Annotated in this window: 54 protein-coding genes and 1 pseudogene (1 of these 55 cut by a window edge); 32 read left to right on the top strand and 23 right to left on the bottom strand. The window is 74.7% G+C overall.

Annotated features, from left to right (window positions below):
• A pseudogene (locus BM093_RS35025) lies at positions 1–142 on the top strand (integrase core domain-containing protein); the annotation flags it as partial.
• On the opposite strand, the gene BM093_RS08865 reads toward BM093_RS35025, so the two are convergent.
• Complete coding sequence (locus BM093_RS08865) at positions 143–844, bottom strand: adenosylcobinamide amidohydrolase (RefSeq protein ID WP_245773402.1); 702 nt, start codon at positions 842–844, stop codon at positions 143–145. It abuts the pseudogene before it with no gap.
• A gap of 51 nt (positions 845–895) precedes the next feature.
• On the bottom strand, positions 896–1,681 hold the full coding sequence (locus BM093_RS08870; protein ID WP_093340175.1) for an IclR family transcriptional regulator: 786 nt from the start codon (positions 1,679–1,681) through the stop codon (positions 896–898).
• A 114-nt stretch (positions 1,682–1,795) separates the two neighbouring features.
• Between BM093_RS08870 and hutU the strand changes: the two genes are divergently transcribed.
• From hutU to BM093_RS35825, 4 genes are read left to right on the top strand one after another with little or no spacing between them, the layout of a single operon-like run.
• The gene (hutU, locus tag BM093_RS08875) at positions 1,796–3,451 is read left to right on the top strand and encodes a urocanate hydratase (protein ID WP_093340538.1); all 1,656 of its coding nucleotides are present in this window, start codon (positions 1,796–1,798) and stop codon (positions 3,449–3,451) included.
• Positions 3,448–4,818 (top strand): formimidoylglutamate deiminase, encoded by a 1,371-nt coding sequence (locus BM093_RS08880; RefSeq protein ID WP_093340177.1) that lies wholly within the window; start codon positions 3,448–3,450, stop codon positions 4,816–4,818. The genes hutU and BM093_RS08880 overlap by 4 nt, the downstream gene beginning before the upstream one ends.
• The gene (gene hutI / locus BM093_RS08885; RefSeq protein ID WP_093340540.1) at positions 4,815–6,017 is read left to right on the top strand and encodes an imidazolonepropionase; all 1,203 of its coding nucleotides are present in this window, start codon (positions 4,815–4,817) and stop codon (positions 6,015–6,017) included. The genes BM093_RS08880 and hutI overlap by 4 nt, the downstream gene beginning before the upstream one ends.
• Before the next feature lie 56 nt (positions 6,018–6,073).
• Positions 6,074–6,247 (top strand): hypothetical protein, encoded by a 174-nt coding sequence (locus tag BM093_RS35825; RefSeq protein WP_177238347.1) that lies wholly within the window; start codon positions 6,074–6,076, stop codon positions 6,245–6,247.
• Here BM093_RS35825 and BM093_RS08890 read toward each other — a convergent pair.
• A complete protein-coding gene (locus tag BM093_RS08890) occupies positions 6,244–7,551 on the bottom strand; it encodes an HNH endonuclease signature motif containing protein (protein WP_177238348.1) in 1,308 nt (435 codons plus the stop codon). The two genes, BM093_RS35825 and BM093_RS08890, sit on opposite strands and share 4 nt — an antisense overlap.
• Positions 7,552–7,959: 408 nt before the next feature.
• Here BM093_RS08890 and BM093_RS35030 point away from each other — a divergent pair, with 408 nt between their 5' ends.
• Positions 7,960–8,403 (top strand): hypothetical protein, encoded by a 444-nt coding sequence (locus BM093_RS35030; protein WP_143105305.1) that lies wholly within the window; start codon positions 7,960–7,962, stop codon positions 8,401–8,403.
• Between the two features lie 13 nt (positions 8,404–8,416).
• Here BM093_RS35030 and BM093_RS08895 read toward each other — a convergent pair whose 3' ends face one another.
• Entirely contained in the window at positions 8,417–8,845 is a 429-nt protein-coding gene (locus BM093_RS08895; protein ID WP_093340184.1) for an ATP-binding protein, read from the bottom strand.
• A gap of 423 nt (positions 8,846–9,268) precedes the next feature.
• Here BM093_RS08895 and BM093_RS08900 point away from each other — a divergent pair, with 423 nt between their 5' ends.
• Positions 9,269–9,928 (top strand): hypothetical protein, encoded by a 660-nt coding sequence (locus tag BM093_RS08900; protein WP_143105306.1) that lies wholly within the window; start codon positions 9,269–9,271, stop codon positions 9,926–9,928.
• A 199-nt stretch (positions 9,929–10,127) separates the two neighbouring features.
• Here BM093_RS08900 and BM093_RS08905 read toward each other — a convergent pair whose 3' ends face one another.
• Positions 10,128–10,943 carry a crotonase/enoyl-CoA hydratase family protein gene (locus BM093_RS08905; protein WP_093340188.1) on the bottom strand — a complete coding sequence of 272 codons (816 nt, stop codon included), beginning with the start codon at positions 10,941–10,943 and terminating at the stop codon, positions 10,128–10,130.
• Positions 10,944–11,023: 80 nt separating this feature from the next.
• Between BM093_RS08905 and BM093_RS08910 the strand changes: the two genes are divergently transcribed.
• The 6 genes from BM093_RS08910 to BM093_RS08935 all read left to right on the top strand — a co-directional run bounded on the left by BM093_RS08910 (position 11,024) and on the right by BM093_RS08935 (position 17,087).
• Complete coding sequence (locus tag BM093_RS08910; protein ID WP_177238349.1) at positions 11,024–12,205, top strand: MFS transporter; 1,182 nt, start codon at positions 11,024–11,026, stop codon at positions 12,203–12,205.
• A gap of 44 nt (positions 12,206–12,249) precedes the next feature.
• Entirely contained in the window at positions 12,250–13,053 is an 804-nt protein-coding gene (locus BM093_RS08915; protein ID WP_093340542.1) for a TrmH family RNA methyltransferase, read from the top strand.
• A gap of 36 nt (positions 13,054–13,089) precedes the next feature.
• The gene (locus BM093_RS08920; protein WP_093340192.1) at positions 13,090–14,373 is read left to right on the top strand and encodes a sensor histidine kinase; all 1,284 of its coding nucleotides are present in this window, start codon (positions 13,090–13,092) and stop codon (positions 14,371–14,373) included.
• Complete coding sequence (locus BM093_RS08925) at positions 14,366–15,034, top strand: response regulator (RefSeq protein ID WP_093340194.1); 669 nt, start codon at positions 14,366–14,368, stop codon at positions 15,032–15,034. The genes BM093_RS08920 and BM093_RS08925 overlap by 8 nt, the downstream gene beginning before the upstream one ends.
• Positions 15,035–15,175: 141 nt before the next feature.
• A complete protein-coding gene (locus tag BM093_RS08930) occupies positions 15,176–16,681 on the top strand; it encodes a multicopper oxidase family protein (protein WP_093340197.1) in 1,506 nt (501 codons plus the stop codon).
• Complete coding sequence (locus BM093_RS08935) at positions 16,674–17,087, top strand: hypothetical protein (RefSeq protein WP_093340200.1); 414 nt, start codon at positions 16,674–16,676, stop codon at positions 17,085–17,087. Before BM093_RS08930 ends, BM093_RS08935 begins: the two co-directional genes overlap by 8 nt.
• Here BM093_RS08935 and BM093_RS08940 read toward each other — a convergent pair.
• The gene (locus BM093_RS08940) at positions 17,077–18,609 is read right to left on the bottom strand and encodes an AMP-binding protein (RefSeq protein ID WP_093340202.1); all 1,533 of its coding nucleotides are present in this window, start codon (positions 18,607–18,609) and stop codon (positions 17,077–17,079) included. The genes BM093_RS08935 and BM093_RS08940 overlap by 11 nt on opposite strands.
• 145 nt (positions 18,610–18,754) lie before the next feature.
• Complete coding sequence (locus BM093_RS08945; RefSeq protein ID WP_093340205.1) at positions 18,755–19,990, bottom strand: MFS transporter; 1,236 nt, start codon at positions 19,988–19,990, stop codon at positions 18,755–18,757.
• Positions 19,991–20,044: 54 nt separating this feature from the next.
• Here BM093_RS08945 and BM093_RS08950 point away from each other — a divergent pair, with 54 nt between their 5' ends.
• Together BM093_RS08950 and BM093_RS35830 are read left to right on the top strand one after the other, a co-directional pair.
• Positions 20,045–21,229: an ROK family transcriptional regulator gene (locus BM093_RS08950; RefSeq protein ID WP_093340207.1), complete on the top strand. Its 1,185-nt coding sequence runs from the start codon at positions 20,045–20,047 to the stop codon at positions 21,227–21,229.
• Positions 21,230–21,331: 102 nt separating this feature from the next.
• Positions 21,332–21,487 (top strand): hypothetical protein, encoded by a 156-nt coding sequence (locus tag BM093_RS35830; RefSeq protein ID WP_093340210.1) that lies wholly within the window; start codon positions 21,332–21,334, stop codon positions 21,485–21,487.
• Positions 21,488–21,681: 194 nt separating this feature from the next.
• Here the strand turns inward: BM093_RS35830 and BM093_RS08960 are convergent, their stop codons facing one another.
• Positions 21,682–22,578 carry a beta-keto acid cleavage family enzyme gene (locus BM093_RS08960; RefSeq protein ID WP_245773403.1) on the bottom strand — a complete coding sequence of 299 codons (897 nt, stop codon included), beginning with the start codon at positions 22,576–22,578 and terminating at the stop codon, positions 21,682–21,684.
• Between the two features lie 386 nt (positions 22,579–22,964).
• Between BM093_RS08960 and BM093_RS35835 the strand changes: the two genes are divergently transcribed.
• The 7 genes from BM093_RS35835 to BM093_RS08995 all read left to right on the top strand — a co-directional run bounded on the left by BM093_RS35835 (position 22,965) and on the right by BM093_RS08995 (position 29,745).
• Positions 22,965–23,594, top strand: a complete 630-nt coding sequence (locus BM093_RS35835; RefSeq protein WP_177238350.1) for a chorismate mutase — start codon at positions 22,965–22,967, stop codon at positions 23,592–23,594.
• Positions 23,595–23,693: 99 nt separating this feature from the next.
• Positions 23,694–24,740, top strand: a complete 1,047-nt coding sequence (locus BM093_RS08970) for a 2,5-dihydroxypyridine 5,6-dioxygenase NicX family protein (RefSeq protein ID WP_093340544.1) — start codon at positions 23,694–23,696, stop codon at positions 24,738–24,740.
• A complete protein-coding gene (locus tag BM093_RS08975) occupies positions 24,737–25,486 on the top strand; it encodes a maleate cis-trans isomerase family protein (RefSeq protein WP_093340220.1) in 750 nt (249 codons plus the stop codon). The genes BM093_RS08970 and BM093_RS08975 overlap by 4 nt, the downstream gene beginning before the upstream one ends.
• A gap of 157 nt (positions 25,487–25,643) precedes the next feature.
• The gene (locus BM093_RS08980) at positions 25,644–26,387 is read left to right on the top strand and encodes a GntR family transcriptional regulator (RefSeq protein ID WP_093340222.1); all 744 of its coding nucleotides are present in this window, start codon (positions 25,644–25,646) and stop codon (positions 26,385–26,387) included.
• A complete protein-coding gene (locus BM093_RS08985; protein ID WP_177238351.1) occupies positions 26,384–27,388 on the top strand; it encodes an ADP-ribosylglycohydrolase family protein in 1,005 nt (334 codons plus the stop codon). The genes BM093_RS08980 and BM093_RS08985 overlap by 4 nt, the downstream gene beginning before the upstream one ends.
• Positions 27,389–27,397: 9 nt before the next feature.
• The gene (locus BM093_RS08990) at positions 27,398–28,843 is read left to right on the top strand and encodes a purine-cytosine permease family protein (RefSeq protein ID WP_093340225.1); all 1,446 of its coding nucleotides are present in this window, start codon (positions 27,398–27,400) and stop codon (positions 28,841–28,843) included.
• Complete coding sequence (locus tag BM093_RS08995; protein ID WP_093340228.1) at positions 28,840–29,745, top strand: PfkB family carbohydrate kinase; 906 nt, start codon at positions 28,840–28,842, stop codon at positions 29,743–29,745. Before BM093_RS08990 ends, BM093_RS08995 begins: the two co-directional genes overlap by 4 nt.
• Positions 29,746–29,754: 9 nt before the next feature.
• Here BM093_RS08995 and BM093_RS09000 read toward each other — a convergent pair whose 3' ends face one another.
• From BM093_RS09000 to BM093_RS09040, 10 genes are all read right to left on the bottom strand, one after another.
• Positions 29,755–30,231 (bottom strand): hypothetical protein, encoded by a 477-nt coding sequence (locus BM093_RS09000; protein WP_143105307.1) that lies wholly within the window; start codon positions 30,229–30,231, stop codon positions 29,755–29,757.
• 153 nt (positions 30,232–30,384) lie between these two features.
• Entirely contained in the window at positions 30,385–31,236 is an 852-nt protein-coding gene (locus BM093_RS35840) for an alpha/beta fold hydrolase (protein WP_245773404.1), read from the bottom strand.
• Positions 31,237–31,251: 15 nt separating this feature from the next.
• Positions 31,252–31,890, bottom strand: coding sequence for an isochorismatase family protein (locus tag BM093_RS35845; RefSeq protein ID WP_177238353.1), 639 nt, complete (start codon positions 31,888–31,890; stop codon positions 31,252–31,254).
• A complete protein-coding gene (locus tag BM093_RS09010; protein ID WP_093340233.1) occupies positions 31,887–32,420 on the bottom strand; it encodes a (2Fe-2S)-binding protein in 534 nt (177 codons plus the stop codon). Before BM093_RS09010 ends, BM093_RS35845 begins: the two co-directional genes overlap by 4 nt.
• Positions 32,417–34,795, bottom strand: a complete 2,379-nt coding sequence (locus tag BM093_RS09015; protein WP_093340236.1) for a xanthine dehydrogenase family protein molybdopterin-binding subunit — start codon at positions 34,793–34,795, stop codon at positions 32,417–32,419. The genes BM093_RS09010 and BM093_RS09015 overlap by 4 nt, the downstream gene beginning before the upstream one ends.
• On the bottom strand, positions 34,788–35,609 hold the full coding sequence (locus BM093_RS09020; RefSeq protein ID WP_093340239.1) for an FAD binding domain-containing protein: 822 nt from the start codon (positions 35,607–35,609) through the stop codon (positions 34,788–34,790). The genes BM093_RS09015 and BM093_RS09020 overlap by 8 nt, the downstream gene beginning before the upstream one ends.
• On the bottom strand, positions 35,606–37,003 hold the full coding sequence (locus tag BM093_RS09025; RefSeq protein ID WP_093340242.1) for an MFS transporter: 1,398 nt from the start codon (positions 37,001–37,003) through the stop codon (positions 35,606–35,608). The genes BM093_RS09020 and BM093_RS09025 overlap by 4 nt, the downstream gene beginning before the upstream one ends.
• 25 nt (positions 37,004–37,028) lie before the next feature.
• Positions 37,029–38,297 (bottom strand): FAD-dependent monooxygenase, encoded by a 1,269-nt coding sequence (locus tag BM093_RS09030; protein WP_093340245.1) that lies wholly within the window; start codon positions 38,295–38,297, stop codon positions 37,029–37,031.
• 184 nt (positions 38,298–38,481) lie between these two features.
• The gene (locus BM093_RS09035; RefSeq protein ID WP_093340248.1) at positions 38,482–38,994 is read right to left on the bottom strand and encodes a MarR family winged helix-turn-helix transcriptional regulator; all 513 of its coding nucleotides are present in this window, start codon (positions 38,992–38,994) and stop codon (positions 38,482–38,484) included.
• Positions 38,995–39,045: 51 nt separating this feature from the next.
• Entirely contained in the window at positions 39,046–39,678 is a 633-nt protein-coding gene (locus BM093_RS09040) for a TetR/AcrR family transcriptional regulator (protein WP_093340549.1), read from the bottom strand.
• Positions 39,679–39,856: 178 nt separating this feature from the next.
• Between BM093_RS09040 and BM093_RS09045 the strand changes: the two genes are divergently transcribed.
• Positions 39,857–40,822 carry an SDR family NAD(P)-dependent oxidoreductase gene (locus BM093_RS09045; protein WP_245773405.1) on the top strand — a complete coding sequence of 322 codons (966 nt, stop codon included), beginning with the start codon at positions 39,857–39,859 and terminating at the stop codon, positions 40,820–40,822.
• Between the two features lie 42 nt (positions 40,823–40,864).
• On the opposite strand, the gene BM093_RS09050 is transcribed toward BM093_RS09045, so the two are convergent.
• Positions 40,865–42,541: a glycoside hydrolase family 13 protein gene (locus BM093_RS09050; protein ID WP_093340253.1), complete on the bottom strand. Its 1,677-nt coding sequence runs from the start codon at positions 42,539–42,541 to the stop codon at positions 40,865–40,867.
• A gap of 57 nt (positions 42,542–42,598) precedes the next feature.
• Here BM093_RS09050 and BM093_RS09055 point away from each other — a divergent pair, with 57 nt between their 5' ends.
• A complete protein-coding gene (locus BM093_RS09055; protein WP_177238354.1) occupies positions 42,599–43,603 on the top strand; it encodes a LacI family DNA-binding transcriptional regulator in 1,005 nt (334 codons plus the stop codon).
• Positions 43,604–43,674: 71 nt separating this feature from the next.
• Here the strand turns inward: BM093_RS09055 and BM093_RS09060 are convergent, their stop codons facing one another.
• Complete coding sequence (locus BM093_RS09060) at positions 43,675–44,820, bottom strand: DUF418 domain-containing protein (protein WP_093340256.1); 1,146 nt, start codon at positions 44,818–44,820, stop codon at positions 43,675–43,677.
• Between the two features lie 75 nt (positions 44,821–44,895).
• Between BM093_RS09060 and BM093_RS09065 the strand changes: the two genes are divergently transcribed.
• The 5 genes from BM093_RS09065 to BM093_RS09085 all read left to right on the top strand — a co-directional run bounded on the left by BM093_RS09065 (position 44,896) and on the right by BM093_RS09085 (position 49,581).
• On the top strand, positions 44,896–45,501 hold the full coding sequence (locus tag BM093_RS09065; protein WP_245773406.1) for a TetR/AcrR family transcriptional regulator: 606 nt from the start codon (positions 44,896–44,898) through the stop codon (positions 45,499–45,501).
• A 58-nt stretch (positions 45,502–45,559) separates the two neighbouring features.
• A complete protein-coding gene (locus tag BM093_RS09070) occupies positions 45,560–46,903 on the top strand; it encodes an NUDIX hydrolase (protein ID WP_143105309.1) in 1,344 nt (447 codons plus the stop codon).
• Positions 46,903–48,744 carry an ABC transporter ATP-binding protein gene (locus BM093_RS09075; RefSeq protein ID WP_143105310.1) on the top strand — a complete coding sequence of 614 codons (1,842 nt, stop codon included), beginning with the start codon at positions 46,903–46,905 and terminating at the stop codon, positions 48,742–48,744. Before BM093_RS09070 ends, BM093_RS09075 begins: the two co-directional genes overlap by 1 nt.
• Before the next feature lie 33 nt (positions 48,745–48,777).
• Positions 48,778–49,002 carry a hypothetical protein gene (locus BM093_RS09080; protein ID WP_093340264.1) on the top strand — a complete coding sequence of 75 codons (225 nt, stop codon included), beginning with the start codon at positions 48,778–48,780 and terminating at the stop codon, positions 49,000–49,002.
• A gap of 156 nt (positions 49,003–49,158) precedes the next feature.
• On the top strand, positions 49,159–49,581 hold the full coding sequence (locus BM093_RS09085; RefSeq protein WP_093340266.1) for an META domain-containing protein: 423 nt from the start codon (positions 49,159–49,161) through the stop codon (positions 49,579–49,581).
• 14 nt (positions 49,582–49,595) lie between these two features.
• Here BM093_RS09085 and BM093_RS09090 read toward each other — a convergent pair whose 3' ends face one another.
• On the bottom strand, positions 49,596–50,384 hold the full coding sequence (locus BM093_RS09090; protein WP_093340268.1) for an alpha/beta hydrolase: 789 nt from the start codon (positions 50,382–50,384) through the stop codon (positions 49,596–49,598).
• Between the two features lie 144 nt (positions 50,385–50,528).
• On the opposite strand from BM093_RS09090, the gene BM093_RS09095 reads away from it, so the two are divergent.
• The 3 genes from BM093_RS09095 to BM093_RS09105 all read left to right on the top strand — a co-directional run bounded on the left by BM093_RS09095 (position 50,529) and on the right by BM093_RS09105 (position 54,060).
• Positions 50,529–51,746 (top strand): macrolide family glycosyltransferase, encoded by a 1,218-nt coding sequence (locus tag BM093_RS09095; protein WP_093340271.1) that lies wholly within the window; start codon positions 50,529–50,531, stop codon positions 51,744–51,746.
• Positions 51,747–51,871: 125 nt separating this feature from the next.
• Positions 51,872–53,401 carry an alpha/beta hydrolase gene (locus BM093_RS09100; protein ID WP_245773407.1) on the top strand — a complete coding sequence of 510 codons (1,530 nt, stop codon included), beginning with the start codon at positions 51,872–51,874 and terminating at the stop codon, positions 53,399–53,401.
• A gap of 20 nt (positions 53,402–53,421) precedes the next feature.
• Positions 53,422–54,060: a hypothetical protein gene (locus BM093_RS09105; RefSeq protein ID WP_143105311.1), complete on the top strand. Its 639-nt coding sequence runs from the start codon at positions 53,422–53,424 to the stop codon at positions 54,058–54,060.
• Positions 54,061–54,062: 2 nt separating this feature from the next.
• On the opposite strand, the gene boxB is transcribed toward BM093_RS09105, so the two are convergent.
• Positions 54,063–55,475 carry a benzoyl-CoA 2,3-epoxidase subunit BoxB gene (gene boxB / locus BM093_RS09110; RefSeq protein WP_093340275.1) on the bottom strand — a complete coding sequence of 471 codons (1,413 nt, stop codon included), beginning with the start codon at positions 55,473–55,475 and terminating at the stop codon, positions 54,063–54,065.
• Between the two features lie 13 nt (positions 55,476–55,488).
• On the bottom strand, positions 55,489–56,695 hold the 3' portion of the coding sequence (boxC, locus tag BM093_RS09115) for a 2,3-epoxybenzoyl-CoA dihydrolase (RefSeq protein WP_093340277.1). It continues 542 nt past the right edge of the window; 1,207 of the gene's 1,749 nt are visible here — the last part of the coding sequence; the start codon falls outside the window, past its right edge; the stop codon is at positions 55,489–55,491.

Raw genomic sequence — 56,695 nt, forward strand, 5'->3', positions numbered from 1 at the left:
CCAGCCGTATCAGTCCGAGACCGAACGCCAGGTCGCGTTCGGGGACTGGCTCGACTGGTACAACTTCCACCGACCCCACACCGGAATCCGAGGCCACGCACCAGCCGACCGCGTCACCAACCTCTCCGGATCACACAGCTAGTCACCCGTCCGACGCGGCGAAGGCGGCACGCTCCCGGGCCAGGCCGGTCGTCACGGCGGCGTGGGCCGCCGCCGCGAGCGCCTGCCCGACCGGGGAGCGGGTGCCCAGGTACCGGGTCGGTTCCTCGTCCCTGTACTCGCCGTCGGCGGCGATCGGGCACAGCAGCGTCACCGAGTCGGTGCAGGTACCCGTCCCGTCGATCCCGGCCTCCAGGAACGCCTGCGCCTTCGCCTCGGTCACCGTGATCACGCCGTTGACCAGCGCCTCCGGCGTGGCCGGCCGGTCCAGCCAGGCCACCGCGTTGACCGTTCCGGCCCGGCAGCGCTCGCCGACCGCGGCGTCCTCGACCGCCGGCCACAGGGCGTGCTGCCCGACCCCGGTCGTCACCGACATCGTCACCCCGGGCCGGGCGACGGTCACGGCGGCCGTGTCGACCTCGACCGCGGTGAGCAGGCCGACCCCGGCCTCCGGGGCCAGCCCCACCGACGCGGCCAGCCGCGCGAGGTACGCGGCGGGCTCGTCGTCGTCGAAGTCGGTGGGCACCGTCGCGTTCAGGACCCAGCGGCTGGTCCCCAGCCCGCCGCCGAGGACCCCGCTCGACACCGACCGCCACGCACGGTCGCCCTCCCAGCGCAGGACGGGACGACCCTCGACACGGTGCAGCGAACTGGTCCAGCCCCGGGGCCTCGGCGACGTGATCACCCGCTCGATCCTGCCAGGGCGCGACCGCGCCGTCGGTGGTGCTGCCGCCTGTCAGAACCAGTCCACCGGCGCCGTGCCGGACATCGCACGCGTCAGCAGCCGGGCCGCGGTCCGCACGAGCTCGGCGATCTCCGCGGCCGGGGCCCCGGCCCCGTCGATCCGGCGGGTCACGCTGAACGCGGCGACCGGGGTGCCGGTGTGGTCGAAGGCGCACGCACCGACCGACCGGAGGCCCTCGGTGATCATCGAGTCCTCCTGCGCGTAGCCCTGTCGCCGCTCGGCCGCCAGCAGCGACCGCAGCTGCGCGAGCGTGGCCGGACCGTGCTCGGTGCGGGTCACCAGCGCCGGCCCGAGCAGCGCCCGGATCTGCGCGGCACCCAGGTGGGCGAGGATCGAGCGCCCGTTCGCGGTGAGCGAGGCGGGCAGCCGCACCCCGACGTCGGTGACGAGCGCGAGCGGCGCCTGCTGCCGGGCGGGGCGCTCCTTGACCAGGTAGAGCGTGTCGGCGCCGTGCAGGATGCCGAGGTGGGCGATCTCGCCGGTGCGGGCGGCGAGCCGGCGGGCCAGCGGTCGCCCGAGGTGTTCGAGCGAGTCGTGGCGCAGGTAGGCGCTGCCGATCTCGAACGCGGCCACCCCGAGCCCGTAGCGCCGCTGGTCCGGGTAGTGCACGACGAAGCCGCGCTCGGTGAGCACGGCCAGCAGGTGGTACGCCGACGAGCGCGGGATGCCGAGCTCGCGGACCAGGGTGGCGCCGGGGACCGGCCCGGGGCGCGCGGCCAGGAACAGCAGGACGTCGAGCGCCCGGCCCACCGCCGGTGAGGTGCTGCTCCCGGTCACGGGGCCCAGCGTAGGCCCGGGGTGTCTCGGATCCCGGACACAGCGGGCCGCGCGGTGCTGGATCGCCGCCGGGACGACGGCGTGCACTGGGCCGGTGACCGGAGGGAGACCGTCATGGTGCCGACAGCGGTACGCGCCCCGCGGGGCAGCGGGCTGAGCTGCCGCGGCTGGCCGCAGGAGGCCGCGCTGCGGATGCTCATGAACAACCTCGACCCCGAGGTGGCCGAGCGTCCGGAGGACCTGGTCGTCTACGGCGGCACCGGCCGGGCCGCGCGCAGCTGGGCGGCGTTCGACGCGATCGTCGGCTGCCTGCGCGAGCTCGCCGGCGACGAGACCCTGCTGATCCAGTCCGGCAAGCCGGTCGGGGTACTGCGCACCCACGAGTGGGCGCCGCGGGTGCTGCTGGCCAACTCCCACCTCGTCGGCGACTGGGCCGACTGGTCGCAGTTCCGGCGGCTGGAGGCCGCCGGGCTCACCATGTACGGCCAGATGACCGCCGGGTCGTGGATCTACATCGGCACCCAGGGCATCCTGCAGGGCACCTACGAGACGTTCGCCGCCGTGGCCCGCCGCCGGTTCGGCGGCTCCCTCGCGGGCACGGTCACGCTCACCGCCGGGCTCGGCGGGATGGGCGGGGCGCAGCCGCTGGCCGTCACGATGAACGGCGGCGTGGCGCTCTGTGTGGAGGCCGACCCGGCCCGGATCGAGCGCCGGCTCGCGCACCGCTACCTCGACGAACGGGCCGACGACCTCGACGACGCCCTGCGGCGCGCCACCGTGGCCCGGGACGCGCGGCGGCCGTTGTCGATCGGCGTCGTCGGCAACGCCGCGGAGGTCGTCCCGGAGCTGCTGCGCCGCGCGGCCCCGATCGACGTCGTCACCGACCAGACCTCCGCCCACGACCCGCTGACCTACCTGCCGATCGGCACGGCCGTCGGGGACCGGGCCGCGGAGGCCGCCGCGGACCCGGACGGTTTCACCGCGCGGGCCCGCGCGTCGATGGCCGCGCACGTCGAGGCGATGGTCGGGTTCGCCGACCGCGGTGCCGAGGTGTTCGACTACGGCAACTCGATCCGCGACGAGGCCCGCCGCGGCGGCTGTGCGCGGGCCTTCGCGTTCCCCGGGTTCGTGCCCGCCTACATTCGCCCGCAGTTCGAGCGGGGCCGCGGCCCGTTCCGGTGGGCGGCGCTGTCCGGCGACCCGGCCGACATCGCCGTCACCGACCGCGCGGTGCTCGAGCTCTTCCCGGCCGACGAGAGCCTGCGCCGCTGGATCACGATGGCCCGGGAGAAGGTCGCGTTCGAGGGCCTGCCCGCGCGGATCTGCTGGCTCGGCCACGGCGAACGGCACCGGGCCGGGCTGCGGTTCAACGAGCTGGTCGCCGCCGGGGAGATCTCGGCGCCGATCGTGATCGGCCGCGACCACCTCGACGCCGGGTCGGTGGCCTCCCCGTACCGCGAGACCGAGGCGATGCGCGACGGCTCGGACGCCATCGCCGACTGGCCGCTGCTCAACGCGCTGGTCAGCACCGCGTCGGGGGCCTCGTGGGTGTCGATCCACCACGGTGGCGGCGTCGGCATCGGCCGCTCCCTGCACGCCGGCCAGGTCTGTGTCGCCGACGGGACCGAGCTCGCCGCGGCCAAGCTGGAGCGGGTGCTCACCAACGACCCCGCGACCGGGGTGCTGCGCCACGCCGACGCCGGCTACCCGGACGCGCTGCGGGTCGCCGCCGAGCACGGGATCCGGGTCCCGATGGGGCAGCGCCGGTGACGACCGCCTGGTGGTGCGAGCACCTGTGGGCCGGCGCCGTCGAGCACGACGTGCTGGTCACCGCCGAGCACGGCCGGATCACCCGGGTCGAGCCGGGAACGCCGCGCCCGGTGGGGATCCCCGTGCTGCGCGGCCTCGTCGTGCCCGGGCTCGCGAACGCGCACTCGCACGCCTTCCACCGGTTGCTGCGCTCGCGCGCCCAGACCGGGCGCGGCACGTTCTGGACCTGGCGCGAGCTCATGTACGACGTCGCCCGGCGGCTCGACCCGGACACCTACCGGGAGCTGGCCACCGCGGTGTACGCGGAGATGGCGCTGGCCGGGGTCACCGGCGTCGGCGAGTTCCACTACCTGCACCACGACCGCGACGGCGCCCGCTACGCCGAGCCGAACGCGATGGGACTCGCCCTGGCCGACGCGGCCCGCGCCGCCGGGATCCGGCTCACCCTGCTCGACACCTGCTACCTCGCCTCCGACGTGGACGGAGCGCCGCTGCGCCCGGAGCAGCTGCGGTTCGGCGACGGGTCCGGGGACGCCTGGGCGTCCCGGGTGGACGCACTGCACGCCCGTCTGTCCGGTGTGGACGGTGTGCTGGTCGGGGCTGCGCTGCACTCGGTGCGGGCGGTGCCGCCGGAGCACACCGCCGCCGTCACCGGGTGGGCGGCGGCGCACGAGGCGCCGCTGCACGTGCACGTCGCCGAGCAGGTCGACGAGGTGCGGCGCTGCCGCGCGGTGCACGGCCGCACCCCGGTCGGGCTGCTGCACGACACCGGGGTGCTCGGGCCCCGCACGACCGCCGTGCACGCCACCCACCTGACCGAGGCCGACATCGAACTGGTGCGCGCCACCGGCACCGGGGTCTGCTTCTGCCCGACCACCGAACGCGACCTCGGCGACGGCGTCGGGCCGGCCCCGGAACTGCTCGCCGAGCCGCCCGTCGCGTGCTGCCTCGGTTCGGACTCGCACGCAGTGATCGACCTGCTGGCCGAGGCCCGCGCCCTCGAGCTGGACCAGCGGCTGCACCGCCGGCAGCGGGGCCTGTTCGACGCGGCGACGCTGCTGGGCTGCGCCGCCGACCACCGGGCGCTGGGCCGGCCCGACGCCGGCCGGATCGCTCCCGGGGCCCGCGCCGACCTGGTCGCGATCGACCTGGGGACGGTCCGCACCGCGGGTGGGGGACCGGCGGCGGAGACCGCGGTGTTCGCCGCGAGCGCGGCCGACGTGACCGATGTGGTCGTCGACGGCCGGGTGGTCGTGCGGGACGGCAGGCACCTGGGCGTCCCGGACGCCGCGGGCCGGCTCGCGGCGATCACGGCGGAGCTGCTGGACTCGTGTCCGCGGGCCGCCGGGCTGCCGGAGCGACCATGACCGTGCTCTACACCGGCATCGGCGAGCTGGTCACCAACGACCCGGGCATCGGGGACGGCTCGCCGCTGGGCGTGCTGCCCGACGCCGCGGTCGTCGTGGACGGCGACCGGATCGTGTGGGTCGGGCCGGCTGCGCGGGCGCCCGCCGCCGACCACCGGGTCTCGTGGGGCGGGGACGCGGCCGTGCCCGGCTTCGTCGACAGCCACGCCCACCTGGTCTTCGCCGGCGAGCGTTCCGCGGAGTTCGCGGCCCGCACGTCCGGCAGGCCCTACACCGCAGGCGGCATCCGTACCACGGTCGCGGCCACGCGCACCGCCGACGACGGCCGGCTCGGTGCCGGTGTGGCGCGCCTGGCGGGGGAGATGCTCGCGGCCGGGATCACGACGTTCGAGTGCAAGAGCGGCTACGGCCTGACCGTCGACGACGAGCGGCGCGCGTGCGAGATCGCCGGCCGCTTCACCCCCGAGACCACCTACCTCGGTGCGCACGTCGTCCCGGACGAGTACGCCGGACGCCGCGACGACTACGTCGACCTGGTCCGCGGGCCGATGCTCGACGCGTGCGCCCCGCACGCGCGCTGGGTGGACGTGTTCTGCGAGCGCGGCGCGTTCGACGCCGACGAGTCCCGCGCCGTGCTCACCGCGGGCCGCGACCACGGCCTCGGCGTGCGGGTACACGCCGGTCAGCTCGGCCCCGGCGCCGGTGTCGGGCTGGCCGTCGAGCTGGACGCGGCCTCGGTGGACCACTGCACGTTCCTCTCGGATGCCGACGTCGCCGCACTCGCCGGGAGCCGCACCGTGGCGACGCTGCTGCCCGGGGTGGAGTTCAGCACCCGCACGCCGTGGGCGGACGGGCGCCGCCTGATCGACGCCGGCGCGACGGTCGCGCTGGCCACCGACTGCAACCCGGGCAGCTCGTTCACCACCGCCATGGGGTTCTGCGTCGCGCTCGCGGTGCGGCACATGGGCCTGAGTCCGGGCGAGGCGGTGCACGCGGCCACCGCGGGCGGGGCCGCGGCCCTGCGCCGCAGCGATGTCGGCGCCGTCACGCCCGGCCGCCGGGCGGACCTCGTGCGGTTGGCCGCGCCGTCGCACGTGCACCTCGCCTACCGGCCCGGCGTGCCGCTGGTCCGCGAGGTCGTGACGGCCGGGACGCGGTACGTGGCCGGACCGCTCGGGCGAGCCGAAACCGGGACGTAACCGGCAGGACGTCTGTGCTCCGCCGTCCGGAGACCCGGCCCGGTCACCCTGGCCGTATGAGTGAGAACAGCATCCGTCATGCGGACGCCTCCTGGCCGCACCCGGGCAGCGAGGCGGCCCGGAGCGAGGGCCGGTACGTACCGGCTCCGCGGACCGGCGGCACCGAGGACACCGCAATTGCTGCCGGCACCGACATGTGCGCGGACGCAGCCGTGACGATGCGCGACTAGGCACGAGCCACCTCCGGGATCCACTCGGTGGGTGGTCGGGGTCGCGGAACCACTGCGGCGGCAACGAGGTCGGGCCGGTGCAGCGGGTTGCGGCGTGGCCCGCCAGGTATCCAGGGCGGTGGGTGGAACAGCGGGAACCCGCCGTCCATGCTGATGGTCCAGTCGCCCTGGTGGATGACGCGGTGGTGCCATCCGCAGAGCAGGACCAGGTTCGTGAGGTCGGTCGGCCCGCCGTCGACCCAGTGGTCGATGTGGTGGGCGATGCACCATTGGGGCGGTGTCTCGCAGCCGGGGAAGGCGCATCCGCCGTCGCGCTGGGCCAGTGCGCGGCGCTGGGCTCGGTTGGCGAAGCGGAGCTCGCGACCGACGAACAGCGGCTCGCCGGTGGCGGCGAGCACGATCGGGACGGCCCGGGCGTCGCAGGCCAGGCGCAGCGCGGTCTGGGCGTCGATCGCCGCGGCCAGTCCGCCCTCACCGAAGGAGAGCAGCGCGGCACCGCTGCGGTTCTGCAGGGTCTCCAGCGGCACGGTGACGCTCACGCGCACGGCTTCGGTGGCTTCGGTACCGAGGGTGTCGGTGGCGAGCAGGCGCCGGGCCAGTTCGGTGAGTCCGTCGCCGTTGCGTTCGGCGGTGCTGCGTTCGTCGCGCCTGCCGGGATCGGCGGGGTCGCCGGGTACCGGTGGGACGGGGGCGGTCAGCGGGGACAGCGCGGTGCGCAGGAGGGCGGCGGATTCGGTGTCGAGCCAGCCGCGCAGCTCGGTGCCGTCGCCCAGCGGGCGCAGGGTGAGCCGGTTGCGGGTGGGTGTGGGGGTGCGGGGGCGGCGTCCGTCGGGGTCGAGTACGGCCAGGGCGCGGCGGCCGATGGTGCGCACGGCGTCGGGGTCGAGCAGCCGGGCGTAGCGCACGAGCTGGGTCTCCAGGTCCTGCCGGTGCGCGTCGAGGTGCGGCGGGAGCTCGGCGAGGACCTGGCGGATGACGCGGACGTGCTCGGCGGACACGGCGTGCTCGTGCACCGCGCGGGCCAGGATCGGTAGGCGGGGTTCGACGATGGTCCCGCCGACGAGGACCCGGGGTTCGACGTCGGCGGCGGCACCGACGCGGTCGCGGGCGGTGGCTCGGGAGATGTTCTGGGTGCTGCGCAGCAGTTCCGCGGTGTCGCGAGCCCCGGCGCCGGTGGCCAGGGCGCGGCGGTCGACCTCGGCGACGAGGGCGTACAGGGAGGCCATGGCCTGGTTCAGGGCACGCTGGTGGTCGGCCAGGGCGAGGAGCAGGTCCTCGTCGCTGCGTGTCGACCAGTTGTCCATGAGATCGATTCTAGTCGAACAAATGTTCGTTTTCATGATCGAAAGCCAAGCGGTCGGCTTGCCGCGACAAGCGGACCGCTTGGCTCGAATTCAGACACGTGACGCGGATTCGTGGCCAGCGGATGGGCTTGTCGAGAAGACCAACTGAAGGCCATCGGCATCAATGGGCCTCGATCGAAGTAGTTGCAGGCCTGCAACTCACTCGATTGCTCGTTCTGTGGGGCTCGGGCGGGGCCTGGAGGAGGTCCTTTGGCTCACCGTTGTTCTCTTGCTGATTGCGTAAGCTTGTTTCGCCGGTCTGGATGGACTCGAAGGCGGTGGGTGGTGTCGAGTCGTCGTTCAAGAAAGCGTCGTCGGTCGCGATCCGGAGGCCGGTGGACGAACTGGCGGCAACTCCCGTGGCTGATCGTGGTCGGTGTCGTCCTCTACGTCGTTGTTCTTCCCGAGGCGGGAACGATCGGCGTGGTCGCTTTCGAAGTTGCCTTCCTGGTCTTCTGGTACCTCTTCTTCAAGAACACTGTCTGTGACTTTCAGGGGCGTAACGGGCCCTGTAGTCGAGATTCTTACGGCAAGCTCCGCGGTTGCGGAGTGTTCGTTTCTCATTCCCGAGGGAAGCGCGCCGCACTGCTCGACGCGCTCAATCTCGCTAATCCGGAGAACGCTTTCCGGGTGACCTGGAGCGATGACCGTACTGCTGCGCGGACCGTCCCCCTGGAGTCGCCCCGGGCCCCAACTGGAACGACGCGTCCCGAGAATCGGTCACAGGCGCGCTTCAATCTTCTCTCGCTCGTCGTGGCGACGATCGGTTCCACAGCCGGAGTTCTCGCACTCTTCATCGGCCCCGGCTCGTGACCGGTCGTTCGAGTCAGAACTGACGCGACCCAGTGCATGCCCCCGGGCACCGCCCGAGCGTTCCGCAGAACGACACGGTGGTCCCGTCCGGGCCGTGGTCCACGCGGGCTTCCTCGGTCATCGCTTCGATCATGTTCAGGCCACGGCCGCGGAATCCCGGGTCGGCCGGTGGGTCCCGCCAGCGGCCGTGGTCGGAGACCTGCAGCCGGACCGAGGAGCCCTCGGCGGTCCCGTGCAGCACGACGACACCGGACGGGTCGCCGTCATAGGCGTGTTCGGCAGAGTTGGACACGGCCTCGTTCACCGCGAGTACCAGGTCCTGTGCGGTCGCGCAGGGCTGCTCACCCCCGCAGAGCGAGGTGAGCCACCGTCCGGTCACCCTGCGGGACCGCACGGCCGCGTCGGGTTGGGCGGCCAGCTCCACGTGCAGGATCGGAGACATGCGGAAGCTGTACCCGATCCGGCTCGGCGCGATTCATCGGCCCGTCACGGGCTGCATCACGTCACACACCGGGGACCGTCGCCGGTGATCCTCTCGGGTGTTTGTGGCCCGGAGCCCGGGGAACCCCTGCCGAGTTCCCTGCACACCACGTCCCTGCACACCACCTTCCGGCCACCGGGTGGTCGGTCGTGCCACAGTGAGCCGGTCGGTAGCGAACAGCTCAGCATCACCGAGTAGGTCGGTACCGGTCGGTCAGCATCGAGAAGGTCAGTACCGAGTCGCTCGGTATCGAGCCGGTCGGTATCGAGTAGGTCAGCACCGGACGGCGAACGCGTCGCCGACCGGCGTCCGGCGTCCGGGCCCCTCCGGACGGCCGCCGCCGTCGCCGCGGTCGCCTCCCGGTGGAGGAGGAGAGGAACGCGCATGGCATCGCAGACCAGTGGCACGACGGACAACGGCGCCCCCGTTGCGGCACGTATGGAGCGCGCGGCCGAGCGGGCCGAGCAGGCCGCGGATCGCGCCGAGCGGGCCGCGCGGGTCCTCACCCACGCCGTGGGCGGTGCGACCGACGGCGTGAGTCAGGCCGGTGGCTCCGAGGGCGGCGCCGGTCGGGGGAAGGCCGGGAAGAAGTCCGACGAGGGCGACACGACGTCGGGCAAGAAGGCCCAGAAGAAGTCCGACAAGAAGAGCGACAAGAAGGCCGGTAAGAAGGCGGAGAAGAAGTCCGGGAAGAAGGCCGACGCGAAGGCCGCGAAGAAGGCTGCCGAGAAGGCCCGCCGCGCCGAGGAGAAGGAGGCCGAGCAGGCCGTCCGGATCGAGGCGAAGTCCGGGAAGAAGGACGCCGCGAAGAAGGACAAGAAGGACCCGGCCAAGAAGGCCGAGAAGGGCAAGAAGGGCGCGAAGGCGAAGCAGCTCGCCGGCACCGCGAGCGAGCGGCCCGGAGGGGTCGGCGTGCCGGACACCGAGCCTGCGGACAAGGCGGCCCGCCGCATCGCGGCCGAGGCGGAGGCTGCCCGGTTCGCGGCCGCCGTCGAACGCAAGGTCGGCGGCAGCGCGCGGCGAGCGGGAACCGCCGGCGTCTGAGGCCTGACCTCGGCCGGCACCTGACGCCGGGGACGGTCACCCGTCCCCGGCCCGGCCCACCGGCGTGTACCGGGGGATCAGCGCCGATGTCCGCTCCGCGGGCATCGCGCGGCGCCGATGTACGGTCCGCGGTCGTCGCGCAGTGTTGATGTGCGCTCCGCGAGCGTCGCGGTGCCGATGTTCGCTCCGCAAGCGTCCCTCAGTCCCGGTACACGCCCGGGCGCTTCTCCATGTGCGCGGTGACCGCCTCCTGCAGATCGGCCGAGATCAGCGTGCCGCTGTTCCAGGTCGCGATCTGGTCGAGGCCGTCGGCGACCGAGTGGTCGCGGGCGTAGGTGATCGCGTACTTGCTGCCCCGCATCGCCAGCGGCGACTTGGCGGCCAGCTGGGCCGCCAGCGCCGACACCCCCTCCTCGAGGGCGGTGGCGTCGTCGTACACGCCGTTCACCAGGCGCAGCTCCTTCGCCTCGATGCCGGGGACCGGGCGGCAGGTGTAGGCCAGCTCCCGGGTGACGCCCTCGCCGACGATCCGCGGCAGCCGCTGCAGCACACCGACGTCGGCCGCCAGCCCCATGTCGACCTCCTTGAGCACGAACGACGCGTCGGCCGTCGCGTAGCGCAGGTCGCACGCCGCGGCCAGGTCCAGGCCCGCGCCGAGGCAGACGCCGTGCACCGCGGCGATCACCGGCTTGCGGCAGCGCTCGATCGCGGTCAGGCAGTCCTGCAGGTCGAGGATCGTGCGGCGCAGCTTCTCCGCGCCGTGGCCGGGCGAGGGGTCCGCGGCGGTCTGCTGCAGCCCGCCCAGCATCGCGAGGTCGATCCCGGAGCAGAAGTGCTTCCCGTTGCCGCTGATCACCACGATCCGGACCGACGGGTCGGCGTCGAGCTCGCGCATCGTGTCGCGGAGCCCGAACCACATCGGCTCGTGCAGCGCGTTCGCCGCCTCCGGCCGGTCCAGCCGCAGCCGGGCGACCCCGTCCGCCACCTCGACCGCGATGTTCGTCGGCTCGCCCATCCGCTGCACTCCCTCGCATCCGTTCCGTCCGGCACCGGGGAGGCTACCCCGGAGTAACTCCGGCCTGACACGATGCGGTGGTGCAGGACGGAGGCCGGGACGCCCGGACGTGGTGGGTGGCCTGCGGGCTGCTGTTCGTGACGGCGTTCGGCACCAACGTGCCGGTACCGCTGCTGCTGGTCTACCGGGTCGAGCTGGACCTGGCGGCCAGCACCCTCGCCGCGGTGTTCGGCGTCTACGCCCTCGGGCTCGCCCCGTCGCTGCTGTTCGGCGGCCCGGCCTCGGACCGCTTCGGACGCGTGCGGGTGCTGCTGCCGGCCGCGGTCGGTGCCGTCGGGGCGTCGCTGCTGTTCCTGGGTGCCGGCTCGGCGCTGTGGCTGCTGTTCGCCGCCCGTTTCGTGCAGGGGCTCGCCTCCGGCGCCGTGTTCTCGGTGGGCAGCGCCTGGCTGCAGGACCTGGCCGGGACCGCCGGCGCGGCGCGGGCGGCCCGCGCGGCGTCGGTCGCACAGACCGCCGGGTTCTGCATCGGCCCGCTCGTCTCCGGGCTGCTCGCCACCTACGGGCCGTGGCCGCTGACGCTGCCCTACCTGGTGCACGTCGCGCTGATGGTGCCCGCCGCCCTCGCCGTCCTGCTGGTCGTCGGGCTCGGCGCCCCACCGTCCACGGGGGAGCCGCGCGGGCTGTTGCCGCGCCCCGGCCTGGACGCGCTCGGCCGGCGCACCTTCGTCCGGGTCGTCGTCCCGACCGCGGTGTGCGTCTATGCGTTCCCGTCGGTCTCGGTGACCGTGCTGCCGCTGCTGCTGCCCGGCGCGTCGGGGCTGGTCGCGTTCACCGGGCTGCTCGCCGCGCTGACCCTGGGCACCGGGACGCTGGTGCAGCCGTTCGCGCACCGGCTCGGCCCGCGGACCGCCCCGGTCGGGGCCGGGATCGGCGCGCTCGGGTTCGCGGCGGGCACCCTCGCCGCGGCCGCACCGTCGATCGGCACGGTCGCCGTGGCCGGGATCCTGCTCGGTGCCGGCGGCGGGCTGTGCCTGAACGCCGGCCTGACGCTGGTCGGACGGCTGGCCCCGGCGTCCGGGCGCGGGGCCGCGAACGGGCTGTTCTACACCGCCGCCTACCTCGGGTTCGCCACGCCGTACCTGGCGACCGCGTTCGTCACCGTCGGGGAGCTGGTGTGGCCGCTGCTGGCGCTGACCGCGGTCACGGTGACGACGGCGACCTGGCTGGCGGTCCGTACCCGCGCCCGGGCCGACACCGGCTGAACCGGTCCGGTGCCGGGCGGACGGCGCCGCCTAGGCTCGTCGACGTGCCCGACCTGACCAGCACCGCCAACCCGCGCGTCAAGAACCTGGTCCGGCTGCGCACCCGCCGCCACCGCGACGCCGCCGGCGTCACGCTGATCGAGGGGCACGACGAGCTGGCGCTGGCCCTCGACGCCGGGGTGCGCCCCACCGAGGTCTACTGGGCCCCCGACCTGGTGCGCGACCGGGGGCTGCTGGACCGGATGCCCGGGGCCCGCGCGACGTCGGTGAGCCGTGAGGTGTTCGCCCGCATCGCCTACCGCGAGTCCCCGGACGGCTGGCTCGCCGTCGCCCCCGCGCCGGGCCGTCCGCTCGCCGATCTGGTCCTGCGCCCGGACGCGCTGGTGCTGGTCGCCGAGGGGATCGAGAAGCCCGGCAACGTCGGCGCGATGCTGCGCACCGCGGAGGCCTGCGGTGCCGACGCCGTGGTCATCGCCACCGCGGACCGGGCGGGCACCGACTTCGCCAACCCGAACGTCGTCCGGGCGTCCAAGGGGACGGTGTTCGCCGTCCCGGTCGCCTCGGCGACCACCACCGAGGTGGTGGACTGGTTGCGCCGCAACGAGATCAGGACGTTCGTGACGACGCCGGCCGGGTCCACCGAGCTGGCCCGTGCCGATCTCGCCGGGCCGTCGGCCCTGGTGGTCGGGACCGAGGCCACCGGGGTCACCGACGCCTGGCTCGACGCCGCGGACACCACCGTGGTGATCCCGATGCACGGCACGGTCAACTCGCTCAACGCCTCGATCGCGGCCGCGGTCGTGCTGTTCGAGGCGGTCCGGCAGCGCTCGGCTACGTCAGCGCGCTGACGCGCGGACCCGCCCGCGCTGCGTAGCCTGCGGCCTATGCCGAGCCTGCGCGACGTGCTCCTGGCCCTCGTGGTGGCCGTCGTCGCGGTGGTGGGCGCCCTGCTCGGGGATCCGTCCGGGCGTCCGCTGCTGCCCTGGGGTGTGGTGCTGATCGGGCTCGCCGCCCTGGCGTTGTGCTGGCGGTCCCGGTACCCGATGCCGGTGCTGGCCGCGGTCATGGCGCCGACGGCGGTCTACTACTGGCTCGACCACCCCGACGGGCCGGCGGCGCTGCTCGTCGCGGTCGCCGTCTACACCGTCGCCAGCCGGGTGCCGTGGCAGCGGGCGCTGCTGGCCGGAGTCCTGGTGACGGTGGTCTGGACGGGCACCGAGCAGCTGCTCATCGCCCCACCGGTGGAGGTGCACCTGGACCACTACTCGTGGATCGCCGTCACCGTCGCGCTCGGGGTGGCGGTCGGTGCGGTCCGGCGCGCGGCGCAGGCCTCCGCCGAACGGACCGAGGAACAGGTGGCCCGCCGGGTCGAACAAGAACGGCTGCGCATCGCGCGCGACGTGCACGACGTCGTCTCGCACAGCCTGTCGATGATCGTCGTGCAGGCGGGTGTCGGCGCGCACGTGGCGGCCCGTCGGCCGGAGGAGGCCGTGGCGGCGCTGGAACGGATCCGCGACGCCGGCGGCGACGCGTTGCGTGAGCTGCGCAGCACCCTCGCGCTGCTGCGGTCCCCGGACGACGGCGACCCGCACGACGGTGCTCCGGCCGGCGGCGACCCGGCCGGCGGCGACCCGGACAGTGACGCTGTGGACGGCGGCGAGCGGGTCGGCGGGCTCGACCGGCTCGACGAGGTCGTGCGTGCCGCCCGGGCCGCGGGCCTCGTCGTGACCGTCACCGGGGAGGCCGGTGCGCTGCCCGACGAGGTGGACCGGGCCGCGTTCGGGATCGTCCGGGAGGCGGTGACGAACACGGTCCGGCACGCCGCGCACGCCTGCGAGGTGCGGGTGTCGTTCGAGCGGACCGCGGACCGGCTGCGGCTGCGGGTCGGCGACGACGGCGGCGCCTCGGCCTCGCCCGCCGGCGGTCGTGACCGGCCGGCCGGGCAGGGCCTGCGTGGCCTCACCGAGCGTGCCGAGGCACTCGGCGGCCGCCTCACCGCGGGCCCCGGTACCGACGGCTGGACCGTCGACGCCGAGCTGCCGGTACCGCCCGGCACCCCCGGGAACGCGCACCGGACCGGGCCGCGCGCACCCGATCGGGTGCGCGTCCGCGGGTTCCGTGCGCGGACCGCGGGCGACGCGATCGAGAGGAACGGCAACGGTGGATGAGGTGCGGGTGCTGCTCGCCGACGACCAGCCACTGATCCGGGCCGGGCTGCGCGTGCTGCTCGAGACCGAGGACGGCTACGCGGTCGCGGCGGAGGCGTCCGACGGCGCCGAGGCGGTGCGCGGGACCCGCCGGACCCGCCCCGACGTGGTGCTGATGGACATCCGGATGCCCGGCACCGACGGCCTCGACGCCCTCGCCGAGATCACCGGCGACCCGGAGCTGGCCGGTACCCGGGTGATCGTGCTGACCACGTTCGACCTCGACGAGTACGTCTACCGGGCGCTGCGGTCGGGGGCGAGCGGGTTCCTGCTCAAGGACACCGAACCGGCCGCGCTGCTGCGCGCGATCGACCTGGTGCACGCCGGGGAGGCGTTGCTCGCGCCGTCGGTGACCCGGCGGCTGATCACCGAGTTCGCCCGGCACGGGCCCGCCGCGCCGCCCGCGCGCGACCGGCTGGCCGTGCTGACCGGCCGGGAACGCGAGGTGCTGGCGCTGGTCGGGCGCGGGCACACCAACGGCGAGATCGCCGCCGAGCTGGTGATCAGCCCGGCCACCGCCCGGACGCACGTGGGCCGGCTGCTGACCAAGCTCGACGCCCGGGACCGGGTGCAGCTGGTCGTGATCGCGCACGAGACCGGCCTGGCCGGCACCCGCCGCTGAGCGACGAACCCCGGGCCGGACCCCGAGACCCTGCGGCGTGTCCCCGAGGCCCGGCCCGGGGGACTACGTCGAGACGCGTAGGCACGGGTGACGTCCGGGCGCCGATGTGCCGGTACCGGCTGCCCGGCGAAGCTCGATGCCATGAGCAGAGCGTTCACCCGCCGGGGTTTCCTGGCCTCGGTGCTGGCCGGGGCGGGCGCCGCCGCGGGCGGGATCCTGCTCCAGTCCTGCGCCACGCTGCCGGAGTCCGCGCCGCGCCCGGCCCCGGCGCCCCGGCCGCTCGCGATCCCGCCCCTCGCACCGTCCACCTCGGACGGTGGGGTGCGGACGTTCCGGCTGACCGCGGCCCCCGGCGACAGCGGTTTCCTGGCCGGAGCCCGGACCCCGACCTGGGGCTACGACCTGCCGTTCGGCGGGCCCACACTGCGCGCCGCCCGCGGTGAGCGGGTCCGCGTGCACGTCACCAACCGGCTGCCCGAGACCACGACCACGCACTGGCACGGGATGACCCTGCCCGCCGTGATGGACGGCGGCCCGCACCAGCCGATCGAGCCCGGCGCCACCTGGAGTCCGGAGTGGACGATCGAGCAGCCGGCCGCGACGCTCTGGTACCACCCGCACCCGCACGGGCACACCGAGCGGCACGTGCACCGCGGGCTGGCCGGACTGTTCCTGATCGACGACGCCGCCGGTGCCGGCGGCCCGCTGCCGCACCGATACGGCGTCGACGACCTGCCCGTCGTCGTCACCGACCGGGTGTTCACCGCCGACGGCTCCTTCGACGAGACCCGGCGCAACGCGCACGGCCTGGTCGGGGACACCCTGCTGGTCAACGGCACCGTCGCGCCGTACCACGTGGCCACGACCGCGCGGATCCGGCTGCGGCTGCTCAACGCCTCCTCGGCCCGCTGCTACCGGTTCGCCCGCTCCGACGAACGCCCGCTGGTGCTCGCCGGCACCGACTCGGGCCTGCTGGCCGCGCCGCGGCCGGTCCCGGACGTGCTGCTCACCCCCGGCGAGCGGGCCGAGGTGCTGCTCGACCTCGAACCGGCGCGCCCGGTGGTGCTGCGCTCGCTGCCCCAGGACCTCGGCGCCGTGTCCGGCAACGAGCGGTCGATCGGCGCGCTCGACACCCTCGACGTGCTGCAGATCCGGCCCGCCGCCGAGCTCGAACCGGCCCCGCCGCTGCCCGCCGCGCTGCCGCACGACCCGGGCCCGGACCCGGCGACGGCCACGACCGTGCGCCGCTTCGAGCTCGGCAACAACACGATCAACGGGAGAACGATGGACATGAGCCGTGTCGACGAGGTCGTCCCAGCCGGGGCGACCGAGGTCTGGGAGCTCACGAACGTCCACTCCCGGCCGCACAACCTGCACGTCCACGACGCCCGCGGGCAGGTGATCGAGGCCGGCGGCCGGGCCGTCCCGCCGGAGCTGCGGACCTGGAAGGACACCGTCTACGTGCCACCCCGCACGACCACCCGGCTGGTGCTGCGCTTCGGCAGGCACGCCGACCCGGCCACGCCGTACATGTACCACTGCCACCTGCTCTACCACGAGGACCAGGGGATGATGGGGCAGTTCGTCGTCGCACCGCCGGGGACCACCGAGGTGCCCCCGATCCTGGCCGGCGGCGACCATGGGTAGGTCGCTCGCGACGGCACCGTTCCGGGTGTGGGCGGTGTTCCACGGGCTGCTGGTGCTCACCCAGGTCGGGCTCGCCGGGGCGCTGCTCGACGCCGTCGATTACGCGCTCGAGGGCCACGGCGGCGTCGGCGGCTCGCTGATCCTGGTCGCGATGATCCAGACCGCGCTCGCCGTCCTCGCGACCTGGCCGGGCGGGATGCCGGCCTGGCCGATCGCGGCCGGCGCGGCACTGGTCGTCGCCGACACCGCGCAGGTCGCGATCGGGCACGCCGGGCTGCTCGGGCTGCACGTCCCGCTCGGGGTGGCGACCGTCGCCGGCCAGCTCGCCGTCACGGTGCGGGCGCTGCGCCCGGCCCGGCGCGCGCCGGCGGCCCGGCGCGAGAGCCCGGCCGGGCTCAGCCGGTGAGCTCGGCCCGCAGCCGCTTCTTGTCGGTCTTGCCGATGCCGGTCAGCGGCAGCTCGTCGACGAAGCTGATCTCCCGCGGCACGTACATGTCCCCGGCCCGGTCGGCGACCAGCCCGGCCAGGTCCGCGGCCGAGGGCGCCGGATCGGCGGCGACGACGGCGGCGTGCACGGCCTCGGTGCCGTCGCCGTCCGGGGCGCCGAACACCGCGGCGTGGCGCACCCCCGGGTGCTCCATCAGCGTGTCCTCGAGCTCCGAGGTGTACACGTGCCCGCCGACCACGACGACCATGTCCTTCACCCGGTCCACCAGGTGCAGGTAGCCGTCCGTGTCCTGGCGGGCCACGTCCCCGGTGCGCACCCAGCCGTCCACGATCGTCCCCGCGGTCAGCTCCGGCTGCTTCCAGTAGCCGTCCATCTCGGTACCGGTCCGCACCCAGAGCTCGCCGCGCTCGTCGGGGCCCACCCGGGCGCCGTCGTCGCCGACGATCGCGATCTCGGTGCTGGGCACGACCCGCCCGACCGTGCCGATCAGCTCCGGCCGGTCGTGCTCGTCCGGGGTGAGCACGCTGATGCCTCCGGCCTCGGTCTGGCCGTAGAACTGGGTGAACACCGGGCCGATCCGCCGGTGCGCCTCGGCGATCCGGCGCGGGGCGGCGGGCGCCCCGCCGTAGATCACCGTGCGCAGCGAGGACAGGTCGGTCCGGTCCAGGTCGGGGTGGTCGAGCAGCCGGTACAGCAGCGGGGGCAGCAGCCAGGCGTGGGTGATCCGCTCGCGTTCGACGGCGGCGAGGAAGTCCCCGGCGTCGAACCGGTCCTGCAGCACCACGGTCCCGCCCCCGGCGAGGATCCGGTCGGCGAGCCCGCCGCCGGCGTGCGCGATCGGGGTGGCGACCAGCAGCCGGGCCGGCCCCGAGGCCATGCCGGACAGCATCCGGCGGACCTCCGCCGACCGCAGGTGGTGACCGAAGGTGTAGGTGATGCCCTTCGGGTGCCCGGTCGTGCCGCCGGTGTGCCGGATCTGGGCGACGTCACCGGCGCGGGCCCGGCCGCGGACCGGGCCGGCCGGGGCGCCCGCGGCCGAGGCGAGCACGTCGGAGACGAGCGCGCGGGCCTCGACCGGCCGGGCCCGCTCCAGCACGTCGACCGCGGACGGGGTGTCGGCCAGCACGAGATCGGCCTCGACGTCGTCGAGGATCCGGGCCTGGGCGGCGGCCGACAACCCGGCGTGCGGCTGGGTGACACCGGCACCGAGCAGGTTCACCGCCCAGCGTGCCATCAGTGCCTCGGGGGAGTTCCCGGCCAGCAGCGCGACGATCGTGCCGGGCCGGACCCGGTCGTCGAGGGTGTGCGCGATCCGGTGCACGGTGTCCGCGACCTCTCCCGCGGTCCGGCGCCGGCCGCCGTGCACCAGGGCCTCCCGGTCCCGGTTGGCCCCGAGCGCGTCGAGGAGCTCCTCGACGTCGGAGCGGATCGGTGCAGCGGACCCCGAACCGGCGGGTGCACCGGTGGTCGCCGTGGTCATGGTCGCCCTCCTCGCTGTCGCGAGCGTTCCCGTCGTGATCGCCACAGCGCGATCGTTGCCTTATGCAACGATAAGCCCGGAGATCGGCTTCCCGACGGTGACGTGACCGACAGCAGGTTCGGCGACGGGCTGCTGCCCCGGTGACTCAGGCGGCGAGCGCGAGGTCGCGGCGGCGCTCGGACCGCTCCATCCGCACCGCCGCGAACAGCGCGGCCAGCCCGAGCAGGGGCAGCACGGTGGCGACGGCGGCCGGTGCGGTCAGGCCCCAGCCCGCGGCCAGCACGACGCCGCCCAGTGCTGCGCCGATCGCGTTCGCGACGTTGAACGCCGCGTGGTGCAGCGCGGCGCCCAGCGTCGGGCCCTCCCGCCCGGCGTCCATCAGCCGGGTGGCCAGCGCGGGCGTGGTCGCCGTCGTCGTGAAGGCCAGCGCGAACAGCGTGACCAGGGCCGCGACCGCCGAGGCCGCGGTCAGCGCGAACAGCGCCATCGACACCGCCGCCGCCCCGAGCCCGACGGCGATCGTCCGGATCGGGGCGAGCTCGGCCAGCCGGCCGCCGATCTGGTTACCCAGCGTCATGCCGATGCCGTACACGGCCAGCGCCACCGGGACCGCGGCGGCGGCGAGTCCGGACACCTCGGTCAGCACGGGGGTGATGTAGCTGTAGACGGCGAACGAGCCGCCGAACCCGGCCGCGATGACCGCCATCGTGATCCACACCTGGCCGCGGCGCAGTGCCGAGAGCTCGCCGCGGATCGACCCGCGGTGCGGGTCGCGCACGTCCGGCACCAGCAGCCAGACCGCCAGCACGGTCAGGGCGGCGATCGCGCCGGTCGCCAGGTAGGCCGCGGGCCAGCCCGCCGCCTGGCCCAGCCAGGTCGCGCCGGGCACGCCGACGATGTTCGCGATCATCAGCCCGCTCATCACGGTCGCGATCGCCCGCGGGCGCCGCTCCCGGGGCACCAGCGAGGCCGCCAGGACCGACGCCGCGCCGAAGTACGCGCCGTGCGGCAGCCCGGCCAGGAACCGGGTGCCGACGAACGTCGCGAACGTCGGGGCGAACGCCGACGCGACGTTGAACAGCGCCAGCGCGGCGGCGAGGGCGAGGACGAGGTGCTTGCGGGGCCACCGGGCGCCCAGTACGGCGAGCACCGGCGCGCCGACGACGACGCCGAGCGCGTAGGCGCTGATCGCGGTCCCGGCCTGGGGCACCGAGGCGCCGAGGTCCGCGGCGAACGCCGGCAGCAGGCCCATCGAGGCGAACTCGGTGGTGCCGATCGCGAGCCCGCCCAGCGCGGTGGCGAACAGGGCCGGACCGGCGCCCCCGGTGGTGGGGCCGGTCGTGGGGGAGGGGGTGGGAGAGTGACGGGGGCGCGTCGGCATAATTTTCATCGCGCCACGAGGATAAGGAGCGCAGGCTCGGAGGTGTCAAACGAGATGGGCTCGGTGTCAGCCGGTTCACGTCCCGGTCGGGCCGAGACCGACCGCTGGCGGGCGACCGCCGAGGCGCTCGCCGAGGTCCGCCGCGAGCCGGGGCTGACCCGGGTCGAGCTGGCCCGGCGGCTGCGCCTGGCCAGCGGCTCGGCCACGGAGATCGCCGGCCGGCTGCGCGAGCTGGGCTGGGTGACCGAGGAGCGGGCGCCGTGCGGTGGGCGCGGGCGGCCCACCACCCGGCTGGTGCCGGCGCCGGGCGGACCCGCGGTCGTGGCCGTCGACGTGCGGTTCGAGGGCTGGCGGGCCGGCGTGGCCGGGCTGGACGGGGTGCCGGCCGCGGTACGGACCGGCCGGCACGCCCGCCGCGACCCGGACGCGGTCGCCGCCGAGCTCGACACCGTGGTCGGCGAGCTCGTCGCGGCCCACGACGGCCCGGTCGTCGCGGCCGGGATCGGGGTGGCGGCCACGGTCGTCGACGAGCACCTGGCCCAGGGGGCCGGGCAGGGCTGGAGCCCACTCGACGTCCGCCGGATCGGCGCGGGGCACGGCCTGCCGGTGCTCGTCGGCAACGACGCGAACCTGGCCGGGGTCGCCGAGGTGCGGGACGGGGCGGCCGCGGGAGCCGGCACGGCGCTGTTCCTCACCGTGGAGGTCGGCATCGGCGGTGCCCTGCTGCTCGGCGGGCGGCCGCAGACCGGTGCCCGGGGCGCGGCCGGGGAGTTCGGGCACCTGCCCTTCGGCGACCCGGCGCTACCGTGCGCGTGCGGGGCCCGGGGGTGCTGGAACAACGGGGCCGACGGACGGGCGCTGGCCCGGCTGCTCGGTGAACCGGAGCCCGACGACCCGTACGGCTACACCCGGACGGTGCTGGACCGGGCCGTCGGCGGCGAGCCGGGCGCGGCGGCGGCGGTGACGGCGGCGGCCGCGTCGCTCGCCCGCGGCACGGCCGGGCTGGTCAACGCGCACGACCCGGAGGTGGTGGTGCTCTCCGGGCTCGCACCCGCGCTGCGGGCCGCCGCGCCGGAGGCCTTCGACGTCGCCTACGGGGCCGGGCTGATGGCGTTCCGCCGGTCCGCGCCGCCACCGGTGCGCGACGCCGCGCACGGCGCCGACGGCGTCCTGCGCGGGGCGGCTGCGATCGCGCTGGACCACGCCACCTCGGCGCGGGGTCTCGCCACCCGCGGGTGACGTTCCCGGCGGGCATTCCGGTCGGCGTTCTCGATCGTCGCGCTGCGCGGTTCCGGATCACGCGGTAGCTTTCTCCCACATTCCTGGGAGGGAGTTCGAAAAATGATCATCCTTGGTCTGATCCTCTTGCTGGTGGGCGCGTTCACCGGCATCACGCTGCTCTACTACCTGGGCGGGCTGTTGCTCGTCATCGGTGTCGTGATGCTGATCCTCGGTGCGGTCGGCCGCCCCGTGGGCGGTCGAAAAGTGTGGTTCTGACCAGGTGATCCGTGCCGATCCGGCTTTGTCCGGCCCGGAACGGTCACCGGTCCGTACCGGGTGAGCAGAGATGACACCGGGGGTGTGTCCCGAACGGGGCACACCCCCGGTTCCGTGTTTCCGGCCGATTGTTTCCCGCGGAATCGTGTTTCGACGTTCCGGATGCGGGTACGGGGAAATTGGGAGACGTCTGATCAGGAATTGCCGGGGACGGGTGGAATGCCGAGGATCTCGCGCGCTGCGGCCGGTTCCGCAGGGCTCGCGCCGAGCCGGTCGAGCACCCGCAGCGCCCCGTCGAGCAACTCCCGGTTCGACGGTGTGCCGGCACCGGCGAAGTCCTCGAGGCCGACCCGCAGGTGCCCGCCGCGGCGCACCGCGAGCTCGGCGAGCCCGGACCCGACGACGTCGCCGCCCAGCACGGCCACCGACCAGGGCAGCCCCGACGGCTCGAGCAGTTCCAGGTAGGCCTCCAGGGCGGCCGGGGTCGGCGGGAGCCCGAACTGGAGCCGGTCGGCGAAGTACAGCTTCACGATCGCCCCCGGCGGGACCCGCCCGTGCCGGTGCAGGGACAGCGCCGTCCGCAGGAAGCCCGGTTCGAAGATCGAGATGCTGGGTGCGGCACCCAGCTCGGCGGTCCGGGCGAGCATGTACTCGGTGTCGGCGTAGGAGTTCTGGTACGGCTCGGACGCGGCCGCCGCCGGGCACGTCCCGTCCTCGAGCAGGCCGACGTTCACCGAGCCCGGGTCGACCAGGGTCATGCCACCCATCCCGCGCCGGGCGAGCTCCTCCACGTGCGCCCAGCGCCGCTGCACCGGGATGTCCCGGGCACCGGCCGCCATCGTCGGGTAGAGCAGCGCGTCGGGACGGCGGGCCAATACGGGGGTCCACGCGTCCAGGTACGGCTCGACGGCGTGCACGCCGTCCCGGGTGAACATCGGCTCGTCGTTGTGGTTGTGCACGATCGCGGCGCCCCGCCCGAGCACGTCGAGGGCCTGCTCGGCGATCTCGTCCGGCGTGCGGGGCACGTGCGGGTTCCGCTCCCGCGTCGTCGTGCCGTTCAGGGCGACTTCCAGGATCACCGTCGAGTCCACGACGGCCAGCATCGCGCCCGGCCGTGCGCGGCGCGACCCGTCGCGGACGGCTCGTGCCGCGCCCTGCCCGCCGGCCCGGCCCTGCCCCGCCCGCCGGTCCCGGCCACCCGCCCTGCCTGCCCGCCGCGCCGCGCCGCATCGTGCCCCGCCGTGCCGTGCCGTGCCGCGCCGTGCCGCGAGCGGCGGCCCTACCTTGCCGAGATGCGGCTCAGCGCTCCACGGAGATCGACTATTCGCGCTGTGCTGCATCTCGGCGGGTGCGATCCGTGCTCGGACTGTCCGTGCGCTCGGTGGGTTGCGCGTTCGGCAGGCCTGCGCACCCGGTGGGCCCGTGCACGCGGCCGGTCGTGGGAGGCCGGACGGGGCGGCGACGTAGGGTCGCGGGCGTGATCGGGCTCGGGACGTCCCTGCTGCGCCGCGGCCGTCGTGCCGTCGCTCCGACCGCCGGGCTCGCGGTCGCGCTGGTCCTGCTCACCGGGTGCGGTGAGCAGCCGGCTCCGCTGACCCAGGGCCCGGAGGGGGCGGCCCCGGCCGACGCGCTGACCCGGGTCGTGGAGCTGGCCGCGGAACGGGCCGTCGTCTCCGACCGGGTGGCGGCCGCGAAGCTGGACACCGGGCGGGCCGTGACCGACCCCGAGCGGGAGGCGGCCGTCGTCGCCGATGCCCGCGCCGACGCGACCCGCGACGGTGTCGATCCCGAGTGGGTCGCGCGCGTCGTCGCCGACCAGATCGCGGCGAGCACCCAGGTGCAGGAGGGCCTGCTCCGGCAGTGGGAGGAGCGGCCGGACAGCAGGCCCGCCGACCGCCCGGACCTCGCCCAGGTGCGGCCGGACCTGGACCGGATCGGCGACGAGCTGGTCACGGCGCTGAAGGGTGCCGCACCGGCCCGGGCGCACGAGGACTGCCCGGCGGCGCTCGCCCAGGCCGCCGTCGCGCAGGCGGAGAACCTCGACGAACTCCACCGCGCGGCACTCGGCCGCGCGCTCTCCTCGGTCTGCGACAGCACCCCGGAGTGACTCCGCGCGGGTGACGACCGGGTTTCGTGCGCCCACAGGTCTTGCGTACCCGGATAGTACGTGCTCGGATTAATAATCGAGAAGACGGAGGTGGTCGTGATGGACCAGAACCTGTTCAACGACATCTGCCTGCAGCAGCTGACGCTGTCCGGGGTGCACGAGGGCGAGACCGTCGTGGTGCTGACCCGGGGTGGGGAACGCGCCGAGTACGCGGACGCGTTCCTGTGGGCGATCCAGAAGCTGGGCGCGACCGGGTATCACATGCGGTTGCCGTCGCCGGCGAGTGCGGGTGGGGCGTGGGCGGTCGGGGATTCCGGGCTGGGCCGGATCCCGCTCGCGGTGGATGCGCTCAAGGCCGCGGACATGGTGGTGGACTGCACGTTCCTGCTGTTCTCCCCTGAGCAGTTCGCGATCCAGGACGCCGGCACGCGGATCCTGACCGCGGTGGAGCCGCCGGAGCTGCTGGCCCGGCTGATGCCCACGACCGAGCTGCGCGAGCGGGTCGAGATCGGCGCGGAGCTGCTGGCCAAGGCCTCGTCGATGCGGATCACCAGCCCGCACGGCACCGATGTGACCTACCAGCTGGGGATGTACCCGACCCTGTCGGAGTACGGCTACACCGACACCCCGGGCCGGTGGGACCACTGGCCGGCGGCGTTCGTGTTCACCGGCGGCTCCGACGACGGCGTCGACGGAAAGATCGTCCTCGCCCCGGGTGATGTGCTGCTGCCGTTCAACACCTACGTCCAGACCCCGGTGGAGATCACCATCGAGGCCGGGTTCATCCGCGACATCCGCGGCGGCGCCGGGTCCTCGGGCCTGGACGCGGACCTGCTGAGCAGCTACATCAAGAGCTTCGACGACCCGCGCGGCTACGGCATGTCGCACGTCGGGTGGGGTCTGGATGAGCGGGCGCACTGGCACGGGCTGACCCAGTTCGGGGGCGGCATGGGCATGGAGCTGCGTTCGTTCTACGGCAACGTGATGTTCTCGATCGGCCCGAACAACGAGCTCGGCGGCCCGAACGACACCGCGTGCCACTTCGACATCCCGATGCGCGGCAACAGCCTGTACCTCGACGACGAGCTGATCGTCGACGCCGGTGAGCTGACCGTGCCCGAGATGCGCCCGGTGGAGCGCCGATGAGCCGCGACCACCACATCGGCATGATCGTGCCGTCGTCGAACCTGACGATGGAGACCGAGCTGCCGCGCATGCTCGCCGCCCGCGAGCAGATCCTGCCCGAGGAACGGTTCGTGTTCCACGCCGCGCGGGCCCGGATGCAGCACGTGACCCCCGAGCAGCTGGTCGCGATGAACGCCGAGGCCAAGCGGGCCGCGGCCGAGCTGGCCGACGCCCGCCCCGACGTGGTCGCCACCGCCTGCCTGGTCGCGATCATGGCGCAGGGCCCGGGGTATCACTGCACCGCCGAGGACGACATCACCACCGCGCTGCGCGCCGAGGGCTCGCAGGCCGCGGTGGTCTCCAGCGCCGGGGCGCTGCTGTCGGGGATCACCGCGCTCGGGGTGTCCCGGGTCGCGATCATCACCCCGTACATGCAGCCGCTGACCCAGGCCGTCGTGGACTACCTCACCGACGCCGGGGTCGAGGTCGTCGACTCCCTGTCACTCGAGGTCCCCGACAACCTCGCTGTGGCGCGGCTCGATCCGGCCGACCTGCGCGAACACCACCGCAAGCTGGACCTGTCCCGGGCCGAGGCGCTCGTGCTCAGCGCGTGTGTGCAGATGCCCTCGCTGCCCTCGATCCAGCCGGTGCAGGACGAGATCGGCATCCCGGTGCTGTCCGCGGCCACCGCCACCACTCACCGCATCCTCACCGAGCTCGGCCTCGACCCCCGGGTACCCGGCGCGGGAGCGCTGCTGGCGGGCTGACCCCGTCGACGCCCGTGGCCCGCGCTCCCGCCCGAGGGCGCGGGCACATCGGCGTGCCCGGATCCGCCCGAGGCGCCGGTACGGCCGAGCAGGACGAGCCGGATCTGGACGAGCCGAATCTGGACAAGCCACGGTGCGAACCTGTACATGTTTGTACATGTCTGAACAGGGTGGTCGCTCCAAGCGGGCCCGGCTCGTCGCTGATCTGGCGGGACGGATCCGCTCCGGCCGGCTCGGCCACGGCGAACGGCTGCCGGGGGAGAACCAGCTCGCGCAGACCTATGCGGTGTCCCGCGGGACCGTGCGCAGCGCACTCGCCGAGCTGCAGCGCCGCGATCTCATCGCGACCGAGACCGGGGTCGGATCCTTCGTCACGTTCGACGGTGCCCGGCTGGACCAGCAGCTCGGCTGGGCCCGGGCGCTGGCCGAGTCCGGTGCCGAGGTCGGCACCGAACTGCTCGGCATCGCCGCGGGCGGCGACCCCGCGGTCGAGGAGCGGGAGGGCCCGCTGGTCACCGTGCGTCGGCTGCGCCGCGCCGACGGCCGCCCGGTCTCGCTGGAGACCGCGTCGCTGCCCGCCACCGCCGAGCTCGCCGGGCTCCCGGAGCGCGGCCTCGTGGACGGGTCGATCACGGCGACCCTCGCCGCCGCCGGGCTGCACGGTGCGACCGGCGAGCAGTGGATCTCTGCCGAGCCGCTCGACGCCGCCGAGGCCGCCCGCCTCGAGCGCGACCCCGGCGACCTGTTCCTGCGGGCGACGCGGATCACCCGCACGCCCGGCGGCGGACTCGCCGAACACGTGGTGAGCCTGCTCGACCCGCAACGCTTCCGGTTCCACCTCGCCTTCGGCTCGGCCGGGGAGGCCACGGGCGCTTCCGGCCCCGCCGGGGACGCACGGTGAGCGGGGAGCGGGACCGCGCGCTCGGCACGCTGCTCGGCCTGGCCGTCGGAGACGCCCTCGGCATGCCGACCCAGTCGATGTCCCGGGAGGCGATCGCTGCCCGGTACGGCGTCGTCGACCGGCTGCTCGACGGCGCCGACGACCAGCCGATCGCTCCGAAGCTCCGGGCAGGGACGGTCACCGACGACACCGAGCAGGCACTGCTGCTCGCCCGGATCGTCGTCACGCACGGTGGGCGGGTCCCCCCGCAGGTGTTCGCCGCCGCGCTCGAGGCGTGGGAGGAGCAGATGATCCGGCGCGGGTCCCTGGACCTGCTCGGACCCTCCACCCGGCGCGCGCTGACCCGGCTGGCCGAGGGCGAGCTGCCGGAACTCGCCGGGCGCGACGGCGTCACCAACGGTGCCGCGATGCGGGTCGCCCCGATCGGGGTCGCCGCGACCGGCCCACGGCTGCTCGACGCCGTCGTGGAGTCCGCGGTCGTCACCCACAACACCGCACCCGGGATCGCCGCCGCCGCGGCGGTCGCCGCGGCGATCTCCACCGCGGTGGCCGGTGCGGGGCTCCCCGCCGCTCTGGCCGCCGCCGTGGAGGGGGCCCGGGCCGGCGCCCGTCGTGGGAACTGGGCCGCCGGCGCCGACGTCGCATCCCGGCTGGAGGTCGCCTTCCGCCTACTGCCGGGGCTGGCCCCGGACACACTCGCCGACACCGTCGCGGGCGTCGTCGGGACGTCCGTGACCGCCACCGAGTCGGTCGTCGCCGCGCTCGGCCTGGTGGCGGCGCTCGGCGACGACCCACGGCGCGCGCTGGTCACCGCCGCGTCGCTGGGCGGGGACACCGACACGGTCGCCGCGATCTGCGGCGCCGTCCTCGGCGCGGCGCACGGTGCCGCCGGCCTCCCCGCGGACCTGGTCGCGACCGTGCGCCGGGTCAACGCACCGCTGCTCGACCCCCTCGACGACCTGGTCGACGGGCTGCTCCGGATCCGGTCCACCCCTCGATAGGAGGCTGCCATGGCCACCGATACGACCGACACCGATGCCGGTCCCGCAGGTGGGGCCCTCGAGACCCGCGGCATCGAGCCCGTGCCCGTCGGCGAACGGGACGGGCGCCCGGGCCAGCTGTTCTGGGTCTGGTTCGCCGCGAACATCTCGATCCTGGGGCTCCCGCTGGGGGCGACGCTCGTCGCGTCCGGGCTCACGGTCTGGCAGGCGGTCGTCGCCGCGGTGCTGGGCGCCGTCGGCTCGTTCGCGATCGTCGGCGCGATCTCGATCGCGGGGCGTCGTGGCGGCGCACCCGGGCTGACCCTCTCGCGGGCGGTGTTCGGTGCCCGCGGCAACATCGGACCGACGCTGGTGTCGCTGATCTCCCGGCTCGGCTGGGAGACGGTCAACACGACCACTGCCGCGTTCGCGCTGCTCTCGCTGGTCACGATCGTGGCGGGCACGAGTCCGGCGGCGAAGGACCACCCGGTGATCACCATCGCCTGCATCGCGGTCTTCGTGCTCTGCACGGTGCTGGTCGCGGGGCTCGGCCACGGGGTCCTGGTCGCGGTCCAGCGCTGGGCGACCTGGGTCTTCGGTGCGCTCAACATCCTCGTCGGCGGGTTCCTGGTCGCCACTGTGGACTGGACCGCCGTCGCCTCGGCGACGCCGGCGCCGGTCGGTGCGGTCGTGGCCGCGGTCGGTGTCATCGCCGCCGGGACGGGGATCGGCTGGGCGAACGCCTCGGCCGACATGTCCCGTTACCAGGCGCCGTCGGTGCGGGCCGGATCGCTGGTGCTGTCCGCGGCGGCCGGTGCCGGGATCCCGCTGGTGCTGCTGATCTCGCTGGGCAGCCTGCTTGCGGCCGGCGACCCCGCGCTCGCGGAGGCGGGCGATCCGGTCGCCGCCATCCGGGACATGCTCCCGGTCTGGATGGCGATCCCGTACCTGGTCGCCGCGTTCGGCGGGCTGCTGCTGTCCAACCACCTGTCCGTGTACTCGGCCGGGCTGACCACCCTGACCCTCGGGGTGCGGCTGCCGCGGGTGTACGCGGTGGTCGTCGACGTGCTGGTGACCTTCGCCGGCGCGATCTACTTCATGCTGGTCGCCGACGGCTTCTACACGCCGTTCATCGCGTTCATCAGCGCCCTCGCCATCCCGATCACGGCCTGGGTCGGGGTGTTCGCGGTCGACATGCTGCGCCGCGTGGACTACGACCCGGACGCCCTGGTCGACACCGGCCGGAGCAGCCGCTACTGGTACCGCGGCGGCGTCGAGCCCCGGGCGACCGCCGCGTGGGCCGTCGGGATCGTCGCCGGGTACCTGTTCGCGACGGTCGGGCCGTCGTCGGCACCGTGGTTCACCGGCCCGCTCGCCGGTACCTGGTTGGGCGAGAACGGACTCGCCTGGGTGATCACGTTCGTCGTCGCGGCCGGGGCGTACGCCGTGGCCGGCGGGGCCCGGGAGCCCCGGTGACCGGCCGGCTCGTGCACACCGGCCAGGTGCTCGTCGACCTGGTCATGCGCGTTCCGGAGCTGCCCCCGCCCGGCGGCGACGTGCTCGCCACCGACACGGTCATGCTCCCCGGCGGCGGGTTCAACGTCGTCGCCGCCGCGGCCCGGGCCGGCGCCGCGGTGACCTACGCCGGCGGGCACGGCACCGGGCCGCGCGGGGACCTGGTGCGGGCGGCGCTGGCCACCGAGGGCGTCACCGTCACCGCACCGCCGGATCCGCACGGCGACACCGGCGTGTGTGTGGCGCTGGTCGAGCCGTCCGGGGAACGGACCTTCGTGACCGGAAGCGGGGTCGAGACCGGCCCGCCGGGCCCGCTGGCGCCCGCGACGTCGCACGACGTGGTGTACGTGTCCGGCTACAGCCTGCTCGCCGCGGGGAAGTCCGACCTGGTCGTGTCCTACGTGGCCGCCACCCCGGCGGTGGTGCTGCTCGACCCCGGGCCCCTGGTGGCCGACGTGCCCGCGCACACGTGGGCCCGGATGCTCGCCGCCACCGATGTGCTGAGCTGCAACGCCCGCGAGGCCCGCCTGCTGTCCGGGGAGCCGGACACCCTCGAGGCAGGCCGTGCGCTCGCCCGGCAGCTCCCGGACGGCGCGACCGTGGTGGTGCGCGACGGCGCGCAGGGATGTGTGCTGGTCCGGGACGGACGTGCCGATGCGGTCCCGGCGCCGCCGGTCGAGGCGGTGGACTCCAACGGCGCCGGTGACGCCCATTGCGGGGTGCTGGCCGCGGAGCTGCTGCGCGGGGCGGATCCGCTCGAGGCGGCGCGACGGGCGAACGCCGCCGCGGCACTGGCGGTCACCCGGTACGGCCCGGCGACGGCACCGACGCGGGGCGAGGTGGACGCGCTGCTGGCCGGCTGAGCGTCGGGCTCAGCGGGGCGCACCGACCGCGGTGGCCAGCCCCTGCACGGCCTCCTGCACCTGGCGGTAGGCCGGTGCGCAGGTTGCGGGGTCGCCACCGCCGACGGTGCCCGGCTCCGCCTCGCAGCCGGCGGAGGCGAAGCCGTCGAGGGCCTGCTCGGTGGCGTCGGCCTGCGCGGTGGCGGCCGGGACGTCCTGGCGGACCTGGCCGAGGACGTTGCGGATCTCGGTGGTGAACCGCGCGCACCGGCCGAACGCCTCGGCCGGGTCGGCGGAGTAGCAGGCGTCCTGGGTGAAGAACCGGAACTTGGTGCGCAGCGCCTGCGCGCCGTCCGACCCGGCCGGGGCGGACGCGCTCGTACCGGAGCGGCCGGTGTCCGGGTCCTGCTCGATGGTGGCCGGGCCGGAGGAGCAGCCGGCGAGGACGAACAGCGCCACGACGGCGACGGTCCGCGCGAGGACACCGGTCCGGGTTCGGGAACGCACGACCCCGACGGTAGGCCGCTCCCCGTTCGACCGCAGCCGGCGCCCGCCGGCGGCCGGGAGCGCGCGAACGGCACCGCCCCGGAGCACCCGAGCGGGGCGTTCCGGGGCGGTGCCGTACGCGGTGTCAGGGGAGGAAGGGGAGGGGAGGGTCGGTCAGCCGACCAGCGGCTCGAGCGCGCCACGCAGCAGGCGCAGTGCCTCGGCCGGGTTGTCCCAGAACACCATGTGCCCGGCGTCCGGGATCGCGACGAGCTCACCGCGCGGGTTGGCGGTGGCGATCTCGGCGGCACCGTCGGCCGTGACCACCGGCGAGTCCGCGCCGTACAGCACGGTGCTGGGCGCGGGGACCGACGGCCAGGCGTCGAAGAAGTCCTCGCTCTCGAACCCCGCGTGGGTGGCCCGGATCGCGGCCTCGTCGCACGAGGACAGCCAGCGCGCCCGCAGCTCCTGCTCGGCCCGCGGCCAGCGCGGCCAGGCCCGGGCGACCTCGTCGCCGTCGGTGCCGCGCACGGCCTCGGCGAGCTGGCCGAGGAAGGCCTCCAGCGAGGTCGGGTACGGCCCGCGGCCGGGCCCGGACAGCGGCGGGTCGACCAGCACGGTCCCGCGGAGCGGACGCCGGGTGGCGGCCACCGCGGCGATCCGCGCGCCCATCGAGTGCCCGACCAGCACCGGCTCGGCGCCCAGGTCCAGTTCGGACAGCACGGCCAGCACGTCGGAGGCGTAGTCGTCGAGCGTCCAGGAGGTCCCGGAGTCGGACAGGCCGCGCCCACGGACGTCGAGCAGCAGCGGCCGGCACAGGTCGCTGAGCTCCCGCGCCACGAAGTCCATCGTGATCGCCGGGCTGGTGATGCCGGGCAGGATCAGCACCGGGGTGCCGGTGCCCTCGTAGTCGAGCACGTGCAGCCGCAGGTCGCCGTTGCGCGCCCAGCGCGACACCGCCTGCACGTCGGCGAGGTCGGCCAGGGCGTCCTGGCGGACCTGGCGGGTGGTCAGGGTGGAGGTCACCGGGGTCCTTCCCATTCAGATTCCCTTGAGATAGGCCACGGCGTCGTCGAGGGAGACGACGTCGCCGTACTTGGCGTCGATGTCGAACAGGTTGGCCTCGTGCGGGCCCTCGGCCCGGTCCCCGGCGCACTCGCGCGGCACGAGCACGCCGAACCCGGACTGGACGGCGTCGACCGCGGTGGCGCGCACGCACCCGCTCGTCGTCGCCCCGCACACCACCACGGTGTCCACACCGGAGGCCCGCAGCACGGTCGCGAGCCCGGTGTCGAAGAACGCCGACGCGCCCTTCTTGGTGAGCACGTGGTCGGTGTCGCGGACGTCGAGCCTGTGGTCGAACGCGACGGCGTCCGAGCCCTCGACCAGCCCGCGCATGCCCGGCGCCTTCACCAGCCAGGGCAGGGTGTCGAGCTCGGCCGGGGTGAACGCGATCGTCGTCCAGACGACCGGGGCCTCGGCCGGGCGGGCCGCCTCGACCAGCGACGACGTCGCGGCGACCACATCGGTCAGGTCGCTGCCGGTGGGGGCGGCCGGGTCGGTGAACCCGGCCGTGAGGTCCACGACGACGATCGCCGGTCGGGTCCCGATCCGGCTGCGCGCGCCGAACCCGGCGCGGTCGTAGGTGGCGTCGGTCTGGGCGCCGTGCAGGCTGCTCATGCGGTGCTCCCCGCTGTCGGTTCCGGTGCGGTGTCGAGCGCGGCCTGCAGGGCCGCGCGGCGGCGGGACGCGCAGTCGTCGATGGCGTCGGTGATGGTCTGGTAACCGGTGCAGCGGCACAGGTTCGAGGCGACGACCTCGCGGATCTCCTCGCGGGTCGCCTCCGGCTCCTCGGCCAGGTAGCCCTCGGCGAGCATCAGGAAGCCGGGCGTGCAGAACCCGCACTGCAGGCCGTGGTGCTCGGAGAAGCACTGCTGCAGGTCCGAGAGCCCGCCGTCCGGATCGGCCAGCGACTCCACGGTGCGGATCTCGGCGTTCTCCACCTGGATCGCGAACAGCAGGCAGGCCCGGGCGGGCGCGCCGTCGACCAGCACCGTGCACGCCCCGCAGATGCCGTGCTCGCAGCCGACGTGCGTGCCGGTCAGCCCGAGGTCGTGGCGCAGCACGTCGGCCAGGGTGCGCCGCGGCGGGATCGCGAGATCGTGCCGCTCGCCGTTGACGTGCAGCTCGACGAGCGCGACGTCGGTCATGATGCCTCCTCGAGCGAGAGGGCCGCGAAGATCGCGGCGCGCGGGATCGGGGTGGCGTCGAGCTCGACGCCGGTGTGGCGCAGCGCGTCGTTCACCGCGTTGAGGACGGCGGCCGGGGCACCGATCGTCCCGCCCTCGCCCGCGCCCTTGGCGCCGTCCGCGGTGAACGCGCAGGGGGTCTCGAGGTGCTCGATCCGCACGTCCGGGATCTCGGCGGCGGTGGGCACCTTGTACTCCATGAAGCTCGGGGCCAGCGGCTGGCCGAGCTCGTCGTAGGTGACCTGCTCGAACAGCGCCCCGGCGATGCCCTGCGCGATGCCGCCGCGGGCCTGGCCCTCGACGACGCGCGGGTGGATCGCGACCCCGCAGTCCTCCACGCACACGTAGCGCAGGATCTCCACGCCGCCGGTGCCCGGGTCGAGCGCGACCACGCACCCGTGGGTGGCGTTGGAGAACGTCCCGTCGCCGCCGACGTCGAAGCTGGCGGTCGCCGTCAGCCCGGGGCCGACGTCCTTGGGCAGCAGGTGCGCGCGCAGGTAGGCGACGTCGGCCAGCTCCGCGAACGGGTACGTGTGGTCCCCGGCGCGGACCCCGCCCCGGCCGTCGAGCCGGGTCGAGTCGATGTCCACCCCGGCCAGGTGCGCGGCGATCGAGCGCAGCTGGTCACCGAGCTTCACCGAGGCCGCCGCCGCGGCCGAGCCGCCGATCGTGACCGAGCGGGACGCGAACGAGCCCCAGCCGTAGGTGATCCGGTCGGTGTCGCCCTGGACGATCTTGACCTTGTCGTAGCCGATGCCGAGCCGGTCGGCGACGATCTGGGCGAACGTCGTCTCGTGGCTCTGGCCGTGCGAGAGCGTGCCGGTGGTGACCGTGACCGTCCCGTCCAGGTCCATCGTGATCTGGGAGATGTCGAAGCCCGGCACGACCTGCATCTTGCGCTGCGCGAACGCGCCCGAGCCGTAGCCGGTGCGCTCGGAGAAGCAGGAGAAGCCGATCCCGATCATCCGGCCGTCGCGGTCGCGCCCGCTGCGGGACAGCCAGCCCTCGTCGCGCAGCACCTGCTCGCACAGGTCCAGCGACTCCAGGTACGAGCCGGGGTCGTAGGTGACGTTGTTGATCCCGCGGTAGGGGAACTCGGTGATCACGTTGCGCCGCCGGACCTCCACCGCGTCGAGGCCCAGCTCGCGGGCGGCCCGTTCCATCAGCCGTTCCATCACCATCACGTACTGCGGGCGCGACACCCCGCGGTAGGGCGCGGTCGGCGCCTTGTTGGTGGTGACCGCGCGGCCGCGCACCCGGTAGGCCGGGACCCGGTAGACGCCCGGCATCTCCGCCGAGGCCATCAGCGGCTCGATCCCCGCGGTGAACGGGTAGCAGGAGTAGGCACCCATGTCGCAGACGACGTCGGTGTCGAGGGCCAGGATCCGCCCGTCGGCGGAGAACGCGGCGCGGGCGGTGTAGTGCTGCTCGCGGGCCAGGAAGCTCGCGGTCAGCGCCTCGCGCCGGTCCTCGATCCACTTCACCGGCCGGCGCAGCCGCCGGGCCGCGGCCGCGGCGGCGATCTCCTCGCGGCCCACGACGCACTTCTGCCCGAACCCGCCGCCCATGTCCGGCACGGTCACCCGGACCTGCTTCTCGTCGAGCCCGGCGCAGCGGGCCAGCACCGTGCGGACCTGGTGCGGGACCTGGGTGCAGGTGCGCACGAGCAGCTGCTCGTCGCGGTCGTCCCAGTCGGCGACCACGCCGCGGGTCTCCAGGGGCAGCGCGTTCTGCCGCCCGGTGTTCGCCTCGACGGTGACGACGACGTCGCCGGCCGACGCGGATGCGGCGGCGAACACCTCGTCGATGCCCTCGGTGGCGAACAGCGACACGTCGACGAGCACGTTGCCGGGAGCCTCGTCGTGCACCGGGGTACCGGCGGCGGCCAGCGCGGCGGCCTCGGTCACCACCGGGTCGAGCGGGTCGTACTCGACGACCGCGGCCTCGACCCCGTCCTCGGCCGCGTACGGGTCGGTCGCGACGACGACCGCGAGCGGCTCCCCGACGTAGCGGACCTTGTCCCGGGCCAGGACCGGCATCGACGTCGGCGTGAACTCCTCCGCCGGCCGGTCCAGCAGCGCGGTGATGTCGGCCAGGCCCAGGTCGGCGGCGTCGAACGCGGCGACGACGCCGGGCACCTCCCGCACCTCGCTCAGGTCGACCGCGGTGACCCGGGCGTGCGCCTCGGTGCTGCGGACGAACGCCGCGTGCAGCATCCGGGGCAGCGTGATGTCGTCGACGAACCGGCCGCGGCCGGCGAGCAGCCGCGGGTCCTCCCGGCGCGGGACGTCCGCGCCCACCCAGGTCCCGTCCGGCCGGAACCCCGGCTCACCCATTGCTGTCCTCCTCGGTGGTCGCAGCGGCCTCGGCGCGGGCCCGCGCGACGAGGGTCCGGGCCAGGCCGCGGCGGTAGGCGGCCGGGACGCCGGGCTCGTCGCGCAGATCCAGGGCGTCGGCGATCTCGTCCGGGGTCCCGGCGGCCCGCACGAGCTGCGGCACCGTCGCGACCCCGCCCAGCACGACCGAGCCGGTGTCGAGGTCCGCCCCCGCCGCGACGACGGCGAAGTCGCCGCGGCGGTCGGCGTACTCGGTCAGGGCCGCCCGCGGTGCGGGTCGGTCGAACACGATCTCCACGATCACCTCGTCGGGCTCCAGGGCGGTGGTGAACGGGCCGAGGAAGAACTCGCCCGCACCGATCTCCCGCCGCCCGGCGGGGCCCTCCGCCACGATCCGGGCGTCGAGCAGCACCGCCAGCAGGCACCACTCCGCGGTGGCGTCGGCGTGGGCGATGCTGCCGCCGACCGTGCCGCGGGTGCGGATCGGCAGGTGCCCGACCCAGCGCATGGCCCGCGACAGCACGGCGAACTCCGGCCCCAGATCGGCCTTCTCCACCGCACGGTGCGTGGTCAGCGCCCCGATCCGCAGGATCGCCCGGCCGTCGTCACCGGTGCTGCGGCGGATGCCGGCCAGCCCGGGCACGTGCGTGATGTCGACCAGGTGACCCGGGCGGGCCATCCGGTAGTTCATCATCGCGACCAGGCTCTGCCCGCCGGCAAGGAGCTTGGGCTCCTCCTCGGCCAGCTCGCTCAGCAGCCCGACCGCGTCGCGCACCGAGGACGCCCGGTGGTAGGTGAACGTGGCGGGCTTCACGCCTTCCCCACCGCCCGTTCCTCGACAGTCTGCTCGGTGCCGGTGATGCGGTCCAGCTCCCGGCCGCGGGTCTCCGGGGCGGCGAAGGCCATGAACACGACCGCGGCGACCAGGAGCACGCCCATCAGTGTGAACGTCAGCGGCAGGCCCAGCACCGGCCACAGCACGCTCCCGAAGATCAGCGGGACGAATCCGGTGACCGCCCGGCTCGACGACGACGCCCAGCCGAACCCGGACGCCCGCAGCTCGGTCGGGTAGAGCTCGGAGACGTAGGCGTACATGACCGGGATGACGACCAGGGAGAAGAACCCGAACACCGCGATCATCACGATCGCCGCGGTCGAGGACTCCATGACCAGCGAGAACACGACCAGCGACAGGGCGGCGAGCGGGCCGGCGACGCCGATCACCCACTTGCGGCCGAGCGTCTCGACCAGCAGCACCGAGGTGATCACACCGAGGATGCCGACCGCGTTCATCACGGTGGTGGAGCCGAACGCGGCGACCTCACCCATGCCCTGCGAGCGCAGGATCGACGGCATCCAGGACAGCGCGGCGTAGTAGACGACCATCACGGTGATGAACAGCGACCACGCGACACCGGTGATCCGCGGGGAGAAGGCCCAGATCAGCTTCAGCTGCTCGGCGATCGCCGCCACGCCCCGGCGGCGGGACCGGACGGGTTCGGGCGCGACGGCCGGGATCGAGTACTCCTCCGGCGTGGCGCCGGTCTTGCGCACCATGTCGTCGATGACCGCACGGGCCTCCGCCTCGCGGCCGGTACGGGCCAGGTAGAGCGGGGACTCCGGGACACCGCGGCGGATCCAGAACAGCAGCAGTGCCGGCAGCACCATCAGCGCGAGCATCCAGCGCCAGTTGCCCTCGACCGGGACCAGCAGGGTGGCCGAGAGACCGGCCAGGGTGGTGCCGATCGGCCACCAGCCGTCCATCGCGGCGAGGACCTTGCCGCGCTGCTTGCGTGGGGAGAACTCGCTGACGATCGCGTAGTCCACCGGGATGCAGCCGCCGAGGCCGACACCGGCCAGGAAGCGCAGGACGAGGAAGATCTCCCAGCTCGGCGACAGCGCGCCGAGCACGGAGAACAACGCGAAGATCATCAGCGTGATGCTGAACGCGCGTTTGCGGCCCATCCGGTCCGCGATCGTGCCCCAGGCGACGGCGCCGACGGCCATGCCGACCAGGTTGGCCGTGGCGACCAGGCCGCGTTCGCCGGTCGAGAGGTCGAACTCGGTGCCGAGCAGGGGGGTCAGGAAGCCGTTGAGGGCGACGTCCCAGGCGTCGAACATGTAGCCGAGGCCGCCGATGATGAAGATCTTCCCCTGGACGCTCCACCGCCAGGGCAGGTCCTGAACGACCTGGTCTCCGGTACGCATGTCGGTACTCCTGTCGTGGATGTTCCTAGCGGGCGAACTGGTAGGTGATGGCCTCGTTGTCGGGATCGTGCAGTGGTGATCCCCGCCAGAGCCAGTCGTAGGAGACGTCGGACTCACCGTCGAAGCTGCGCAGCTTCTCGTCGCGCTCCCGCTGCTCGGGGCCGTCGGGCAGGTGGTAGAAGCTCATGTTCGCCCACGACGCGTCCTGCACCATCCCGGCGTGCTTGGCGCGGCGGTGCACGTAGCGGGTCAGTGCACCGTCCACACCGGACCCGCCCGCGGCGCCCAGCTCCTCGGCCAGCACGGCGGCGTCCTCCATCGCCTGGGAGGCGCCCTGGGCCTGGTAGGGCAGCATCGCGTGACAGGCGTCACCGAGCAGCGCGACGCGCCCGTCCACCCACACCGGGTCCCGCCGGCGGCGGTAGAGCGCGAAGGCGGCCACGTCGTCCTTGGCCTTGGCCAGCATCGCCGGGACGCGGTCGTCCCAGTCGGAGAAGGCCTCGACCATCTCGTCGGGGGAGGCCTGCGCCGTCCAGTCCCGCTCGACCTCGGGCGTGCACGGCACGATCGCCACGATGTTGAGGAACTCGCCCTGGCGGATCATGTAGTGCACGAGGTGCTTGTCGGGGCCGTACCAGATCGTGGAGTGGTAGCGGTCGACCAGGAACCGGGTGGCCGGGTCGGCGGCGATGAGGTCGCCGGGGATCAGCGCGCGGTAGGCCATCTCGCCGGAGAAGGCGAGGGTGTCGGGGAACCCGGCGAGGTCGCGCACGGCCGAGCGGATCCCGTCCGCGCCGACCAGCACGTCGCCGGCGAACCGCTCGCCGCGGCCGGTCACGGCCACCGGGCGGTCCGGGTCCGTCCGGTCGAGCTCGACGACCTTCGCATCGGTGTGGACCTCGACGACCGGTCCGGGCCCGTCGGCGTCCAGGCAGGCGTCGAGCAGCATCCGGTGCAGGTCGGCACGGTGGTAGTGCCAGTACGGCGCGCCGTAGGTGTCGACGACGCTCTGGCCGAGCGGGAGCTGGGCGATGACGCTGCCGTCGGCCCAGCGCCGGCGGACCTGGTCCTGCGGGGCGGTGTGGATGTCCTCCATCTGCGGCCGCAGGCCGAGCCCGATCAGCACGCGGCTGGCGTTCGGCGCGGTCTGGATGCCGGCGCCGACCTCGCCGAGCTGTGGCGCGGCCTCCAGCACGGTGACCCGGAAGCCCTGCTGGCGCAGCGCGAGCGCGGCGGTGAGTCCGCCCAGGCCGCCTCCCGCGACCGTGATCTGCAGGGACTGGCTGGGTGCCACGACGACCTCCTCGCATCCGGGGGCCGCACCGTTGTGACGCAGCCCGCAACGAGAAGTAATCCGAGCACGTACTATCCGGATACGCAAGAGTTTGCGCGGAATGACCTCGCACCGCAACGTGGCGTGACCCGCCGTTCACATCCGGCAGGCCGCGGATCCGGCCCAGTGTCGCCGGGCCGGGGGCTCAGGCGGGGTCGTCGAGCGGGCCGCGCTCGGCGACCGCCTCCCAGTGCGCGCCGAGGGTGTTCAGCAGGCCGGCGATCTCGCTGCGCCGTTCGGCCGGGACGGCGTCGAGCAGCTCGCGGTCCAGGCGTCGGGTGCGGCGGGTGACCTCCTCGAGCGCGGCGGCGCCGTCGGCGGTCAGGGAGAGGATCTTGCGACGGGCGTCGCGGGGGGACTCGGTGCGCGTGATCAGGCCGCGCCGCTCCATCCGCCGGCAGACGTCGGCCATCGTCGAGGTGTCCAGCGCGACCGCGCCGGCCAGCGAGCTCTGGTCGGAGTCCGGGTAGGCGCGGATGGCCGAGAGCACCGCGAACTGCGGTCCGGTCAGCACGGCGTCGACGTGCCGGCTCCAGGCCGACAGGTAGGCCTGGTACATGCGCCGGGCACCGTAACCGGGGGCGGCGACCAGGTCCGCGGGCGGTGCGGCCGTGACGATCGGTTTCTGTGCCCGGCGGCGACGCAGCGGCTCGCCCATGGTCCCTCCGACGTTCATCCGGACCGGGTGTCCGGAACCCCGCCGCCGATCCTACGTGTCCGGACGATCACCGTCGGTGCCGGTCCGCGCCGCCGGCGGGCGCAGGCCGTCCACAAGCAGGTCCAGCAGGCGTCCGGCCTGGGCGCGACCCTCCGGGTCGGCGACGGCCATGCACACCCCGCTGGTCCCGACGAGCACGTCGGCGGCGTCGACGTCCGGCCGGAGGGTGCCGTCGGCCACGCCGGCCTCCTGCAGCGCGCGGATCGCGTCGACCATGCGCTCGCGGCTGCGCGCGAACGGGTTGTGCCCGCACGCGACGAGCGCGTGCAGCGAGTCGGCCAGGTGCTTCTTGGTGATCACGTAGTCGACGAACCGGTCCATCCAGGCGCGCAGTGCCCGGTCGGCGGGCAGCTGCCCCAGCAGCTCGGTCGCCGCCGCGCAGAGCCGGTCGAGCTCGTTGCGGTAGACGGCCTCGACGAGCGCCTCCCGGTTCGGGAAGTGCCGGTACAGCGTGCCGATCCCGACCCCGGCGTCCTTCGCGATCCGGTCCAGCGTCGGCGCCGGGCCGCCCGCGCTCTCGGTGGTGAACGCCCGCACCGCCGCGGCCAGCAGGAGCTCGCGGTTGCGGGCGGCGTCCGCGCGCTGCGCGGGGCGGGTTCCGGTGTCGCCGGTGCCGGTGGGCATGTGTGCCTCCTCCAACAGGGTCGGCTCCACGATACGACTTGCGAACCGGAGGATGCTCCGGATACTGTCGAGTCTATTCGGAGAGTCCTCCGTTTTCACGTCCCGGGTTCGCGATGCTGCCTCCGGTCGCCTCTGAGCTGCTGTCGAGCCGTCTCCGAGCTGCCGCCGAGCCGGTTCCGTGAGTCCCCGAGCAGACGGGATCACCGCCATGCACTTCCGGTTCACCACACCCCGATCCCTGTCCACCCACACCTTCTCCGAGCAGGACGAGACCCCGCTGGTCGCTGCGCCGACCGCTGCCGGCGTCCTGGCCGGGGTCGATCTCACCGGCCGGCGCGCCGTCGTCACCGGCGCCGCCTCCGGCGTCGGGCTGGAGACCGCCCGTGCCCTGGCCGGTGCGGGCGCCGAGGTGACCCTCGCCGTCCGCGACGCCGACGCCGGTGAGTCCGCCCGGGCCGGCATCGTCGCCACCACCGGCAACGAGCAGGTCCGGGTCGGCGAGATCGACCTCGCCGACCAGCGCGAGATCGCCCGGTTCGTGCGGCTCTGGGACGGTCCGCTGCACATGCTCGTGCACGCCGCCGGGGTGAGCGGCGCACCGCTCACCCGCACCGTCGACGAGTGGGAGCTGCACCTGGCCGTCAACCACCTCGGCCCGGCCGCCCTGAGCGCGGGCCTGCACTGGGCACTGACCGCCGTGGACGGCGCCCGGGTGGTGAACGTCTCCCCGGATGCGCACTTGCGCGCGCCGTTCGACCTCGAGGACCCGCACTTCGTCTCGTCCCGCTACGACCGCGCGCTGGCCGACGCTCGGTCCCGGACCGCCGCGGTGCTGCACACGGTCGAGGCCGCGCGCCGCTGGTCCGGCGACGGGATCGCGGTGAACGCCGTGCACCCCGGGCCGGCCTCGGCCGCACCGGAGCAGGCCGCGGCCACGGTCGTGCTGGCCGCGGCGTCGCCTCTGGTCGGCGGGATCAGCGGCCGCTACCTCGAGGACCTCGGCGAGGCCCACCCGGCCGGGCCGGGATCCGGGCACGGGGTCGCCGTGCACGCCGTGGACCCGGTCGTCGCCCGGCGGGTCTGGCGCTGGACCGAGCGCACGCTGCGCGAGATCTGGTTCTCCGGGCTGCCGGTGGTGGCGTAGTGGCTCGTGAGTGGTTTTCGCGGCTCTGACCGCGATAACCACTCACAGGCGAAGCCAGACCGTCGTGTCGGCGGGCACCTCTCCGCGCGGGGTGAGCGGGCCGCTGGCCAGCATCACCTCGGCGTCCTCGGGCAGCGAGACGGGGGCCGAGGACACGTTCACCAGGGCGGTGAAGCTGCTTCCGGAGTCGGGGCCGCCGGGGGCAGCGCAGTCGGGGTCGGGGGTCCGGCGCAGCGCCAGCGTGCCCTCCGGGGAGTCCTGCCAGGTCAGCGTGCCGCCGCCGAGCGCCGGGTGTGCCCGCCGGATCGCGAGCGCGTCCCGGTAGAGGTGCAGCACCGAGTCCGGGTCGGCCTCCTGGACGTCGGCGGCGTGCCGGGCGAACACCGCGGGCTGGGGCAGCCACGGCTCGGCGGCAGCGCCGGCACCGGAACCGAAGCCGAACCCGGGCCGGTCCGCCGCCCAGGGCAGCGGCACCCGGCAGCCGTCGCGGCCCCGCTCGGTGTGGCCGGACAGCGTCCAGGTCGGGTCGTCGAGCTTCTCGACCGGGATGTCCTCCACCTCGGGCAGCCCGAACTCCTCGCCCTGGTAGAGGTAGGCGGTCCCGGGCAGCGCGAGCATCAGCAGCGTCGCGGCGCGGGCCCGGCGCAGCCCGAGCTCGGGATCGGCGGGCAGGTCGATCACGTCGTCGAGGTTCCAGCCCCGTCCGGCCTCGGGCTTGCGGGAGAGCCGGCTCGGGTGCCGGCAGACGTCGTGGTTGGACAGCACCCAGGTCGCGGGCGCGCCGACCGCGGTGTTCTCGGCGATCGCCTCGTCGATGTTGCGCCGCAGGTCGTCGGCGAGCCAGGCCGCGGTGAGGAAGTTGAAGCTGAACGCGGTCTGCAGCTCGTCCGGGCGCAGGTAGCGGGCCAGCCGTTCCGGGTCGGGCACCCAGGCCTCGGCCACGAAGACCCGCGGCGGGTCGTAGGAGTCGCCGATCGCGCGCCAGGACCGGTAGATCTCGTGCACGTCGTCGCGGTCGAGGTAGGGGTGGCCGCCGTCCTGGACGTCGTTGACGCCCTCGGCGATGTCCGGCAGGCCGGGCTGCTTGACCATCGCGTTGGCGACGTCGACCCGGAAGCCGTCGACGCCGCGGTCGAACCAGAACCGCAGCGTCCGCTCGAAGTCCTCGCGGATCTCCGGGTGCTCCCAGTTGACGTCCGGCTGCTTCACGTCGAACAGGTGCAGGTACCACTGGCCGTCGGGAACCCGCTCCCAGGCGGGCCCGCCGAACATCGACTCCCAGTTGTTCGGCGGCTGCTCGCCGTGCTCGCCGCGGCCGTCGCGGAAGACGTAGCGCTCCCGCTCCGGGGAGCCGGGCCCGGCGGCGAGCGCCTCCCGGAACCATCGGTGCTCGTCGGAGTGGTGGTTGGGGACGATGTCGAGCAGGATCTTGATCCCGCGCTCGTGCAACTCGGCGATCAGCGCCTCGGCCTGCGCGGTGTCGCCGAACCGCGGGTCGATCGCGCGGTAGTCGGCGACGTCGTAGCCGCCGTCGGCCAGCGGCGACGGGTACCAGGGGTTGATCCAGACGGCGTCGACGCCGAGCCGGGCGAGGTGGTCGAGCTTGCTGCGCAGGCCGGCGATGTCGCCGGTGCCGTCACCGTTCCCGTCGGCGAAGCTGCGGATGTACACCTGGTAGACGACGGCGTTGCGCCACCAGTCGAGGTCGTGGGCGCTCATGTTTCATACTGTTCCACGCTGTTGCAACGACTGTCGAGCGCGGCGCAGAATGTCCCCGTGACGGACGAGCCGCTGCCCGAGGTGGTCCGCCGGGCGGGTGTCCGGCGGGTCGCCGAGCTCGCCGGGGTCTCGCCGGCGACCGTGTCCCGGGCGCTGCGCGAGGGCACCCCGGTCTCCGCGGGCACCCGCGAGCGGGTCCGCCGCGCGGCCGCGTCGCTCGGGTACACGCTCCCGGCCCGGGCGGCCACCGTGGGGGTACTCGCCCGGTTCCCGACCCGCTGGTTCTTCGCCGAGGCCGTCGCCGGGGTGGAGTCGGTGCTCGCCGTGGCCGGGCACGCGTTGCAGCTGCACAACGTCGGCGACCCGGTGGGCCGGGCGCACTTCTTCGCGACCCTGCCGGTGCGCGGGCGGGCCGACGGGCTGATCGTCGTCGCCTCCGCGATCGACGACGCCGAGCGGGCCGCGCTGGACGAGCTCGCGGTCCCGGTGGTGGTCGTCGGCGGCGAGATGCCGGGCCGGCCGCGGATCGGGATCGACGACCGGGCGGGCGCGCGGGCGGCCGTGCAGCACCTGGTGGGCCTGGGGCACGCCGAGGTGGCGCTGGTGTCCTTCGACCCGGACGAGGCGTGCGGGCAGGCCACCACCCGGGACCGCCGGGCCGGCTGGGCCGACGCCCTCGACGAGTCCGGCAGCGGGCGCGGGCCGGTCCTGGAGACCGGCGCCGGCGTCGAGGCCGGTGACGCGGCGGCGGGGGAGCTGCTGTCGCTGCCCCGGCTGCCGACCGCGGTGTTCGCGATGTCCGACGAGGCCGCGCTGGGCCTGGTCCGGACGTTGCGCCGGGCCGGGGTCGCGGTGCCCGGGCAGGTGTCGGTGATCGGGTTCGACGACCACGAGATGGCGGCCGTCGCCGACCTCACCACCATCGCCCAGCCGGTCCGCCGGCAGGGCGAGCTGGCCGCGCAGGCGCTGCTCGTCGCACTCGACGGGGGTGAGCCGGCGGGCGTCGAGCTGCCGACGCGGCTGGTGGTACGGGGGACGACGGCACCGCCGTCCCCGCGCTGAGGGCTCTGCGCCCGGCTCCCCTGGACCGGCCGGCCGACGGCTCGCCGGCCGTGGATCGACCGCCGACCGGCTCATCCCGCGCGGTGGGGCTCCACGATCCTGCGCAGCAGCCATTCGGCCGGGCCCGGCCGGCCGGCGCGCTCCGCCAGGGCCGCGACGGCCACCGTGACCGCCCAGACGGCCAGCCCGATCGCCGACGCGCCCGCCGGGCCGACCGCGCCGCCCAGGTCGAACAGGTACGGCTCGAACAGCAGCAGCCAGGCGAGCGACTGGGCGAGGTAGCAGCTCAACGAGCGCCGCCCGCACGCGACGAGCGCCGCCGTGCACCGGCCGGTGCACGGCCGGGTGCCCAGGTACGCCGCGAGCAGACCGATCGCCGCGGCGTAGCCGATGCCCCCGGCGTATCCGGTCGCGGTGTGCAGGGCTCCCGCGGCGAACGCGCCGGGGAACTCCGGGGCCCACAGGCCCGTGGTGCGGGCGGCCTGGGGGAGCGCCCCGGTCACGGCGATCGCGATCCCGGCGAGGGCCACCCGGCGCAGCGGGGCCCGGTGCCGAGCGGGGTCGGTGAGCACGCCGTGCCGGGCGGCCCAGGCGCCGATGAGGACCGGCGCCGCGGCCATGATTGCGTTGAGCGGGGTGAGCACCGGGAAGACGGCCACTCGCACCAGGGCCGACGTGAGCGGGTCGGCCGGCACCTCGGCCCCGGCGGTGGGATCGGGCAGCGCGAGCACCGCGCCGTAGGCGAGCGACCCGGCCACAGCGGCGACCGCGGCCGCGCCGAGCAGGCGTCCGCCGCGCCCGTCCAGCACACCGGCCAGCAGCACCGCGAGAAGACCGTAGGCGGCGAGGATGTCGCCGGTGAACAGCAGCACGGTGTGGGCGACCCCGAACACCACGAGCCATACGCCGCGCCGGCGCACCATCCGTCGTGCGCGGTCCGGGCCGACCGCCGCTTCACGCCGGCGCAGCACCTGCACCAGGCCGTAGCCGAACAGCGCCGCGAACATCGGGTAGGCCCGGCTGTCGACGAGCAGCGTCAGCAGCGCCTGAGTCACACCGTCCACGACCGTCGCGGTGCCGGGCAGTGGTGCGAGCCCCCGGCCGGTGAGCGCCTGGGCGTGCGCCAGCGCGATCAGGGCGAGCATGACCCCGCGGGCGAGATCCGGGGCGAGTGCCCGGGCAGCGCCCGGGAGCCTCGTGGGTGGCGACGCCGACATGGGAGCTCTCCTCTAAGATACGGTGCCGTAGCGATCGAAGACTAAGATACGGGGCCGTATCTAACAAGGAGGATCGTGGCGTCACGTTCACGCCGCCGGGGGGCCGAGCTCGTCGCCGCCCTGCACGCGGCCGTCCTCGCCGAGCTCGAGGAGGCCGGGCTGGGCCGGCTGACCATGGAGGGGGTCGCCCGCCGGGCGGGGACGGCGAAGACGACGCTCTACCGGCGGTGGGCCACCCCCGGGGCGTTGCTGCTCGAGGCGATCGGTGCGGCCTACCCGGTCGAGGAACCGTCCCCGGCGGCCGACGACCTGCGCGGGGACCTCATCCGCGCGCTGGAGCTGTTGCTGGAGTGGTCGCGGCACCCGAGTGCGCGGGCGGTGCAGGCGATCCTCACCGAGCGACACCGGTATCCAGAGCTCACCGCGGGCCTGCAGGAGGTGTTCGACGGCGCGGGGAGCCGATTCACCGCGACCGTCCTGCGGCACTACGCCCGGCTGGGCCACCTCGACCCGGCGGCGCTGACCCCCGTCGTCGAGGACCTCGGGGAGGCGCTGGTGCTCAAGTACGGGATCGACACGGGCAGCGAGCCCGGGCCCGACCGCCTCGCCGAGATCGTCGACCAGGCGATCCTGCCCGCCGTGCGCGCGGGCCGGGTGCCGACCGGGCCCGAATCGGAATAACCGTGCGTTAACCGTCATACAGCGCGCTCCTACCGGGCATTCACGCACCGTGACGGTCGTGCAGAACGCGATCACGGCCACCGCTGCGACCACCGCAGGATCGGGCACGCCGCCCGTGCGGGCGACCCGCCCGGTCCCGCCGGGGACGGGTCCGCTCGCCGTCGCCCGGCTCGCCGGCAGCGCTGCCACGGCGGCCTGCTGGCTGCGCGCGGTCGCCGGCCCCGGCCGTGGCGACCCGGGGTCGGTCGCCGCCGCGCTCGACGCACTCGGCACCCTGCGCACCGAGCTCCGGTCGCTGCGCCCGCTGCTGGACAAGGACACGGTGGTGCGTATCCGCGCGGCCACCGACGCCCCGGCCCGCGCGCTGGCCGCCCGGCACGACCTGGACGTGCGGATCGCGCTGCTCGACGGGGTTGCCGGCGACCCGGAGGCGCGGGTGCTGCGGTCCGCGCTGCGGCGGGCCCGGCGCCGCGCGGCGCCCGTGGTCGCGGACGCCGGGCTCGCCGCGGACCTCGCTGCGCTCGCCGCGGGCCGGCTCGCGGTGCGGGCCGGCGCGTCCCTGGGGGACCCCGCGCTGCCCGCGACGGTGCTGCTGCCGCCGCTGCTGCACCGGCGCGTCCGCAAGCTGGTGCGCGACACCGACCCGGGCGACGCCGGCGCCGTGCACCGACGGGTGGCCGAGCTGCGGATCGTGCTGGCGCTGACCCTCGACGCCGGGCTCGAGGGCAGCGCGCTCGAGGGCAGCGCGCTCGAGGGCACTGCGCCCGAGAGCACCGCCGTGCTCCACGCCGTGGACCGGGAGGCGGCGGTCCTGCAGGACCGGGCCGCGGCCGTCCTGCTCGCCGACGCCGCTGCGGAGCCGGCGGCAGCGCTCTCGCCCGGACCCGCCCGCGACGCGCTCCTCCGCGCCGACCGGCCGGACCTGCGCGGCCCGCTCGCCGCCCTGGCGGCCTCGCGCGACGCCCTGCCCGTCGACACCGCGGGCCCGGCCAAGCGGGCCGCCGGCGGCGTGCTGCTGCGGCCCGGGCCGGCGGGCCCGGAGGTGCTGCTCGTGCACCGGCCGCGGCACGGCGACTGGTCCCTGCCGAAGGGGGCGGTCGCACCCGACGAGTCCGATGTGGACGCCGCTCTGCGCGAGGTGCGGGAGGAGACGGGGCTGCGCTGCCGGGCCGGCGCCGAGGTCACCGGCGTCCGCTACCGGGACCGCAACCGCCGGGCCAAGCAGGTCCGCTACTGGCTGATGACCCCGCTCGCCGCGCACGGCCGCCCGGATCCGTCCGAGGTGGACGGTGTGCGCTGGGTGCCGCTGGACGAGGCGCCCCGGTGGCCGGCCCGGTCCCGCGACCGCGCGGTCCTGGCCGGGGTCGCGGCCGAGCACACCGGGCCCGGACGGGCGGCCTGATGACCACCGTGCTGTGGCGGTTCCGCGACCTGCTGGCACCGCACCGGCGGCGGCTGGCGGCGGGTGGGCTGCTGACCGTGCTCGCGGCCGCGCTGACGCTGCTGCTGCCCTGGCCGCTGGCCGTCGTCGTGGACTCGGTGCTGGGCGGGGCGGGAGTGCCCGGGGCCCTGGAGCCGCTCACCCGGCTCGTGGGTACCGGCGCCGGCCTGGTCGTCGTTTGTGCGCTCGGCCTCTGCCTGGCCGCGGCGGCCGGGGCCGCGGCGACCTACGGGGCCGAACGCGTCCTGTCCGGGGTGGGCGAGCGGGTGCTGGCCGACCTGCGGCACCGGCTGTTCGCCCACCTGCAGGCGCTCCCGCTGGACTACCACGACGGCCGGCGCGTCGGTGACCTCGGCAACCGGCTCACCGCGGACACCTCGACCGTGCAGACCCTGCTCGTCGCCGTGCTGTCGGTGCTGCTGCCCAACGCGACGCTGCTGGCCGGGATCGTCGTCGTGACGCTGGTGCTGGACCCGGTGTTCGCGCTGCTGTCGCTGGCAGTGGGGCCGGTGCTCTACGCCGTCCTCGTGCACTACCGGACGATCATCAAGTCCTGGGCCTCGGTCGCCCGCGCCGCCGAGGGCCGGGTGGCCGCGCACGCCGTCGAGGCGCTCGGCGCGATCCGGCTGGTCAAGACGTTCGCCGGCGAGGCCCGGTCGGAGTCGCGGTTCCGCGGGCACGGTCGGGAGCGGATGGCCGCCGGGCTGTCGCGGGTGGACCACGCCGCGCGGTTGCCCGCCGTCGTCGACGCCCTGGTCCACGCCGGACGCGCGGTGGTGCTGCTCGCCGGCTCGCTGCAGGTGCTCGCCGGGCGGATGGACCTGGGTGTGCTGCTGCTGTTCCTGACCTACAACGAGCGGCTCTACCAGCCGGTGAAGCAGCTCGCGAAGCTGCAGACGACGATCAGCAAGGGGCAGGCGTCGGCGGAGCGGGTCTGCGAGGTGCTCGACACCGTCCCGGGGACGGCCGACGTGCCCGGGGCCCGCCCGCTGCCGCGGCTGCGCGGGCAGGTGGAGCTGCGCGGGGTCCGGTTCGGCTACGACCCGGCGCACCCCGTGCTGCACGACGTCTCGATCCTCGCCCGGCCCGGCGAGACGGTGGCGCTCGCCGGGCCCACCGGGGCCGGGAAGTCCACGATCGGCGGGCTCGTGCTGCGGCTGCACGACGTCCAGGCCGGCGCCGTGCTGCTCGACGGCCACGACGTCCGCACCGTCACCGGGAAGTCGCTGCGTGACCAGGTGTCGGTCGTCCCGCAGGAGCCGGCGCTGCTGTCCGGCACGATCCTGGACAACATCGGCTACGGCGCTCCCTACGCCACCCGCGAGCAGCTGGTCGCGGCCGGGCGGGCCGCGCACGTCGACGAGTTCGCCGACCGGCTGCCCGGCGGCTGGGACACCGTGCTCACCGAGCGCGGGTCGACGCTGTCCGGCGGGCAGCGCCAGCGGATCGCGATCGCCCGCGCGCTGGTGCGCGACACCCCGGTCGTCGTCCTCGACGAACCGACCTCCGGGCTGGACGCGGTCTCCGAGTCGCTGGTGATGGCCGGGCTGGAACGGCTGACGGCGGGCCGCACCGTGCTCGTCGTCGCGCACCGGCTGTCCACCCTGCGCTCCGCCGACCGGATCCACGTGCTCGACCGCGGGCGGGTGGTGCAGTCGGGCAGCTACACCGAACTGGCCGCGGCCGACGGGTTGTTCCGCATCATGCACCGGCTGCTCTCCGACGACGGCGCCGTCGCACCGGACGGGCCGGGCACCGGGCCGGGCACGGTCACGGGGGCGGTGGCTGTCGGTGGCCCGTGATTCCCTGGTACGTGCCAACGCGGGAGGTGGGCCGTGGTCCGGGTCGAGGGGCACTGGCGGAACCGCAGCTGGGTCCGCACGCACTACCGGCATCCGTTGCGTCCGGAGGCCGACCAGACGGGACTGGTGTTCCCGCCGGTCCGGTTCGTGCGGATCGACCTGGCCGCGCACGGCGGCCCGTTCCCGGCGGAGCCCGTGAGCGCCCGGCCGGGCCCGGCGCTCCCGTCGCCGCGACCACCGGGCGACGGTGCCCCCTGACCGGGCATCGAGCGGGCCGGTGCCGCGACCGGCCGGGACCGCCTGCTGGTCCGTCTGCCCGCCGTCGCCCCCGGCGCCGCGGAACCGGCGTGACAACGGGGTGGAACCGCGATAGGCAGGACCTCCGACGGAGGGGCCGGACGGGGAGGTAGCGGGATGAACCGGATGATGCTCGTGCCGGCGGTGCTCGCCGTGCTGGTCCTGCTGGGCTGCGCCGACGCCTCGGCGTCCCCCGGGGCCGGCGCGGCCTCCGGCGAGCGGCCGGCCACCGCGCAGGACCTGCTCGGCCGCTGGTTCCCCGCCGACGGGGTCGCGCAGGGCCGGGCGTTCGCCGACTTCACCGCCGACGGTGGCTGGACCGGGTCGGACGGCTGCAACGGGCAGCGCGGCACCTGGGAGCTCGGCCCGGACGGTGCCTTCACCGGCACCGCGGGGCCCAGCACCCTGATGGCCTGCGAGAACGTCCCGGTCGCCCGCTGGGTCTCCGACGCCGGGCGCGCCGGGATCCGCGGTGACGATCTCGTCCTGTACGACGCCGGCGGGGCCGAGCGGGCCCATCTGGTCCGCGAGCTGCCCTGATCCCGGCCGCCGGGTCAGCGCGGCAGCGGCAGCCAGTCCAGGACGTCGCGGATCCGCGCGTCCCAGTACCCCCACTCGTGGTCCCCGGGCCCGAACCCGGTGGTGACGTCCAGCCCGGCCGCGCGGGCGTGCCCGGCGAACCGCGCCGACTGGTCGTGCAGCGGGTCCTCGTCGCCGGCGCAGACGTACAGCGGCGGGATCCGGTCCGTGCCGTGATCGGCCGCCGCCCGGTCGGCCAGCGCGAACAGGTCGGCCCCGGTGCCGGTCACCGGGTCACCGCCGAAGATCCGCTCCCAGATCCGCGGGTCCTCGGCCCGCGGCGGGCCCGTCACCAGCGCACCGATGTCGAGCACCCCGGACAGTGACGCCGCCGCGCCGAACCGCTGCGGGTCGCGCAACGCCCAGCCCAGCGCGCCGTAGCCGCCCATCGACAGCCCGGCCACGAACGTCGCAGCCGGGTCCTCGCTCACCCGGAAGAACCGGTGGACCAGCTGCGGGAGCTCCTGCTCGATCCAGGTCCGGTAGCGCCCGCCCAGCGCCTGGTCGGTGTAGAAGCTGCGGTGCACCTGCGGCATGACCACGGCCAGGCCCAGCTCGTCGGCGTAGCGCTCGATCGCGGTGTAGCGGGTCCAGGCGGTGTCGTCGTCGGAGAGCCCGTGCAGCAGGTAGAGCACCGGCGGCGGCGCGTCGAGGTCGCGCACGCCGGCCCCGATCCGGGTCCGCGACGGCTGGGGCAGCAGGACCGTGATCGACGTGGCCAGCCCGAGGGAGTCGGCGACGACGTCGCAGCGCAGCCGGGCCATTACGCGGCGCACCCGGTCGCGCCGTCGTGACCCCGCACGCCGGGCAGCAGCTCCACGAGTGTCGATCATCGCTGTGGCCTGGCGGCCGGGTCAAGGAAACCCGGCTGCGCGGCCGCGACGGCGCGGGGGAGGATCTCCCGTGCCATGAGCCACATCCTGATGTCCACGACGGCCGCGCACGGCCACATCCACCCCAACCTGCCGGTGATCGCCGAGCTGGTCGCCCGCGGCCACCGGGTCACCTACCCGGTGCCGGAGCGCTTCGCCGACGCCGTGGCCGGTACCGGCGCCACCCCGCTGCGGATCCGCACCGACCTGCCCGACCCGGCGAAGGGCGAGCAGTGGCCCGACGGCGGCGTGGAGGCGATGCGGCTGTTCTCCGACGAGGCGCGGTCGGCGTACGCGCAGATCGCCGACGCGCTCCAGTACGAGCACCCCGACCTGGTCTGCTACGACGGCAGCGGCTGGGCGGGGCACGCGCTGTCGCGGGTCCGGGGGATCCCCCGGGTCGAGCTGGCCCCGCACATGATCGCCTGGGACGGCTTCGAGGAGGACATGGCCGAGGCGTTCGCACACCTGGAGACGCCCGAGGGCCTGGCCTGGCGGGCCGAGATGGACGCCTGGCTGGCCGAGGTCGGGGCCGGTGTCGGCAACCGCGAGTTCCTCGACCGGCCCGACCGGTCGGTGGTGCTGATCCCGGAGGCGATGCAGCCGAACCTGGAGAAGGTCGACCGCGAGCGGTACACGTTCGTCGGCCCGGTGATCGGCGACCGGTCGCACCAGGGTCTCTGGCCGAAGCCGTCGCGGCCGCTGCTGCTGGTGTCGCTGGGCTCGGCCTACACCGACCGTCCGGAGTTCTGGCGGGACTGCATCGAGGCCATGCACGGCACCGGCTGGCAGACCGTCCTGGCGACCGGCCCGTACGTCTCGGCCGAGGACCTCGGCGAGGTCCCGGACGACGTCGTGGTCCGCGAGTGGGTGCCGCAGCTCGCGGTGCTGGCGCACGCGTCGGCGTTCGTGACGCACGCCGGGATGGGCGGTTGCGCGGAGGGGCTCTGGCACGGCGTCCCGATGGTCGCGGTGCCGCAGGCCGTCGACCAGTTCGGCAACGCGGCCCGGATCGCGGAGCTCGGCGTGGGCGAGCAGCTGCCCGCCGGGGAGGTGACCGCGCAGCGGCTGCGCGAGGCGGTGCTGCGGGTCGCGTCCTCGGAGGAGGTCGGGCTGCGCTGCGCGGAGCAGCAGGCGATCGCCCGGGCGGCGGGTGGTGCCGTGCAGGCCGCCGACGTGGTGGAGTCACTGCTGCCCGCGACCGGCGGGTGCGCCGGGTGCGTCTGCGGGCGCGGCGCGTGCGGCGGCGGCTGAGCCACTCCGCGTCGTTCGTCCGATCGTGGTCCCGCCCGGCGTGGTGATTGTGGACGCGGTGTTGCGGATGGCAACGTCTGCGGCCTCGGTCGGGGGACGGGCGGTGCGCCCGCGGAAGGGGGCCCGTGCGCAGGACCATCGTCACGTTCGTCGCAGCGCTGGGGGTCGCGGTCGGGACCGCGGCGCCCGCGGCCGCGCAACCGGCACCCGGGCCCGCCCCGGCGCCGCCGGCGATCAGCTGGGGGCCGTGCGCCGAGGCGCCGCTGGTCGCCGCGGGTGCCGAGTGCGGCACGCTGGCCGTGCCGCTCGACCACGCCGACCCGGGCGGCGAGACGATCACCCTCGCGCTGTCGCGGGTCCGGCACACCGTCCCGGAGGCCGAGTACCAGGGCGTCGCCCTGGTGAACCCGGGCGGGCCCGGCGGATCCGGGCGCGGGCTGAGCCGCCTCGGCGGTGCGGTGCCGAAGGACGCGGGTGAGGCCTACGACTGGATCGGGTTCGACCCGCGCGGCGTCGGGGCGAGCGAGCCGGCACTGAGCTGCGGCCCGGACTACGGCGGTTACGCCCGTCCGGACTTCCGGCCGGAGAACGGTGCCGAGGCGGCCTGGCTGCCCCGGACGAAGGCCTACGCCGACGCGTGCGCCGCGGCAGGCGGCGAGCTGCTGGAGCACCTGCGCACCGAGGACACCGTGCGCGACATGGACCTGATCCGCCGGGCGCTCGGCGCCGAGCGGATCAGCTACTACGGCTTCTCCTACGGCACGCTGCTCGGCCAGGTCTACGCGACGATGTTCCCGGACCGGGTGCACCGGATGGTGCTCGACGGCGTCGTCGACCCGCGGGACTGGTGGTACCGGGCGAACCTGAACCAGGACGTGGCGTTCGAGCGCAACATCGGCGTCTTCTTCGACTGGGTCGCGGAGCACGACGCCACCTACCACCTCGGCACCAGCGGAGAGGCGGTCGAGAAGCGCTTCTACGACCTCTACGAGCAGTTCCGGACGGCCCCGGCGGGCGGGAAGATCGGCTCCGCGGAGTGGACCGACATCTTCCTGCGGGCCGGCTACAACGTCGGCGAGTACACCTCGGTCGCCGAGGCCTTCGTCGCCGGCGCGCGGAACGACGCGGCCGCCCTCACCGCCGCCTACGACCGGGCCGGGTCGCCGACCGACGACAACACCTACGCGGTCTACCTCGCCACCGAATGCACCGACGCACCGTTCCCGCGGGACTGGGCGAGCTGGGAGCGGGACAACACCGAGATCGACGCGAAGGCACCGTTCGAGACCTGGGGCAACGCCTGGTACAACGCGCCCTGCCTGGACTGGCCGGTGGAACCGGGGCCGGCCCCGGTCGTCTCCGGCGAGCTGGCGACCGGGCCGCTGCTCATCTCGGAGACCTTCGACGCCGCGACGCCCTACGACGGGGCGCTGCAGGCCCGGCGGACCTTCCCCGGGTCGTCGCTGATCGAGGGGGTCGGCGGGCACACCCACTCGGGCTCGCTGTCCGGTGTGTCGTGTGTGGACGACCGGGTGGCGGACTACCTGCTGACCGGGGCGCTCCCGGAACGGACCGGCGGTGACGGGTCCGACGTGCAGTGCCCGGCCGTGCCACCACCGGACCCGGCGCAGGGGACCACGGCCGACCCGGGCTGACCCGGGCAGGAGCCGGCCCCGTGCTGCGAACGCGCGCACCGGGCCCGCACCCCGCACGCTGGACGGGTGCGAGGCGGCAGCACGTGCTGAGCGGTGGCCCGGCCCTGCTCGACGACGTCCTGGTGCCGGTCGGTGCGCTCCTGACCCTGGTCACCACCGTCGGCACCGTCCACTGGCTCAAGGGCAAGCGGATCCTCGCCCTGACGGCTCCGCTCTCGGTGATCTCCGTGCTCGGGATGGCCGGGATCGCGCGGGTCGCGCGGCCGCACTCACCGTGGGCGGCCTGGCGGTACTCCCCGGACCGGCTCGGGCAGGCACGGGCCCGGTTCGGCGGGGCACCCACCGAGCCGGTACCGCGCCGGGACCCGCCGGCCACGGCCGCGTTCGCGACGGTGCTCACCGGCGTGCTCGCCGGGGTCCCGTCCGGCGCGGTGACCTCGCTCGTCGGCGGGCTGATCGTCGGTCATGCCCTGCTGGCGTCGTCGGGACGCCCGGCCTCGCGCCGGGTCTGCAGCCTCGCCGTCGCGGCCGCGGTGGTGGGGGAGGCGGCCGTCTGCGTGTCCGGCCCGCCCCCCGACGGCGTCCTGCCCGGGGTGGCGACGACGCTGGTCGTCGCCACCGGGGCAGCGCTGCTGTACCGGGGCCCGGGAGCCCGGTGACCTCAGGCGAAGTGGACGTACTCGTACTCGAACGGCTTGCCGTTGATCCCGTTCGACGGCGGCGCGATCCAGCCGGCGATCTTGCCGGGCTCGTAGACCGGGCGCATCAGGTTCTGCACGAACGTCCGGTCCGCCTCCGAGGGCAGCCAGTCGTCGCGGCGGGCCTCCCACACATCCGGACCCACCAGGTCGCCCTTCGGTGTGATGTGGTGGGTCGAGAACAGCCCGACGTCGCGGTTGAACCCGACGTGCGGCAGGTACACCCGCTCGTCGAACCCGTTCTTCTCCAGGATCCGGTTCCACCGCTTCACCCCGGACTGGCAGTCCTTCACGTACTCGTTGCGCAGGTCCAGGTTCAGTGCCAGTAGCGCGGGGACCTCGTCGGTGATCACCGAGCCGTCGCGGACCTGCTCCATGCCGTAGCCGTCCTCGGTGAGCAGGTGGTCGTCGCTGCGGCGCTCCTCCTGCCAGCGGCCCTTCAGGCCGGCAGTGAAGTAGTTGGCCGCGTTCGTCGACTGCTCGGACCCGAACAGGTCGAGCGAGACCGAGTAGTGGAAGTTGATGTACTTCTGGATCACGTGCAGCGGCACGCCGCCGTGCGGGGCGATATCGGCGGTGTCGTGCTCGCGCATCAGCTCGCAGGTCCGCTGGATCACCCGGTCGATGCCGGTGGTGCCCACGAACATGTGGTGGGCCTCCTCCTTGAGCATGAACTCGCACGTGCGCGAGAGCGGGTCGAAGGCGGACTCCTTCAGCGTCCCGAGCTGGTACTTGCCGTCCCGGTCGGTGAAGTAGGTGAACATGTAGAAGGAGAGCCAGTCCGGGGTCTCCTCGTTGAACGCGCCGAGGATCCGGGGCGAGTCGAGGTCACCGGAGTTGCGCTGCAGCAGCGCCTCGGCCTCCTCACGGCCGTTGCGCCCGAAGTAGGCGTGCAGCAGGTAGACCATCGCCCAGAGGTGACGGCCCTCCTCGACGTTGACCTGGAACAGGTTGCGCAGGTCGTAGAGGCTCGGCGCGGTCTCGCCGAGGCGGCGCTGCTGCTCCACCGAGGCAGGCTCGGTGTCGCCCTGGATGACGATCAGCCGCTGCAGGTCCGCGCGGTGCTCGCCCGGCACCTGCTGCCAGACCGGCTCGCCCTTGTTCTCGCCGAACGCGATCCGCCGGTCGTCGCCGCGCTCGGACAGGAACACGCCCCAGCGGTACTCCTCCATCGCGACGTGACCGAACTGCGCCCAGCCCTCCTTGCCGACGTCGACGGCGGTGCGCAGGTAGACGTCCTGGGTCGGCACGGCCGGGCCCATCGTCTTCCACCAGTTGATGAAGTTCGGCTGCCACGACTCCAGGGCACGCTGCAGCTTCCGGTCCCCGGCCAGGTCGACGTTGTTCGGGATCTTCTCGGAGTAATCAATGGACACTGCTGCTCATCCCTCAGACTCGGCGGCGGTCGAAGTCGGCCCTGCGGCCCGTGCCGTACTTGCGCAGCGCGCCCTCCGGCCCGGAGGCGTTCGGACGCACGAAGATCCAGTTCTGCCAGGCGGTGAGCCGCGAGAAGATCCGCGACTCCATCGTCTCCGGCCCGACGAACCGGTGGTTGGCCTCCATCCCGGTCAGCGCGTCCGGTGACAGCGAGGCCCGCTCCTCGAGCATGATCCGGACCTCGTCGTCCCAGTCGATGTCGTCCGGGGCGTCGGTGACCAGGCCCAGCTCCAGGGCCTCGCGGGCCTCGATCCGCCGCCCGGCCTCCTGCCGGAGCTTGGCGACGTGGTCGTCGTCGCCGTGGAACCGCGAGCCGAGCCGGGTCACGCCGTTGCCCATCGGGAACGTCCCGAAGTTCGCGGCCGTCAGGACGATCCGGGCCTCCTCCTGCCCGGAGCCGGCCGTGCCGTCGGTGTCGTCCGTGTCGCCGGTGTCGTCGGTGGAGTCGTCGAACGGACCGTCCAGCATGTACTGCCGGTCGCAGGCCAGCGCCAGCTCCAGCAGCGCCCCGGCGAAGCAGGAGCCGGGCTCGATCAGCGCGATCAGCGACCGCGAGGTCACGTCGAGACGCTTGAGGGTGCGCTTGACGTAGTGCCGGATCTCGCTCGCCAACCAGTCCGACGAGGAGTGCTCCTCGAGGAACGTCTCGACGGCCAGCGCGTTCCCGACGTCACCGCGGGTCCGGATCACCCAGGTGCCCAGCTCCAGCTCGTTGCTGCGCAGCCGCAGGATCAGGTCGTCGAGCTCGCGGGTCACCGCCAGCGGCCAGAAGTCCGCCCCGAGCTCGTGCACCTGCTCCATCGAGGAGGGGGCACCGCCGTCCGGGCCGTCGATCGTGATCTCGACCAGGCCGGCGGCCCGGTCGAACGACGCCCGCACGTGCGGGTAGGTGATGCCCTCGCCCGTCTCGGTGCGCTGCAGCGGCGGCAGCTCGATCCCGGCCCCGCCGGGGAGCCGGGTGGAGGCGCGGGCCGCGTCGGCGGCCCGCTCGCGCACGGTCTCGTCCCACCGGCGCTTGGGGATCACCTCGTCGACGAGCCGCCAGTCGACGGCCTGCTTCCCGCCGAACCCCTCGGACTTGGTGGCGAACACGTCGGCCCGGTCCTTGCGGACGCGCCGCTTGTCGGTGACCCGGGTCAGCCCGCCGGTACCGGGCAGC

Source organism: Pseudonocardia ammonioxydans, from assembly GCF_900115005.1.
Taxonomy (GTDB): domain Bacteria; phylum Actinomycetota; class Actinomycetes; order Mycobacteriales; family Pseudonocardiaceae; genus Pseudonocardia; species Pseudonocardia ammonioxydans.

Bases quoted from the DNA above. Each gene is read 5' to 3' on its own strand.
- hutU (WP_093340538.1), top strand. From the start codon at position 1,796: ATGGTGCCGACAGCGGTACGCGCCCCGCGGGGCAGCGGGCTGAGCTGC.
- hutI (WP_093340540.1), top strand. From the start codon at position 4,815: ATGACCGTGCTCTACACCGGCATCGGCGAGCTGGTCACCAACGACCCG.
- BM093_RS35825 (WP_177238347.1), top strand. From the start codon at position 6,074: ATGAGTGAGAACAGCATCCGTCATGCGGACGCCTCCTGGCCGCACCCG.
- BM093_RS08890 (WP_177238348.1), bottom strand. From the start codon at position 7,551: ATGGACAACTGGTCGACACGCAGCGACGAGGACCTGCTCCTCGCCCTG.
- BM093_RS08895 (WP_093340184.1), bottom strand. From the start codon at position 8,845: ATGTCTCCGATCCTGCACGTGGAGCTGGCCGCCCAACCCGACGCGGCC.
- BM093_RS08900 (WP_143105306.1), top strand. From the start codon at position 9,269: ATGGCATCGCAGACCAGTGGCACGACGGACAACGGCGCCCCCGTTGCG.
- BM093_RS08905 (WP_093340188.1), bottom strand. From the start codon at position 10,943: ATGGGCGAGCCGACGAACATCGCGGTCGAGGTGGCGGACGGGGTCGCC.
- BM093_RS08920 (WP_093340192.1), top strand. From the start codon at position 13,090: ATGCCGAGCCTGCGCGACGTGCTCCTGGCCCTCGTGGTGGCCGTCGTC.
- BM093_RS08930 (WP_093340197.1), top strand. From the start codon at position 15,176: ATGAGCAGAGCGTTCACCCGCCGGGGTTTCCTGGCCTCGGTGCTGGCC.
- BM093_RS08935 (WP_093340200.1), top strand. From the start codon at position 16,674: ATGGGTAGGTCGCTCGCGACGGCACCGTTCCGGGTGTGGGCGGTGTTC.
- BM093_RS08940 (WP_093340202.1), bottom strand. From the start codon at position 18,609: ATGACCACGGCGACCACCGGTGCACCCGCCGGTTCGGGGTCCGCTGCA.
- BM093_RS08945 (WP_093340205.1), bottom strand. From the start codon at position 19,990: ATGCCGACGCGCCCCCGTCACTCTCCCACCCCCTCCCCCACGACCGGC.
- BM093_RS08950 (WP_093340207.1), top strand. From the start codon at position 20,045: ATGGGCTCGGTGTCAGCCGGTTCACGTCCCGGTCGGGCCGAGACCGAC.
- BM093_RS35830 (WP_093340210.1), top strand. From the start codon at position 21,332: ATGATCATCCTTGGTCTGATCCTCTTGCTGGTGGGCGCGTTCACCGGC.
- BM093_RS08970 (WP_093340544.1), top strand. From the start codon at position 23,694: ATGGACCAGAACCTGTTCAACGACATCTGCCTGCAGCAGCTGACGCTG.
- BM093_RS08975 (WP_093340220.1), top strand. From the start codon at position 24,737: ATGAGCCGCGACCACCACATCGGCATGATCGTGCCGTCGTCGAACCTG.
- BM093_RS08980 (WP_093340222.1), top strand. From the start codon at position 25,644: ATGTCTGAACAGGGTGGTCGCTCCAAGCGGGCCCGGCTCGTCGCTGAT.
- BM093_RS08990 (WP_093340225.1), top strand. From the start codon at position 27,398: ATGGCCACCGATACGACCGACACCGATGCCGGTCCCGCAGGTGGGGCC.
- BM093_RS35845 (WP_177238353.1), bottom strand. From the start codon at position 31,890: ATGAGCAGCCTGCACGGCGCCCAGACCGACGCCACCTACGACCGCGCC.
- BM093_RS09010 (WP_093340233.1), bottom strand. From the start codon at position 32,420: ATGACCGACGTCGCGCTCGTCGAGCTGCACGTCAACGGCGAGCGGCAC.
- BM093_RS09015 (WP_093340236.1), bottom strand. From the start codon at position 34,795: ATGGGTGAGCCGGGGTTCCGGCCGGACGGGACCTGGGTGGGCGCGGAC.
- BM093_RS09025 (WP_093340242.1), bottom strand. From the start codon at position 37,003: ATGCGTACCGGAGACCAGGTCGTTCAGGACCTGCCCTGGCGGTGGAGC.
- BM093_RS09035 (WP_093340248.1), bottom strand. From the start codon at position 38,994: ATGGGCGAGCCGCTGCGTCGCCGCCGGGCACAGAAACCGATCGTCACG.
- BM093_RS09040 (WP_093340549.1), bottom strand. From the start codon at position 39,678: ATGCCCACCGGCACCGGCGACACCGGAACCCGCCCCGCGCAGCGCGCG.
- BM093_RS09050 (WP_093340253.1), bottom strand. From the start codon at position 42,541: ATGAGCGCCCACGACCTCGACTGGTGGCGCAACGCCGTCGTCTACCAG.
- BM093_RS09060 (WP_093340256.1), bottom strand. From the start codon at position 44,820: ATGTCGGCGTCGCCACCCACGAGGCTCCCGGGCGCTGCCCGGGCACTC.
- BM093_RS09075 (WP_143105310.1), top strand. From the start codon at position 46,903: ATGACCACCGTGCTGTGGCGGTTCCGCGACCTGCTGGCACCGCACCGG.
- BM093_RS09085 (WP_093340266.1), top strand. From the start codon at position 49,159: ATGAACCGGATGATGCTCGTGCCGGCGGTGCTCGCCGTGCTGGTCCTG.
- BM093_RS09090 (WP_093340268.1), bottom strand. From the start codon at position 50,384: ATGGCCCGGCTGCGCTGCGACGTCGTCGCCGACTCCCTCGGGCTGGCC.
- BM093_RS09095 (WP_093340271.1), top strand. From the start codon at position 50,529: ATGAGCCACATCCTGATGTCCACGACGGCCGCGCACGGCCACATCCAC.